The 57,671-nt window shown below is 37.0% G+C and carries 58 protein-coding genes and 2 other annotated features (1 of these 60 only partly in view); of the genes, 47 read left to right on the top strand and 11 right to left on the bottom strand.

The window, feature by feature from the left end; all coding sequences use genetic code 11:
* Nucleotides 1–14: 14 nt before the first annotated feature.
* The 11 genes from BLV40_RS04440 (at nt 15) to BLV40_RS04390 (ending at nt 14,608) form a co-directional block, all read left to right on the top strand.
* On the top strand, nt 15–299 hold the full coding sequence (locus tag BLV40_RS04440; protein WP_090687625.1) for a post-transcriptional regulator: 285 nt from the start codon (nt 15–17) through the stop codon (nt 297–299).
* A 355-nt stretch (nt 300–654) separates the two neighbouring features.
* Nucleotides 655–2,919 (top strand): protein translocase subunit SecDF, encoded by a 2,265-nt coding sequence (gene secDF, locus BLV40_RS04435; RefSeq protein ID WP_026593484.1) that lies wholly within the window; start codon nt 655–657, stop codon nt 2,917–2,919.
* 208 nt (nt 2,920–3,127) lie between these two features.
* On the top strand, nt 3,128–4,021 hold the full coding sequence (locus tag BLV40_RS04430; RefSeq protein WP_090687622.1) for a cation diffusion facilitator family transporter: 894 nt from the start codon (nt 3,128–3,130) through the stop codon (nt 4,019–4,021).
* A gap of 123 nt (nt 4,022–4,144) precedes the next feature.
* Nucleotides 4,145–6,484: a single-stranded-DNA-specific exonuclease RecJ gene (gene recJ / locus BLV40_RS04425; protein WP_090687619.1), complete on the top strand. Its 2,340-nt coding sequence runs from the start codon at nt 4,145–4,147 to the stop codon at nt 6,482–6,484.
* Nucleotides 6,485–6,531: 47 nt separating this feature from the next.
* Entirely contained in the window at nt 6,532–7,044 is a 513-nt protein-coding gene (locus BLV40_RS04420; RefSeq protein ID WP_026593481.1) for an adenine phosphoribosyltransferase, read from the top strand.
* 213 nt (nt 7,045–7,257) lie between these two features.
* The gene (gene relA, locus BLV40_RS04415) at nt 7,258–9,444 is read left to right on the top strand and encodes a GTP diphosphokinase (protein ID WP_026593480.1); all 2,187 of its coding nucleotides are present in this window, start codon (nt 7,258–7,260) and stop codon (nt 9,442–9,444) included.
* 17 nt (nt 9,445–9,461) lie between these two features.
* Nucleotides 9,462–9,902 (top strand): D-aminoacyl-tRNA deacylase, encoded by a 441-nt coding sequence (dtd, locus tag BLV40_RS04410; RefSeq protein ID WP_090687615.1) that lies wholly within the window; start codon nt 9,462–9,464, stop codon nt 9,900–9,902.
* A gap of 175 nt (nt 9,903–10,077) precedes the next feature.
* Nucleotides 10,078–10,254 (top strand): hypothetical protein, encoded by a 177-nt coding sequence (locus tag BLV40_RS28395; RefSeq protein WP_003200475.1) that lies wholly within the window; start codon nt 10,078–10,080, stop codon nt 10,252–10,254.
* A gap of 54 nt (nt 10,255–10,308) precedes the next feature.
* Nucleotides 10,309–10,540, top strand: a binding site (T-box leader).
* Nucleotides 10,541–10,609: 69 nt separating this feature from the next.
* Complete coding sequence (hisS, locus tag BLV40_RS04400; protein ID WP_026593478.1) at nt 10,610–11,881, top strand: histidine--tRNA ligase; 1,272 nt, start codon at nt 10,610–10,612, stop codon at nt 11,879–11,881.
* 12 nt (nt 11,882–11,893) lie between these two features.
* Nucleotides 11,894–13,669 (top strand): aspartate--tRNA ligase, encoded by a 1,776-nt coding sequence (gene aspS, locus BLV40_RS04395; protein WP_026593477.1) that lies wholly within the window; start codon nt 11,894–11,896, stop codon nt 13,667–13,669.
* Nucleotides 13,670–13,840: 171 nt separating this feature from the next.
* Entirely contained in the window at nt 13,841–14,608 is a 768-nt protein-coding gene (locus tag BLV40_RS04390) for a tRNA threonylcarbamoyladenosine dehydratase (RefSeq protein WP_026593476.1), read from the top strand.
* Nucleotides 14,609–14,699: 91 nt separating this feature from the next.
* Here the strand turns inward: BLV40_RS04390 and BLV40_RS04385 are convergent, their stop codons facing one another.
* Nucleotides 14,700–15,350 carry an RsfA family transcriptional regulator gene (locus BLV40_RS04385; RefSeq protein ID WP_026593475.1) on the bottom strand — a complete coding sequence of 217 codons (651 nt, stop codon included), beginning with the start codon at nt 15,348–15,350 and terminating at the stop codon, nt 14,700–14,702.
* 37 nt (nt 15,351–15,387) lie between these two features.
* Entirely contained in the window at nt 15,388–16,674 is a 1,287-nt protein-coding gene (locus tag BLV40_RS04380) for a replication-associated recombination protein A (RefSeq protein ID WP_090687612.1), read from the bottom strand.
* Between the two features lie 302 nt (nt 16,675–16,976).
* Between BLV40_RS04380 and BLV40_RS04375 the strand changes: the two genes are divergently transcribed.
* From BLV40_RS04375 to BLV40_RS04345, 7 genes are all read left to right on the top strand, one after another.
* Nucleotides 16,977–17,393, top strand: a complete 417-nt coding sequence (locus tag BLV40_RS04375) for a cysteine metabolism transcriptional regulator CymR (protein WP_000704117.1) — start codon at nt 16,977–16,979, stop codon at nt 17,391–17,393.
* A gap of 35 nt (nt 17,394–17,428) precedes the next feature.
* Nucleotides 17,429–18,574, top strand: coding sequence for a cysteine desulfurase family protein (locus BLV40_RS04370; protein WP_026593473.1), 1,146 nt, complete (start codon nt 17,429–17,431; stop codon nt 18,572–18,574).
* A 16-nt stretch (nt 18,575–18,590) separates the two neighbouring features.
* Nucleotides 18,591–19,706 (top strand): tRNA 2-thiouridine(34) synthase MnmA, encoded by a 1,116-nt coding sequence (gene mnmA / locus BLV40_RS04365; RefSeq protein ID WP_090687609.1) that lies wholly within the window; start codon nt 18,591–18,593, stop codon nt 19,704–19,706.
* Nucleotides 19,707–19,816: 110 nt separating this feature from the next.
* Nucleotides 19,817–20,476, top strand: a complete 660-nt coding sequence (locus tag BLV40_RS04360) for a tetratricopeptide repeat protein (protein ID WP_090687608.1) — start codon at nt 19,817–19,819, stop codon at nt 20,474–20,476.
* Between the two features lie 103 nt (nt 20,477–20,579).
* Nucleotides 20,580–22,916 carry an SF1B family DNA helicase RecD2 gene (locus tag BLV40_RS04355; protein WP_026593470.1) on the top strand — a complete coding sequence of 779 codons (2,337 nt, stop codon included), beginning with the start codon at nt 20,580–20,582 and terminating at the stop codon, nt 22,914–22,916.
* 141 nt (nt 22,917–23,057) lie between these two features.
* Nucleotides 23,058–23,246 carry a hypothetical protein gene (locus tag BLV40_RS04350; RefSeq protein WP_000490499.1) on the top strand — a complete coding sequence of 63 codons (189 nt, stop codon included), beginning with the start codon at nt 23,058–23,060 and terminating at the stop codon, nt 23,244–23,246.
* A gap of 18 nt (nt 23,247–23,264) precedes the next feature.
* Nucleotides 23,265–23,393, top strand: a complete 129-nt coding sequence (locus BLV40_RS04345; RefSeq protein ID WP_001102898.1) for a YrzQ family protein — start codon at nt 23,265–23,267, stop codon at nt 23,391–23,393.
* A gap of 46 nt (nt 23,394–23,439) precedes the next feature.
* Here BLV40_RS04345 and BLV40_RS04340 read toward each other — a convergent pair whose 3' ends face one another.
* The gene (locus BLV40_RS04340; protein ID WP_026593469.1) at nt 23,440–23,652 is read right to left on the bottom strand and encodes a hypothetical protein; all 213 of its coding nucleotides are present in this window, start codon (nt 23,650–23,652) and stop codon (nt 23,440–23,442) included.
* A gap of 184 nt (nt 23,653–23,836) precedes the next feature.
* Here BLV40_RS04340 and BLV40_RS04335 point away from each other — a divergent pair, with 184 nt between their 5' ends.
* From BLV40_RS04335 to BLV40_RS04270, 14 genes are all read left to right on the top strand, one after another.
* Nucleotides 23,837–24,895 (top strand): AI-2E family transporter, encoded by a 1,059-nt coding sequence (locus BLV40_RS04335; RefSeq protein WP_090687605.1) that lies wholly within the window; start codon nt 23,837–23,839, stop codon nt 24,893–24,895.
* Between the two features lie 83 nt (nt 24,896–24,978).
* Nucleotides 24,979–25,320, top strand: a binding site (T-box leader).
* 53 nt (nt 25,321–25,373) lie between these two features.
* A complete protein-coding gene (gene alaS, locus BLV40_RS04330) occupies nt 25,374–28,016 on the top strand; it encodes an alanine--tRNA ligase (protein ID WP_090687603.1) in 2,643 nt (880 codons plus the stop codon).
* A gap of 78 nt (nt 28,017–28,094) precedes the next feature.
* On the top strand, nt 28,095–28,361 hold the full coding sequence (locus BLV40_RS04325) for an IreB family regulatory phosphoprotein (protein ID WP_000348589.1): 267 nt from the start codon (nt 28,095–28,097) through the stop codon (nt 28,359–28,361).
* Between the two features lie 3 nt (nt 28,362–28,364).
* The gene (gene ruvX / locus BLV40_RS04320; protein ID WP_026593466.1) at nt 28,365–28,778 is read left to right on the top strand and encodes a Holliday junction resolvase RuvX; all 414 of its coding nucleotides are present in this window, start codon (nt 28,365–28,367) and stop codon (nt 28,776–28,778) included.
* A gap of 12 nt (nt 28,779–28,790) precedes the next feature.
* Nucleotides 28,791–29,075, top strand: a complete 285-nt coding sequence (locus BLV40_RS04315) for a DUF1292 domain-containing protein (protein WP_026593465.1) — start codon at nt 28,791–28,793, stop codon at nt 29,073–29,075.
* A 225-nt stretch (nt 29,076–29,300) separates the two neighbouring features.
* Nucleotides 29,301–30,371: an endolytic transglycosylase MltG gene (gene mltG / locus BLV40_RS04310; RefSeq protein WP_026593464.1), complete on the top strand. Its 1,071-nt coding sequence runs from the start codon at nt 29,301–29,303 to the stop codon at nt 30,369–30,371.
* Between the two features lie 215 nt (nt 30,372–30,586).
* A complete protein-coding gene (locus BLV40_RS04305) occupies nt 30,587–31,228 on the top strand; it encodes an O-methyltransferase (RefSeq protein ID WP_026593463.1) in 642 nt (213 codons plus the stop codon).
* Nucleotides 31,229–31,235: 7 nt separating this feature from the next.
* Nucleotides 31,236–32,165 carry a peptidase U32 family protein gene (locus BLV40_RS04300; RefSeq protein WP_090687600.1) on the top strand — a complete coding sequence of 310 codons (930 nt, stop codon included), beginning with the start codon at nt 31,236–31,238 and terminating at the stop codon, nt 32,163–32,165.
* An 18-nt stretch (nt 32,166–32,183) separates the two neighbouring features.
* A complete protein-coding gene (locus BLV40_RS04295; protein WP_026593461.1) occupies nt 32,184–33,464 on the top strand; it encodes a peptidase U32 family protein in 1,281 nt (426 codons plus the stop codon).
* 17 nt (nt 33,465–33,481) lie between these two features.
* Nucleotides 33,482–34,120, top strand: coding sequence for a uridine kinase (gene udk, locus BLV40_RS04290; RefSeq protein ID WP_003200515.1), 639 nt, complete (start codon nt 33,482–33,484; stop codon nt 34,118–34,120).
* Between the two features lie 282 nt (nt 34,121–34,402).
* The gene (greA, locus tag BLV40_RS04285; protein ID WP_035415628.1) at nt 34,403–34,879 is read left to right on the top strand and encodes a transcription elongation factor GreA; all 477 of its coding nucleotides are present in this window, start codon (nt 34,403–34,405) and stop codon (nt 34,877–34,879) included.
* 238 nt (nt 34,880–35,117) lie between these two features.
* Entirely contained in the window at nt 35,118–35,819 is a 702-nt protein-coding gene (locus tag BLV40_RS04280) for a hypothetical protein (RefSeq protein WP_090687598.1), read from the top strand.
* 91 nt (nt 35,820–35,910) lie between these two features.
* The gene (locus BLV40_RS04275) at nt 35,911–37,665 is read left to right on the top strand and encodes a peptidoglycan D,D-transpeptidase FtsI family protein (RefSeq protein WP_090687595.1); all 1,755 of its coding nucleotides are present in this window, start codon (nt 35,911–35,913) and stop codon (nt 37,663–37,665) included.
* A gap of 116 nt (nt 37,666–37,781) precedes the next feature.
* A complete protein-coding gene (locus BLV40_RS04270; protein ID WP_026593457.1) occupies nt 37,782–38,417 on the top strand; it encodes a YrrS family protein in 636 nt (211 codons plus the stop codon).
* A gap of 37 nt (nt 38,418–38,454) precedes the next feature.
* Here the strand turns inward: BLV40_RS04270 and BLV40_RS04265 are convergent, their stop codons facing one another.
* Complete coding sequence (locus BLV40_RS04265) at nt 38,455–38,670, bottom strand: YrzA family protein (RefSeq protein ID WP_026593456.1); 216 nt, start codon at nt 38,668–38,670, stop codon at nt 38,455–38,457.
* Between the two features lie 136 nt (nt 38,671–38,806).
* On the opposite strand from BLV40_RS04265, the gene BLV40_RS04260 reads away from it, so the two are divergent.
* The 6 genes from BLV40_RS04260 (at nt 38,807) to BLV40_RS04235 (ending at nt 45,518) form a co-directional block, all read left to right on the top strand.
* On the top strand, nt 38,807–39,445 hold the full coding sequence (locus tag BLV40_RS04260) for a class I SAM-dependent methyltransferase (protein WP_090687591.1): 639 nt from the start codon (nt 38,807–38,809) through the stop codon (nt 39,443–39,445).
* Between the two features lie 14 nt (nt 39,446–39,459).
* Nucleotides 39,460–40,155, top strand: coding sequence for a 5'-methylthioadenosine/S-adenosylhomocysteine nucleosidase (gene mtnN, locus BLV40_RS04255; RefSeq protein ID WP_090687586.1), 696 nt, complete (start codon nt 39,460–39,462; stop codon nt 40,153–40,155).
* A gap of 82 nt (nt 40,156–40,237) precedes the next feature.
* Nucleotides 40,238–41,161, top strand: a complete 924-nt coding sequence (locus BLV40_RS04250) for an O-acetylserine dependent cystathionine beta-synthase (RefSeq protein WP_090687582.1) — start codon at nt 40,238–40,240, stop codon at nt 41,159–41,161.
* Between the two features lie 2 nt (nt 41,162–41,163).
* Nucleotides 41,164–42,297, top strand: a complete 1,134-nt coding sequence (locus BLV40_RS04245; protein ID WP_090687578.1) for a bifunctional cystathionine gamma-lyase/homocysteine desulfhydrase — start codon at nt 41,164–41,166, stop codon at nt 42,295–42,297.
* A gap of 258 nt (nt 42,298–42,555) precedes the next feature.
* Nucleotides 42,556–45,159 carry a bifunctional acetaldehyde-CoA/alcohol dehydrogenase gene (gene adhE / locus BLV40_RS04240; RefSeq protein WP_026593451.1) on the top strand — a complete coding sequence of 868 codons (2,604 nt, stop codon included), beginning with the start codon at nt 42,556–42,558 and terminating at the stop codon, nt 45,157–45,159.
* A 125-nt stretch (nt 45,160–45,284) separates the two neighbouring features.
* Entirely contained in the window at nt 45,285–45,518 is a 234-nt protein-coding gene (locus BLV40_RS04235) for a YrhC family protein (RefSeq protein ID WP_026593450.1), read from the top strand.
* A gap of 264 nt (nt 45,519–45,782) precedes the next feature.
* On the opposite strand, the gene BLV40_RS04230 is transcribed toward BLV40_RS04235, so the two are convergent.
* On the bottom strand, nt 45,783–46,538 hold the full coding sequence (locus BLV40_RS04230) for an HAD family hydrolase (RefSeq protein ID WP_090687574.1): 756 nt from the start codon (nt 46,536–46,538) through the stop codon (nt 45,783–45,785).
* Nucleotides 46,539–46,653: 115 nt separating this feature from the next.
* On the opposite strand from BLV40_RS04230, the gene BLV40_RS04225 reads away from it, so the two are divergent.
* Complete coding sequence (locus tag BLV40_RS04225) at nt 46,654–47,607, top strand: LacI family DNA-binding transcriptional regulator (protein WP_026593448.1); 954 nt, start codon at nt 46,654–46,656, stop codon at nt 47,605–47,607.
* A gap of 4 nt (nt 47,608–47,611) precedes the next feature.
* Nucleotides 47,612–48,118, top strand: a complete 507-nt coding sequence (locus BLV40_RS04220) for a GNAT family N-acetyltransferase (protein WP_090687571.1) — start codon at nt 47,612–47,614, stop codon at nt 48,116–48,118.
* 11 nt (nt 48,119–48,129) lie between these two features.
* Here BLV40_RS04220 and BLV40_RS28795 read toward each other — a convergent pair whose 3' ends face one another.
* Complete coding sequence (locus BLV40_RS28795; RefSeq protein WP_211482101.1) at nt 48,130–48,714, bottom strand: CPBP family intramembrane glutamic endopeptidase; 585 nt, start codon at nt 48,712–48,714, stop codon at nt 48,130–48,132.
* A 255-nt stretch (nt 48,715–48,969) separates the two neighbouring features.
* Here BLV40_RS28795 and BLV40_RS04210 point away from each other — a divergent pair, with 255 nt between their 5' ends.
* Nucleotides 48,970–49,428 carry a GNAT family N-acetyltransferase gene (locus BLV40_RS04210; RefSeq protein WP_090687568.1) on the top strand — a complete coding sequence of 153 codons (459 nt, stop codon included), beginning with the start codon at nt 48,970–48,972 and terminating at the stop codon, nt 49,426–49,428.
* 100 nt (nt 49,429–49,528) lie between these two features.
* On the top strand, nt 49,529–49,906 hold the full coding sequence (locus BLV40_RS04205) for a hotdog family protein (RefSeq protein WP_026593445.1): 378 nt from the start codon (nt 49,529–49,531) through the stop codon (nt 49,904–49,906).
* 60 nt (nt 49,907–49,966) lie between these two features.
* On the opposite strand, the gene BLV40_RS04200 is transcribed toward BLV40_RS04205, so the two are convergent.
* On the bottom strand, nt 49,967–50,512 hold the full coding sequence (locus BLV40_RS04200) for a helix-turn-helix domain-containing protein (RefSeq protein ID WP_026593444.1): 546 nt from the start codon (nt 50,510–50,512) through the stop codon (nt 49,967–49,969).
* 158 nt (nt 50,513–50,670) lie between these two features.
* Between BLV40_RS04200 and BLV40_RS04195 the strand changes: the two genes are divergently transcribed.
* The gene (locus BLV40_RS04195) at nt 50,671–51,075 is read left to right on the top strand and encodes a DoxX family protein (RefSeq protein ID WP_026593443.1); all 405 of its coding nucleotides are present in this window, start codon (nt 50,671–50,673) and stop codon (nt 51,073–51,075) included.
* Nucleotides 51,076–51,096: 21 nt separating this feature from the next.
* Nucleotides 51,097–51,954, top strand: coding sequence for a VOC family protein (locus BLV40_RS04190; RefSeq protein ID WP_026593442.1), 858 nt, complete (start codon nt 51,097–51,099; stop codon nt 51,952–51,954).
* An 18-nt stretch (nt 51,955–51,972) separates the two neighbouring features.
* Here the strand turns inward: BLV40_RS04190 and BLV40_RS04185 are convergent, their stop codons facing one another.
* Entirely contained in the window at nt 51,973–52,287 is a 315-nt protein-coding gene (locus BLV40_RS04185) for a 4a-hydroxytetrahydrobiopterin dehydratase (RefSeq protein ID WP_026593441.1), read from the bottom strand.
* The gene (locus BLV40_RS04180) at nt 52,265–54,022 is read right to left on the bottom strand and encodes an aromatic amino acid hydroxylase (protein WP_090687565.1); all 1,758 of its coding nucleotides are present in this window, start codon (nt 54,020–54,022) and stop codon (nt 52,265–52,267) included. Before BLV40_RS04180 ends, BLV40_RS04185 begins: the two co-directional genes overlap by 23 nt.
* A 473-nt stretch (nt 54,023–54,495) precedes the next feature.
* Here BLV40_RS04180 and BLV40_RS04175 point away from each other — a divergent pair, with 473 nt between their 5' ends.
* On the top strand, nt 54,496–55,734 hold the full coding sequence (locus BLV40_RS04175; protein ID WP_090687563.1) for a TolB family protein: 1,239 nt from the start codon (nt 54,496–54,498) through the stop codon (nt 55,732–55,734).
* A gap of 42 nt (nt 55,735–55,776) precedes the next feature.
* Here the strand turns inward: BLV40_RS04175 and BLV40_RS04170 are convergent, their stop codons facing one another.
* Both BLV40_RS04170 and BLV40_RS04165 read right to left on the bottom strand, forming a co-directional pair.
* A complete protein-coding gene (locus BLV40_RS04170; RefSeq protein ID WP_090687561.1) occupies nt 55,777–55,899 on the bottom strand; it encodes a DUF4023 domain-containing protein in 123 nt (40 codons plus the stop codon).
* A 182-nt stretch (nt 55,900–56,081) separates the two neighbouring features.
* Nucleotides 56,082–56,420: a hypothetical protein gene (locus BLV40_RS04165; protein WP_026589848.1), complete on the bottom strand. Its 339-nt coding sequence runs from the start codon at nt 56,418–56,420 to the stop codon at nt 56,082–56,084.
* Between the two features lie 192 nt (nt 56,421–56,612).
* On the opposite strand from BLV40_RS04165, the gene BLV40_RS04160 reads away from it, so the two are divergent.
* Both BLV40_RS04160 and BLV40_RS04155 read left to right on the top strand, forming a co-directional pair.
* On the top strand, nt 56,613–57,188 hold the full coding sequence (locus BLV40_RS04160) for a histidine phosphatase family protein (protein ID WP_026589849.1): 576 nt from the start codon (nt 56,613–56,615) through the stop codon (nt 57,186–57,188).
* Nucleotides 57,189–57,671, top strand: the 5' portion of a protein-coding gene (locus tag BLV40_RS04155; protein WP_035414319.1) for a delta-aminolevulinic acid dehydratase. 69 nt of this gene lie beyond the right edge of the window; only the first 483 of its 552 coding nucleotides appear in the window; its start codon is at nt 57,189–57,191; its stop codon lies off the right edge, out of view.

Here is a 57,671-nt window from a genome sequence, read left to right as displayed (position 1 = left end):
GGAGATGTGATAGTATGAATGAAAAGGAAGATTTGGTAGAAGCTTACCGCGGACAGTTGCAAGTCGTTTTAGAAAGCAAATTAGAAGAATTTCAAATGATTGGCTATGACAGGGTGACGACTGAGGATATTTGGAAATGTTTAAAAAGTAAAAAGTGGAAAAAGCTAGATAGTGAAGTTAGATTGTATGAACTTGTGAATGATGTGCTAACATTAACAGCAAATGAGTATATGACATATTTAACGGTAGAAGCGTATCAAGCGCCACTTTGGTCATTTGAAGAATATGAAAATAAATAACCGGCTGTAATTGGTTTGTTCTTCCTTTTGCAGTATAATGATAGGTATTGATAAAGAGGAATGTATATGTCAGAGATTTTAAGTAAAGGAGGTAGGAAGCAGAAGTTATAATAATTTGTATCAGATATAGGTTGCGGCCCAGCGTCTAAGACGTAGAATTTGGGTTTTCCCTATATGGCTAGTAGCGTACTAGTAAAAAGTTAAAAACTCACAGAAAGGAAGCCTACTAACTAGACAAACGAATAAGTATAATGGAATGCCTGTGGATAAACAGAAATGATTAATACAGGAATTTGTCTAGCGTAAATGAATGATATGATTTATTTATGGGTTTAGTAGCAGAAAGAAGGTACATATGGCAAAGCGCAGTACGAGAATCGTCGCCTTTTTTCTCATCGTTTTATTAATCGGTGGAATTATTGGTGCGACGGGAAAAAACATAACAAAAGGAATTAGTCTTGGACTGGACCTTCGTGGTGGTTTTGAAATTTTATACGAAGTAAAGCCAGCGAAAAAGGGTGATAAAATTGATCGAGACGCACTTGTAAGTACAGTAGGTGCTCTTGAGAATCGTGTGAATGTTCTTGGTGTAAGTGAACCAAACATTCAAATTGAAGGGGAAGATCGAATTCGTGTACAGCTTGCTGGCGTACAAGATCAGCAGAAAGCACGTGAAATTTTATCTACGCAAGCGAAATTAACATTCCGTGATGTGAATGACAACCTTCTCATGGACGGAACGGATTTAAAAGGCGGGGGAGCGAAGCAAACATTTGATGAACAAGGCCGGCCAAGTGTTGGGCTTACATTGAAGAGTGCTGATAAATTCCGCGAAGTAACTGAAAAAATATCAAAAATGCCACCGCCAACGAACTTAATGGTGATTTGGCTTGATTTTGAAGAAGGTAAAGATTCTTATAAAGCAGAAGCAGCAAAACCAAATCCGAAATATTTATCAGCAGCAACAGTAAGCCAAGTGTTTAATCAAGCTGAAGTTTCTATCGTAGGTGGAAACTTTACGGTTGAAAGTGCAAAACAGCTTTCAGATTTATTAAATGCAGGTGCACTTCCTGTTGATCTAAAAGAAATGTATTCAACATCTGTCGGAGCAAAATTTGGTGAGCAAGCATTACAGCAAACGATTTTCGCTAGTGTGATCGGGATTGCTATTATTTTCTTGTTCATGCTTGTTTTCTACCGTTTACCAGGTTTAGTAGCGGTCATTATGTTAGGATTATATATTTTCATTACATTGCTTGTCTTTAACTGGATGCATGCAGTCCTGACTCTGCCAGGTATAGCGGCGCTAGTGCTCGGGGTTGGTATAGCGGTTGACGCGAATATTATTACGTATGAGCGACTGAAGGAAGAATTGCGAATTGGTAAATCGATGATGTCAGCATATCGTGCTGGTAACCATCGTTCGTTAGCGACAATTTTAGATGCCAACGTTACGACAATTGCAGCAGCTGGTGTATTATTCGTTTACGGTAATAGTTCTGTAAAAGGATTTGCGACAAGTTTAATTGTGAGTATTTTAGTTGGTTTCATTACGAACGTATTCGGTACTCGTTTCCTACTAGGATTATTGGTGAAAAGCCGTTATTTCGATAAGAAAATATCTTATTTTGGTGTGAAACAGAAAGAAATTATTCCATTGTCAAAAGGAGTAGAACATGCACCAACGAGATTTGATCGTATTAACTTTGTAAATATCGGTCATAAATTCTTCTTGTTCTCAATTGTAGTTGTTATTGCAGGTGCAATTATACTACCAATTTTCAAAATGAACCTTGGAATTGACTTTGCGAGTGGTACACGTATGGACTTGCAGTCAAAACAAGCGATTAGTGTAGATCAAGTTCAAAAAGATTTACATGAGTTAAAAATTGATGTAAAAAAAGAGGACATTGTACCAACAGGGGATGACAATAAAGGATTTGCTGTTCGTACAATTGGTGTTTTATCGAAAGATGAAATTGCAAAGGCAAAAACATTCTTCCACGATAAATACGGTACAGAACCAAATGTAAGTACAGTTTCTCCAACAATCGGGAAAGAGATTGCACGAAATGCATTTATCGCAGTTATGATTGCTTCGGCGGTTATCATCTTATACGTGAGTATTCGTTTCCGCTTCACATACGCATTATCTGCGGTAATCGCATTGTTGCATGATGCGTTTGTTATGATTGTGATGTTCAGTATCTTACAATTGGAAGTAGATTTAACGTTTATCGCAGCGGTATTAACAATCATTGGTTATTCAATCAATGACTCGATTGTTACATTTGATAGAAACCGTGAGCTATATAAACAGAAAAAACGAATTCGTGATAGAAAAGACTTAGAAGAAATTGTGAACTCCAGTATTCGTCAAACAATTGGTCGTTCTATTAATACAGTTCTAACAGTGTTGTTCCCAGTTATTGCATTGCTTATTTTCGGTAGTGAATCACTGCGAAACTTCTCACTTGCATTAATGATTGGACTAGTTGTAGGTACGTATTCTTCTATCTTTGTTGCTTCGCAAATTTGGCTAATGCTTGAAAATCGCCGATTAAAAAAGGGTAAAGGTAAGAAGAAAGTAGAAACAGGAGTATCTGAACCACAAGTGTAAAAACTAAAATCAACATAGAAAAGACGATGCCTCTTCACTTTGGAGGCATCTCTTTTTCGTTTGCGGATACAATAAAGTGACACTTCCTTAGCGTTTTTTGCTAAAGGGTAGCAGGGTCGATCGTGGAGAAATTGGAAGGAAGTGATATCTCTGCTATTATTTTTTGTTACAATAATAAGGTATTTTGAGAAAAGAAAGGATTTCGATTATGGAAAAAGATGAACGTTTTAAACAGGCGGAGTTTGGTGCCATTGTTGGAATCGTTGGTAATATTGTATTAGCGATTGTTAAAGCAGTAATCGGATATATTGGGAACAGTAAGGCACTTTTAGCGGATGCGGTTCATTCAGCATCGGATGTAGTTGGTTCGTTAGCTGTATTTTTCGGCTTGCGTGCAGCCAAACAACCGCCTGATGAAGATCATCCTTATGGCCACGGAAAAGCGGAATCGATTTCAGCTATCATTGTTGCAGTTTTATTATTTATTGTCGGAATCGAAATTGCCGTTTCTTCTATAAAGGCTTTTACACAAGAACTTGAACCGCCAAAAGGAATTACGATTTTTGCGGTTATTCTTTCCATTGTGGTGAAAGAAGGGATGTTTCGGTATAAGTATCGATTAGGGAAACGGGTAAACAGTGATGCAATTATCGCAAATGCATATGAGCACCGTTCAGATGTATTTTCTTCAATTGCAGCCTTAATCGGGATTGGTGCAGCGATTATCGGAAATAAATTAGGTTTAGATTGGCTCGTTTACGCCGATCCTGTTGCAGGATTATTTGTTTCACTTCTTGTTGTGAAGATGGCCTGGGATATTGGCAAAGATGCAATCCATACAACGTTAGATCATGTTCTTCATGAAGAAGAGGTTATTCCACTAAGGGAGTCAGTTCTTCAAGTAGAAGGTGTTAAAAAAATTGGTTCGTTATACGCAAGAGAGCACGGTCATTATGTGATTGTGGATATTAAAGTGTCTGTAGATCCATATATCACAGTGGAAGAGGGACATCGCATCGGAAAACATGTAAAAGAGGTATTAATGAAACAAGATAATGTACAAAATGTTTTTGTACATATAAATCCGTATTCACCGGATTAAATTTATTTTGCTTCCATAAGGAAGTAGATATTTATTTGATTATAGAGATATTCAATCGTAGTTTGCGTGATATTGTCACCCCTTAATCTGTCTTGTATAATAGACAGGTTAAGGGGTGATTTCGTGTTACAACCGAAGACGCGTTGGAAAGAAAAGTCATTTAATGAAGAGCAGATAAGTGAGTTGGCAAGTAAATTGCAATTATCACCGCTTGTTACTTCGTTATTCCTCGGTAGAGGCTTAGATACAGAAGATAAGATTGTGGATTTTTTAAATACAGCAGGGCAAGAATTTCACGATCCATTTTTACTTGCAGGAATGGATCGTACGGTAGAACGTGTAAAGCAAGCCATTCAAAATGGAGAACAAATTTTAATTTTTGGTGACTACGATGCCGATGGTGTAAGTAGTACGACAGTATTATACCTTGCACTTCAAGAACTAGGTGCGGATGTTGGGTTCTATATCCCGAACCGATTTACGGAAGGGTATGGACCGAATGAAGAGGCATTTCGCTGGGCACACAGTGCGGGATTTTCTCTTATCATTACTGTTGATACAGGTATCGCAGCAGTTCATGAAGCTAAGATAGCAAAAGAGCTTGGTATGGATCTTATTATTACAGATCATCATGAGCCACCACCAGAACTTCCAGAAGCGCTTGCGATTATTCATCCGAAGCTAGAGGGCGGCGTCTATCCGTTTCATTATTTAGCGGGCGTTGGTGTTGCGTTTAAAGTAGCGCATGCATTACTTGGACGTGTACCGGAGCATTTGTTAGAAATCGCAGTGATTGGTACGGTAGCCGATTTAGTGTCACTTCATGGTGAAAATAGATTACTTGTGCAGCGTGGACTAAAACAAATGAGAATGACCAAAAATATTGGTTTGAAAGCATTGTTTAAAGTAGCAAATGTTTCACAAAGCGAGATCACGGAAGAAAGCATCGGCTTCTCAATTGCACCGCGTATTAATGCAATTGGTCGTTTAGAAGATGCGACACCGGCTGTTCATCTTCTTTTATCAGAAGATCCAGAAGAAGCAAAAGAGCTTGCTGAAGAAATCGATGAAATGAATAAGCTTCGAAAAGATATTGTAAAACAAATTACAGAAGAGGCGATTGCAGAGGTAGAAAACAACTATCCTCCAGCGGACAATAAAGTATTAGTCATTGCGAAAGAAGGATGGAATCCAGGTGTGATAGGGATTGTTGCTTCTAAATTAGTAGAGCGTTTCTATCGTCCAACAATCGTGTTATGTATTGATCCTGAGAAGCAAACAGCAAAAGGATCTGCTCGTAGTATTGCAGGATTTGATTTGTTTGCGAACTTATCAGATTGTAGAGAATTGTTACCTCACTTTGGTGGGCATCCAATGGCGGCAGGAATGACGCTTCATATGAATGATGTGGATGAACTGCGCCGTCGTTTAAATGAACAAGCAGATGCAATCTTAAAGCCTGAAGATTTTATTCCGATTACAACAGTTGATGCGATTTGCAAAGTAGAGGATGTAACGCTTTCGGCAATTGAAGAAATGCAAAAACTAGCGCCATTTGGTGTTGGAAATCCGAAGCCGCGTATCGCAGTTAGAGATGCGGAATTAGAAAGTATTCGTGCAATTGGATCTGATGGGTCTCATTTAAAAATGGCACTTCGCGGAGGACAGGCGACGTTAGATACGATTGGATTTGGATTTGGAGCTTATGCGAAAGAAATTTCTCCAATCGCTCACGTTTCTATTGTTGGTGAGGCATCAATTAATGAATGGAATAATTTCAAAAAACCACAACTCATGATCCAAGATATTGCGGTAGATGCATGGCAGTTGTTTGATTGGCGCAGCATGCGTAATGTGGAATCGAACTTATCAGAGATTCCGAAAGAACAAGTAACAATGGTATATTTTTCTGAAGAGGTATTAAATAAATTTTCTTTAGAAGAATATAAAGAACAACTTATGCATGCTTCAGAAGTCACTGAGCTAGATGGTCGCTATGTTATTTTGATGGATTTACCAAAGTCAACAGACGAATTACGCGGTTTGTTTAAGGCGGGATTTCCAGCGCGAATTTATACACTGTTTTATCAGGAGAATAATCATTTATTTAGTACAGTTCCAACAAGGGAACACTTTAAATGGTACTATTCCTTTTTACACCAAAAGGCACCATTTTCTTTAAGACAATATGGGGAACAGTTATGTCGTCATAAAGGTTGGTCAAAAGATACAGTAAATTTCATGACACAGGTGTTTTTTGAGTTAGAATTTGTTACAATAAAAGACGGTGTCATTTTTATGGCAGAAGAAATGAAAAAGCGTGATTTAATTGAATCGAACACATATCGTGAGAAAATGAACCACCTTCAATTAGAGAAAGAGTTGGTTTATAGCACATATCAGCAACTATATACATGGTTTGACACGATTCGTAATCATAAAGAAGTAGCACAGTTAGGGTAAGGGCCTTGTATTTACAGACCTTTTATATCTGAGGAGGATTCAGAAATATGGATTTCAAGCAACATATCGCAATTGTACCGGATTATCCGAAAGAAGGTATCGTTTTTAAAGATATCACACCTTTAATGAACGATGGAAAAGCATACAAAGCAGCAACAGATGAAATCGTTGCTTATGCAAAAGAAAGAAATATCGACCTTGTAGTAGGACCAGAAGCACGTGGCTTTATTATCGGTTGCCCAGTTTCTTACGCGTTAGAAGTAGGGTTTGCACCAGTTCGTAAATTAGGGAAATTACCTCGTGAAGTAATTACAGTTGACTACGGTAAAGAGTATGGAAAAGATGTTTTAACAATCCATAAAGATGCAATTAAACCAGGTCAACGCGTATTAATTACAGATGATCTATTAGCTACAGGTGGAACAATTGAAGCGACAATTAAGTTAGTTGAAGAGCTTGGTGGAATTGTAGCAGGGATTGCATTCTTAGTAGAGCTTACTTACTTGGATGGCCGCAAAATGTTAGATGGTTATGATGTATTAGTGTTAGAAAAATACTAATTATTATATAGGTAAAACTACGGTGATAGAAAAAAGTACCCGTGAATCTCTTGGAGAGGAGCGGGTACTTTTGTATAATTGTACAAAAAAGTATGGTGAAATATCAGTAAAATCTTTTCCTTTTCACAATTCACAATCATTAGGTTATAATGATAGAATAAAATTTATTCTAATGAGTAAGGGAAAAGTCAATTTTCAATAAAAGGTGATTCGATGGCAAATGAGCAAGTACTAACAGCTGAACAGGTACTCGAGAAAGCAAGTCAATATTTAGCGGACGATGATATTGAGCTGGTGGCACGTGCCTATGAATATGCACGTGATGCACATAGCGAACAATATAGAAAATCGGGCGAACCATATATTATTCACCCGATTCAAGTTGCAGGTATTTTAGTTGATTTACACATGGATCCATCTACAGTGTCGGCAGGTTTTTTGCATGATGTAGTAGAAGATACCGAGGTTACACTAGAAGATATTGAACGGGAATTTAATAAAGAAATTGCCATGCTTGTTGATGGTGTTACAAAGCTTGGGAAAATTAAATACAAATCTCATGAACAACAGCAAGCAGAGAACCATCGCAAAATGTTTATTGCAATGGCCCAAGACATTCGTGTGATTTTAATCAAATTAGCTGATCGTCTTCATAACATGCGTACGCTTAAGCATTTGCCTCAAGAAAAACAGCGTCGTATTGCAAATGAAACGTTAGAAATTTTTGCACCTTTAGCCCATAGACTCGGAATTAATACAATTAAATGGGAGCTAGAGGATACATCGCTTCGCTATTTGAATCCGCAACAATACTATCGCATTGTAAACTTAATGAAGCGGAAACGTGCAGAGCGTGAAGAATATTTAGATGAAGTCATGACGGGTATTCGTGACAAACTGAAAGAAGTAGCGATTCAACCTGATATTTCAGGACGGCCAAAACATATTTATAGTATTTATCGTAAAATGGCTCTTCAAAATAAACAATTTAATGAAATTTATGATTTGCTAGCTGTGCGCGTTGTTGTAAATAGTATTAAAGATTGCTATGCGGTATTAGGAATTATTCATACGTGCTGGAAGCCGATGCCAGGTCGTTTTAAAGATTATATTGCAATGCCGAAAGCAAACCTATACCAATCACTTCATACAACTGTGATTGGGCCGAAAGGTGATCCGCTTGAAGTGCAAATTCGTACGAAAGAAATGCATGAAATTGCGGAATACGGGATTGCTGCGCATTGGGCTTATAAAGAAGGAAAAGCAGCAGAAACAACAGGTACACTAGAGAAAAAATTAACATGGTTCCGTCAAATACTAGAGTGGCAAAATGAAGCTTCTAATGCGGAAGAATTTATGGAGTCATTAAAAATTGATTTATTCTCTGATATGGTATTCGTCTTTACACCAAAAGGAGACGTCATGGAATTACCATTAGGTTCTGTTCCAATTGACTTTGCGTACCGTGTCCATTCAGAAATAGGGAATAAAACGATTGGTGCAAAAGTAAATGGGAAAATGGTAACACTCGATTATAAATTAAAAACAGGTGATATCATTGAAATTTTAACGTCTAAACATTCTTATGGACCTAGTCAGGACTGGGTAAAGCTTGCTCAAACATCTCATGCGAAAAATAAAATCCGCCAATTTTTCAAAAAACAGCGCCGAGATGAGAATATCGAAAAAGGTCGCGAACTTGTTGAAAAAGAGGTGCGAAGCTTAGAGTACGAGATGAAAGAAGTGTTAGCGCCTGACAACTTAAAACGTGTAGCTGAGAAATACAACTTTGCGAATGAAGAGGATATGTTTGCAGCGGTTGGATATAACGGAATAACAGCTTCGCAAATTGTAACGCGTTTAATGGACAAGTTCCGTAAACAGCGTGACGAAGAACAAGATGTTGTGGAAGTGAAAGAAGTTCGTAAACCGATGAAAATTCGTAAATGGGATTCGGGTGTAAAAGTAAGTGGTGCTGATAATTTATTGATCCGCTTATCAAAATGCTGTAACCCAGTTCCAGGTGACGATATTATCGGATATATTACAAAAGGTCGTGGTGTATCGATTCACCGTCGTGATTGCGTCAATGTGCATACAGAAGAGGCAAAGGAACGTTTACTAGAAGTAGAGTGGGAAGGTAGTCCAGAAAAAGAAATTGAGTATAACGTTGATATTGAAATTTCTGGCTATGATCGCCGTGGCTTGCTAAATGAAGTTCTGCAAGCTGTTACAGAAACGAAAACATATATTTCAGCTGTTTCAGGTAGAAGCGACCGCAATAAAATGGCAACGATCAATATGTCTATTTCCATTCGTAATTTACATCATTTGAAAAAGGTAGTAGAGCGTATTAAGAGAGTTCCAGAAATTTATGCAGTACGCCGCATGATGCATTAATAGGGAGTGTATAAATTATGAGAGTTGTCTTACAGCGATCAAAGGAAGCGTCTGTTACAATAGATGGTGAAATTGTAGGACAAATTCCGTTCGGTTTAACATTGCTAGTTGGAATCACGCATGAAGATACAGAACAAGATGCAACGTATATCGCTGAAAAAGTTGCAAATTTACGTATTTTTGAAGATGAGAATGGGAAGATGAATCATTCTGTACTAGACATGGATGGACAGGTTCTTTCTATTTCACAATTTACATTGTACGGGGATTGCCGTAAAGGAAGACGTCCAAACTTTATGGGTGCTGCGAAACCAGATTACGCAGAGCGCTTGTACGATTTCTTTAATGAAGAACTTCGTAAACAAGGATTGCACATAGAAACGGGAAGGTTCGGAGCAATGATGGATGTTTCTTTAATAAACGATGGTCCGGTGACCTTAATTTTGGAAAGTAAATAATAATGAAAAGAGGGGATGCGCTATCCTCTCTTTTTTATTTTTTAAAAGGGGTTTTTATAAAAAAAGAGATATATGGAAGCGGTAGTCGGTTCTCTTTCGTATTTGTGTATAACCGACTCATCAATATGGAACAATAGAAGTAAAAACATCCATGTTGATTGGGAGGGATACACGTATGCGTATGAATGAAAAAGGTCATTCTGTTACAAATGGTGCAAACCAATTATTTAACGTGAATTTTCATGAGTTTATTGCAAGAGAACAAAATAATACTTCTATGGAGCTTGCATCTGAATTTGGTATTTCATTGCAAGATGTAAAGCGTTTAAAGAAGCAGATTGAACGCTCCTAGGGCACTTGACAATCGTCCGGAACAAACGTATAGTAATTTTATATTTACATATGAAGAGAACCGATGATAGAGAAGAGTAGATTGGATACACATGAAAAGAGAAGAAATGTCCTAGGCTGAAAACATTTCTACATGATGACTGATTGAATGACACTCTGTAGGTTTCAACTTGAACGGCTTATAGGCTTAGTAGAGATTGAACGCAAATTTAAGCGTTATTAAAAAAGTGGAAGCATACGTGCTTCAATAAGGGTGGCACCACGGGTATAATACTCTCGTCCCTACTGGATAATCAGTAGAGGCGGGAGTTTTTTTATTTTTAATAAGATTAAAACAATTTGAGGAGGAACTGAATATGTCTATTCAAATCCCACGCGGAACGCAAGATATTCTTCCAGGTAGTGTTGAGTTATGGCAGTATATCGAAGGGCAAGCACGCGAAATTTGCCGTCGTTACAACTATAAAGAAATTCGTACACCAATTTTTGAGCACACAGAATTATTTTTACGCGGTGTTGGTGATACAACAGATATCGTACAAAAAGAAATGTACTCATTCCAAGATCGTGGAGAGCGTAGCTTAACACTTCGTCCAGAAGGAACAGCACCTGTTGTACGTTCTTACGTTGAAAATAAAATGTACGGTGATGCGACGCAACCTACGAAATTATATTACATCGGTCAAATGTTCCGTTATGAAAGACCACAAGCAGGCCGCTATCGTCAATTCGTACAATTCGGTATCGAAGCAATCGGTAGTAACGATCCTGCAATCGATGCAGAAGTAATTGCACTTGCTGTAGAGTTTTACCGCGGTATGGGCTTAAAAAACATTAAAGTTGTTTTAAATAGTTTAGGTGATTCAGCAAGTCGTCAAGCGCACCGTGAGGCGTTAATTGCTCACTTCGAACCTCGCATTGGCGAGTTCTGTTCTGATTGCCAATCTCGTTTAGAGAAAAACCCACTTCGCATTTTAGACTGTAAGAAGGATCGTGATCATGAATTAATGGACGCGGCGCCATCTATTACAGAATACTTAAATGAAGAATCAACAGCGTACTATGAAAAAGTACAAGAACTATTAACAATGATGGGTGTTCCGTTTGAAAAAGATCCGAACCTAGTGCGTGGTTTAGATTACTATCAGCACACTGTTTTTGAAATTATGAGTGAAGCAGACGGGTTTGGCTCAATTACAACATTAAGTGGTGGCGGTCGTTATAACGGTCTTGTACAAGAAATCGGTGGTCCAGAAATGCCTGGTATCGGTTTTGCGATGAGTATTGAGCGTTTAATTATGGCATTAAAAGCTGAAAACATTGAGCTTCCAATTGAACAGAACATTGATTGCTATGTTGTAGCACTTGGGGACAAAGCGAAAGATCATGCTGCAAAAGTTGCGTTTGATCTTCGCAGGGCTGGGTTATCAGTTGAAAAGGATTATTTAGATCGTAAAATGAAAGCACAATTTAAATCAGCAGATCGTTTGAATGCGAAATTTGTAGCTGTATTAGGGGAAGATGAGCTTGATAAAGGCATCATTAACTTAAAGAACATGGCAACAGGTGAGCAAGAAGAAGTTGCATTAGATGTATTCGCTTCATACGTGGCAGAGAAATTAATATAGGGGGAACTCATAGTGGCTGAAAGAACACATGCATGTGGAAAAGTAACAGTAGAAGCAGTTGGACAAACCGTTCAATTAAAAGGTTGGGTACAGAAGCGTCGTGACTTAGGTGGATTAATTTTCATCGACTTACGTGACCGTACAGGTATTGTGCAAGTTGTATTTAACCCGGAAACATCTAAAGAAGCACTAGAGGTAGCAGAAACAATTCGTAGCGAATACGTGCTTCACGTAGAAGGAACAGTTGTTGAGCGCGCACAAGGTGCAATTAATGACAATATGGCAACTGGGCGTATTGAAGTACAAGCTACAAAAGTAAATGTACTAAATGCAGCAAAAACAACGCCAATTATTATTACAGATGATACAGATGCATCAGAAGATGTTCGTTTGAAATATCGCTATTTAGATTTGCGTCGTCCTGTTATGTATAACACATTTAAAATGCGTCATGATGTAACAAAAACAATTCGTAACTTCTTAGATTCAGAAGAATTCTTAGAAGTCGAAACACCAATCTTAACAAAGAGTACACCAGAAGGTGCACGTGACTATTTAGTACCAAGCCGTGTGCATGATGGTGAGTTTTATGCATTACCTCAATCTCCGCAGCTATTTAAACAGCTTCTTATGGTCGGTGGATTTGAGCGTTATTATCAAGTAGCACGTTGTTTCCGTGATGAAGATTTACGTGCGGACCGTCAACCAGAATTCACACAAATCGACATCGAGGCATCATTCCTAACACAAGAAGAAATTCTAGAAATGATGGAACGCATGATGACGAAAGTGATGAAGGATGCAAAAGGTGTAGAAATTAACGCGCCATTCCCTCGTATGACATATGTGGATGCAATGGCTCGATACGGTTCTGATAAGCCAGATACACGCTTTGCAATGGAGCTTACTGACCTATCTGAGTTTGCAGCAGGATGTGGATTCAAAGTATTCACAAGCGCTGTAGAAAGCGGAGGACAAGTAAAAGCAATTAATGCAAAAGGTGCAGCGAGTAAATATTCTCGTAAAGATATCGATGCATTAACTGAATTTGTAAAAGTATACGGTGCAAAAGGTTTAGCTTGGTTAAAAGTTGAAGAAGATGGCTTAAAAGGACCAATCGCGAAATTTTTCGGTGAAGAAGATGCAAGTGTGTTAATGAATACATTAGAAGCAGCTGCAGGCGACTTATTATTATTCGTTGCAGATAAGAAGAGCGTTGTTGCAGATAGCTTAGGCGCACTTCGTTTACGCTTAGGGAAAGAACTTGAGTTAATCGACGAAAACAAATTTAATTTCCTATGGGTAACTGATTGGCCACTTCTTGAGTATGATGAAGATGCTGATCGCTACTTCGCGGCACACCATCCATTCACAATGCCATTCCGTGAAGATGTAGAGTTACTAGAAACAGCACCAGAAAAAGCGCGTGCACAAGCATATGACCTTGTATTAAACGGTTATGAGCTTGGCGGTGGGTCACTTCGTATTTATGAGCGTGATGTACAAGAAAAAATGTTCAAAGCACTTGGATTCTCTCAAGAAGAAGCGCAAGAGCAATTTGGATTCTTATTAGAAGCGTTCGAATACGGTACACCACCACATGGTGGAATCGCATTAGGTTTAGACCGTCTTGTTATGTTACTTGCAGGCCGTACAAACCTTCGTGATACAATTGCATTCCCAAAAACAGCAAGCGCAAGTTGCTTGTTAACAGATGCGCCAAGCCCAGTTGCAGAAGCGCAGCTTGAAGAACTTAGCTTACAGTTAAACGTAAAAGAAGAGAAGTAAGAACGGAAACTAGATGGGGTATACTAACCGCATCTAGTTTTTTTTAGGGATTCTGTGTATTTTTCTTGTTAGAAAGGTATTTTTAGTAGTTGTGTAACTTTTTCTATACAAATAGTCGGAAAAACGCTAGAATACATGGTAGACCATTTTTGTAATAGGAGTGTAGAACGCATGTTACATCAATTTTCACGTAATGAATTAGCCTTCGGAAAAGAAGGCCTTGAAATATTAAAAAATAGTACAGTTGGTATTTTAGGAATTGGCGGCGTAGGCTCATTTGCAGCAGAAGCATTAGCACGTTCTGGCGTAGGACGCCTTGTATTAGTTGATAAAGACGTTGTTGATATTACAAATGTAAACCGTCAAATTCATGCATTAGTTTCTACTGTAGGACGTTCAAAAGTAGAGCTAATGAAAGAGCGTATTGCTGATATTAATCCAGATTGTGAAGTTATTGCATTAGAAATGTTCTATACAGAAGAAACGTATGAAGATTTCTTTAAGCATGGTTTAGATTTCGTAGTGGATGCATCAGACACAATTACGTTCAAAATTCATTTAATTAAACAATGCTTACGACGTAAGATTAAAATGATTTCGAGTATGGGTGCAGCAAACAAAATGGATCCAACTCGTTTCCGTATTGCGGATATTTCAAAAACACATACAGACCCAATTGCGAAAGTAATTCGTACGAAGCTTCGTAAAGAAGGGATTAAAAAGGGTGTAAAAGTTGTATTCTCTGACGAAAACCCAATTGTAATTCGCGAAGAGGTGCGTAAAGAAATCGTTCCAGACGAAAATGCAAAAATTCGTAAAGCGAAATTACCACCTTCCTCAAATGCATTCGTACCATCTGTGGCAGGCTTAATTATGGCGAGCCATGTTGTGCGTGAACGTTTAAAGAATGTAGAAGTGAAACGTGTGGGACAAGAATAATTAGGGAAAAGCGTATATTCCACTGGGAGTATGCGCTTTTTAATTTTTATATAAAAAAACTCCCACCTTTTCATGTTAGGTGGGAAGTTCTTTAATTTTCCGCTGAATATATAATATCTAAATTCCCGTTCTGATCTGTTTTAAAAATAGGAGCAATTTGATCCTCTTGTTCATTTACTAGCACAAGTTTTCGAGCACGGTCCATAATTCTAACAAGCATTGCATAATCTTCTTCGATTGCTTGTTGTTTTTTCGTTAAAGCTGCTAGTTTGACTTCTAGTTCATCGTTTGTTTTTTGTAAGGAGACAAGCTTTGTATGCAAGTCTTCATTTTCATTTTGTATCTTTTCTAAGTGAGGATGATTGTGTCCTAAGTTTTGCAAGAATGAGATTACATCTTGCATTGTAAGAGAATGTTTATTAGAAACAGGTTCTTCGGAAAATTCAACATCAATTACGACTTTCTTTTTTTGTTTTGGTTGTAATAGTTGTTCTTTTTCTACATTTGCTTCAGAACGCTTTAACTCTTTTCTCTGCTTCTTAGCGAGCTGTACGGCGTCCTCATAATTTTGTCTGACTTCAGCATTCCAACGAAAGCCACAAGCGGCAGAAGTGCGGTTTAATTTGTCACCGACTTCATCGAACGCTTTTAGTTGTGTACTTCCTATGCGAATATGTCGTAAAACGGTTTCTGCTAAAAGGAGATCATCTTCTCCTGTCCATGCATCTTGGCGTGTTTTCATAAGCGAAACCTCCATTATGATGTCGTTTTCGCTTAGATTACCCTTTTGGTTTGCTTTTATGCGAACTTTGCAATCTTTCATATACGCTTGAAAGTGCTTGTTCAAATTTTCCAGTCGTTTTCGGTTTATAATATTGCTTATTTTTAATTTTGTCGGGTAAGTATTGTTGCTGTACCCATCCATTCGGATAATCGTGCGGATATAAGTATCCAATGCCTCTACCTAATGATTCAGCACCCTTATAGTGACTATCTTTTAAATGACTTGGTACATCGCCTGTTTGTCCATTTCGTAAGTCGTGAAGCGCAGCATCAAGCGCCTTGTATGCTGAATTTGATTTTGGAGAAAGGCAAAGTTCGATAACTGCATTGGCAAGTGGAATGCGAGCCTCTGGAAATCCGACGCGTTCTGCAGCTTCAATGGCAGCGAGCGTCCGTGGTCCAGCTTGAGGACTAGCAAGTCCAATATCTTCATATGCCATAATAAGAAGACGTCTCCCGATACTTTGTAGATCTCCAGCTTCAATAAGGCGCGCTAAATAATGAAGTGCAGCGTTCACGTCACTTCCGCGCACTGACTTTTGAAACGCTGATAAGACATCATAATGAGCATCTCCGCCTTTATCATGAACGAAGCTTTTCTTTTGTAAGCATTCTTCTGCAATCTCCAGTGTGATTTCTACCGCTTGATTATCTGTTGTAAAACTAGATAAAACAGCGAGCTCAAGGGCGTTATAAGCAGAGCGCATATCTCCACCTGATGCATTTGCAAAGTGACGAAAGGCCTCATCTGTAACAGTTACATGATATTCACCTAAACCTTTTTCTTTATTTTCAAGCGCTCGTTTTAGACCAATTAAAATATCATCTTCTGTTAGTGCGTGTAGTTCAAAGATTTGACAACGGCTACGGATAGCGGAGTTAATTGCATGGAATGGGTTGCTTGTTGTTGCACCAATCAATGTAAGAAGCCCGCTTTCTAAATGTGGTAAGAGAAAGTCTTGTTTTGCTTTATCTAAGCGGTGGACCTCATCTAAAATTAAAACAAGGTGGCGGTGCATCTTTGCTTCTTGCACGACAACTTCCATATCTTTTTTATTGTGAGTCACTGCATTCAATAGGCGGAACGGCGTCCCTGTACTGCCAGCGATTGCACTAGCAATTGATGTTTTTCCTGTGCCGGGTGGACCATACAAAATCATCGATTGAAAATGGTTTGCCTGCACCATTCGCCATAAAATTTTCCCTTCACCAACTAAATGCTGCTGTCCGATTATTTCTGTAATGTTTACCGGGCGCATTCGATGTGCGAGTGGTTGTTTCATCATGACCGTCTCCCTTAATGTATAATCTTATTCTATGGTATCATCTTTTTCGTGAAAAACTGAAATGTGATGCAATTTTATATAAGGAGTCTTGATTAATATTTTTAATTTTCTCTTTATTGTAATAATTTCCGAGTTTTTCAATGTGATTTTGTGTTATGATTTTGAATACACAAGTTGAAATTTCTTATAATACTATATTATGCTATAATTTCATAGGATTTTGATTTTTATATTGTGTTCTTCTTACGAATAAAGATTTAACTAATAGAAGTGAATTTTTGAAAAGAGGTGCGAAATAGATGAAAATTTCAACAAAAGGCCGTTATGGCTTAACAATTATGATCGATCTTGCGAAAAAGTTTGGCGAAGGCCCAATTTCTTTAAAATCAATTGCGCAGGCACATGACCTATCTGAACATTACTTAGAGCAATTAATCTCTCCACTTCGTAACGCTCGTCTTGTAAAAAGTACGCGAGGTGCATATGGTGGTTATGTATTATCGGATCAACCAGTCAACATTACAGCAGGCGATGTTATTAGAGTTTTAGAAGGTCCGATTAGCGTTGTTGAAATGATAGAAGAGGAAGAACCAGCACAGCGTCAGTTATGGATGCGTGTTCGTGATGCGGTACAAGAAGTATTAGATAGTACAACTTTAGAAGATTTAGTACGCTATGAAGAAGAAAATCATGGGGGTTATATGTTTTACATTTAATTCCTTGTGAAACGATTTGGAAAGAAGGAGATCTGATGGAACGCATTTACTTAGATCATGCTGCGACATCTCCGGCTCACCCAGAAGTAGTCGAAAAGATGATTCCATATATGACAGAAATATTTGGTAATCCGTCTAGTATTCATTTTTATGGACGCCAAACTCGTCATGCGGTAGATGAAGCGAGACGTACATGTGCACGCAGCATCAATGCAAATCCAAATGAAATTATTTTTACAAGCGGTGGTACAGAGGCTGATAATTTAGCGCTTTTAGGTGTAGCGCGTGCAAATCGCAATAAAGGACAGCACATTATTACGGCGCAAATTGAACATCACGCTATTTTGCATACATGTGAAGTGTTAGAGCGAGAAGGTTTCAAAGTGACGTATTTACCAGTTGATGAAACGGGCCGTGTTCAAATTTCTGATGTGAAAGAGGCATTAACAGATGAAACAATTCTTGTATCTGTTATGTTTGGGAATAATGAAGTTGGTACGGTGCAACCGATTGTAGAAATCGGAGAACTGTTGAAAGAGCATCAAGCTTATTTTCATACAGATGCTGTACAAGCCTATGGTTTAACAGCGATTGATGTGAAGGACATGGGTATTGATTTATTATCTATATCTGCTCATAAAATTAATGGTCCAAAAGGTGTAGGGTTTTTATATGCTAGCACAGCTGTGAAATTTGAACCGTTATTAACAGGCGGGGAACAAGAGCGAAAACGCCGTGCAGGTACTGAGAATGTACCTAGCATCGTTGGGCTAGAGCAAGCTGTTAAGTTGGCAGAATCAACCCGTGAGCAAAAAATTGCCCAATATGAAGGATTTAAAGATATAATGGTATCTGTCTTTCAAAAAGAAGACATTACTTTTGAGGTAAACGGAAACTTAGAACATCGCTTACCACATGTGTTTAATGTAAGTTTTACAGGAATGGATATTGAGCCGTTTCTTGTAAACTTAGACTTGGCAGGGATTGCAGTATCGAGTGGTTCTGCATGTACAGCTGGTTCTATTGACCCGTCGCATGTGCTAGTAGCGATGTTTGGAAAAGATTCCGATCAAATACGTTCATCCGTACGTTTTAGTTTTGGGCTTGGGAATACGAAAGAACAAGTGGAAAAAGCAGCGTACGAAACAGTGAAAATCGTGAAGCGATTAACACAAGACTAGCATAGGAGGTGACATGATGAACAAACTACCTCACGAAACACGTGTTGTCATCGGAATGTCCGGTGGCGTTGATTCATCAGTAGCAGCGATGTTATTAAAAAAGCAGGGCTATGATGTAATCGGAATTTTTATGAAAAACTGGGATGATACAGACGAGAATGGTGTCTGTACAGCAACGGAAGATTATAACGATGTAATTGAAGTGTGCAATCAAATTGGCATCCCATATTATGCAGTAAACTTTGAAAAGCAATATTGGGATAAAGTATTTACGTATTTTTTAGATGAGTACCGAGCTGGTCGTACGCCAAACCCAGATGTAATGTGTAATAAAGAAATTAAGTTTAAAGCCTTTTTAGAGCATGCAATCGCGCTTGGTGCGGATTATGTAGCAACAGGTCATTATGCACGTGTTGCTTATATCGACGGCGAATATAAAATGCTCCGCGGTGTTGATGATAATAAGGATCAAACATATTTCTTAAATCAATTAAGCCAAGAGCAACTATCAAAAACAATGTTCCCATTAGGCGAATTAAAGAAACCACAAATTCGTGAAATGGCGAAGGAAGCTGGTTTAGCAACAGCGACGAAAAAAGATAGTACAGGTATTTGCTTTATCGGTGAACGTAACTTTAAAGATTTCTTAAGCAACTATTTACCAGCTCAGCCAGGTGTGATGCAAACATTATCTGGCGAAGTAAAAGGGAAACATGACGGTTTAATGTACTATACAATTGGACAACGTCATGGCCTTGGTATTGGTGGTAATGGTGATCCTTGGTTCGCTGTTGGAAAAAACTTGAAAGAAAACATTTTATACGTTGATCAAGGATTCCACAATGAACTTTTATACGGAGATGAAGTTATTGCTACAAATGTAAGCTGGGTAAGCAATAGGGCGAAAGAGAAAGAATTTATATGCACAGCGAAGTTTCGTTATCGTCAAGAAGATAACAAGGTAACGGTTCAAATTGTTGACGAGAATACCGTTCGTATCCTTTGCGATGAACCAATTCGTGCCATTACGCCCGGGCAAGCAGTTGTTTTCTATGATGGAGATGAATGTTTAGGCGGCGCGACGATTGATGAAGTATATCGTAGTGGCAAGAAATTAGATTATTTAGGGTAAAAATGAGAGCCTCTGCCGATTCGCGGTCAGAGGTTTCTTTTTTTAAGAGCGAATTTTTGTTCGCTCGGAAAATAGATTCTTTGTTATAATTTGTTGTAGAGGTGAGGAACATGTCAAATAAGCTTGAAACAGGCATTCAATATATGCAAGAAGGAAACTGGGAAGAAGCAGCTAAAAACTTTACAGAGGCAATTGAAGAAAATCCGAAAGATGCGCTTGGATACATTAATTTCGCGAATTTATTAGATGTGTTAGGCGATAGCGAGCGTGCAATTTTATTTTATAAACGCGCGTTAGAATTAGATGAAAAATCAGTTGCCGCCTATTATGGACTCGGAAACATATATTATGGACAAGAACAATTTTCAGAAGCAAAAGTTGCTTTTGAACAAGCTATGCAAGCTGGGTTACAATCAGCTGATGTAACATTTATGCTTGGGATTACACATGTACAGCTTGGAAATGATCTTCTTGCACTGCCGTTTTTACAAAGAGCAGCTGAACTTGATGAGTCAGATGTAGAAGCAGTATTCCAATGCGGATTATGCTTTGCACGACTAGAGCATATTCAAAACGCAAAACCTTATTTTGAAAAGGTATTACAAATGGACGAAGAGCATGCAGATGCGTATTATAATTTAGGTGTTGCTTACGTATTTGAAGAAAATAATGAGAAAGCACTTGCCTTATTTAAGAAGGCGACTGAAATTCAGCCAGATCACTTTTTAGCAGGGAATGGTATTCGTTTATTAGAGCAAGAAGGCGAATAAAAATTAGATTTTAACGTGCAGTTACCCCTCATCTGATTGTGAAGGAGAAAGGTGGGGGCTGTACTGCTCGTTAGAGTGAGAAAAACCGGAAAGGAGAGGCGATATGGGAAATCAACATGCAATGGATTTGTTTGAGGAAGAGCAAAAATTTATAAAAGCACAAGTTCTTCATACCATTTTCCACAACGAAGAAAACCTCTATTCCGTTGTCAGTATGAAAATCATTGAAACAAATGAAACATATGACGAAAAAAGAGTGATGATCAACGGTCACTTTCCCCGTATGCATGAAGACGAAGTATTTACATTAACAGGGCATTTTAAAGACCATCCAAAGTACGGAAAACAATATTTAGTTGAAACATTTAAAAAAGAGTTACCCCAAACCAAAACAGGTATGGTGCAATATTTAGCAAGTGATTTATTTAAAGGAATTGGGAAGAGAACAGCAGAAAAGATTGTTGATTATCTTGGGGAACATGCAATTTCTAAAATTATGGACGACCCTGCTGCATTAGAAGGTGTTGTAAATAAGCAGAAAGCACAAGAGATTTATGACACAATTATTGAACACCAGGGTCTTGAAAAAGTCATGAGCTTTTTAAATGGTTATGGTTTTGGAACGAAGCTCTCGATTAAGATTTATCAGCAGTATAAAGAAATGACGCTTGAGGTAATTCGGAACAATCCGTATCAACTGATTGAGGAAGTAGATGGTATAGGATTCGGAAGAGCGGATGATATAGGACGAGCGCTTGGTATATCAGGGAATCATAATGACCGTGTACGTGCGGGATGTTTCTATACACTAGAGAATGTTTCACTGCAAGATGGGCATGTATTTATGGAAAAAGGTCAACTTGTTCGAGAAACAATGTCACTTTTAAATAAGCAAGAAAGCGCTGTGGCAGAAGAAGATGTAGTGCAGTGTGTTGAAATGATGCAAGGAGAAGGGAAAGTCATTATCGAAGACGAGCGTATTTATTTGGCATCTCTGTTTTATTCTGAAAAGGGCGTTGTCAAATCAATTCGCCGTCTCATGAATCAAGAAGAGACACCTTCGTTTCCTGAAGCAGAAGTACTATTAACGTTAGGGAAAATTGAAGAGCAGCTAAAAGTACAGTATGCGCCGTTTCAACAAGAGGCCATCCAAACTGCTCTTCATAAGCCGATGATGCTATTAACAGGTGGACCGGGCACAGGGAAGACAACTGTAATTAAAGGAATCGTCGAAATGTACGCTTCCTTGCATGGTTTATCATTAAATCCGAAAGATTATAGTGATGATAATCCGTTTCCGATTTTGTTAACAGCTCCGACAGGCCGCGCTGCGAAGCGAATGAGTGAGTCGACAGGACTTCCTGCTTGTACAATTCATCGTTTACTTGGATGGACGCCAGAAGGATCTTTCCAGCGTAATGAAACGGATCCGGTGCAAGGGAAGTTACTTATTATCGATGAATTTTCAATGGTTGATATTTGGCTTGCAAATCAACTATTTAAATCATTACCAACAAATATTCAAGTCATCATTGTAGGTGATGAAGATCAATTGCCATCTGTAGGGCCAGGGCAAGTATTGAAGGATTTATTAGATGCTGGGGCGATTCCGACAGTGAAGTTAACAGAGATTTACCGTCAAGCAGAAGGGTCATCCGTTATTCAACTTGCCCATGCAATAAAAAATGGAACGCTTCCACCAGACTTAGCACAAAATAAAAAAGATCGTTCGTTTATTGGTTGCTCAGGTACTCAAATTGTTGAGGTTGTAAAGCAAGTATGTGAAAACGCAAAAGCGAAAGGATTTAGTGCAAGAGATGTACAAGTATTAGCACCTATGTACCGCGGACCGGCAGGGATTAATGTGTTAAATGAAGCGCTGCAAGAGGTCTTTAATCCAAAAAAAGAAAAGAGTAGAGAAATTGCTTATGGTGATGTCGTGTACCGTGTCGGTGATAAAGTGCTGCAGCTCGTAAATCAACCAGAAAGCCAGGTGTTTAATGGTGATATTGGAGAAATTGTTTCTGTCTTTTATGCAAAGGAGAATGTCGAGAAACAAGATATGATTGTTATTTCATTTGACGGGATTGAAGTAACATATATAAAGCCAGATTTAAATCAGATTACGCATGCATATTGTTGTTCAATCCATAAGTCACAGGGAAGTGAATTCCCAATTGTAATTATGCCGATTGTAAAGAGCTATTACCGCATGCTGCGTCGTAATTTAATTTATACAGCTATTACGAGAAGTAAAAAGTTTTTAATTATTTGCGGAGAAGAATCAGCCTTTCAATCAGGTGTGAATCGTCTTGATGATTCAATGCGGCAAACAACATTAGCGGATCGCTTGCAGGAATCAAAAGAGGAAGTACAAATGGTTACAATTGATGGTCAGGAGATGGATGTGGAAAACATTTCACCGTATGATTTTATGTAACAAGGTGAAATTATATAGTGAAACTTTCAATATAGAAAGCGTTATTTTGAAAGTATAAGGCAGTTCTAGTATGTATAAATGAATGCAGTTTGGACATAATGGCGAATAGGATCTGGGAGACTGTAAGGAGATGAAAGCCATATGTTCAGTTGTCCAAATTGCAAAGGAAAAGATATTGGGAAAATAGGTGTCAACCAATTTTATTGCTGGAACTGTTATATTGAATTATCGGTTTCAAAGGGGAAAATCCATACGCATCAAGTAGAGGAAGATGGCTCGCTTAGTTCTCTTGATGATTTATTTGATGAGAATGAACGAACTATCGGATAATCAAAAGGGGGATTTACTTTGAACGTACGCAATTCATTAATCGCATTAGGTATTGGGGCTGCAGCGTATCAATATGCACGTAAACAAGACGTATTTTCCAAACGAAATATGAAAAGAGCGCGTAAAATGATTAAATCATATCTATAATCATTTCTATAAAGTGAAGAACTCCCTTATTTATTAGGGAGTTTTTTCATGTACTTGTATATAAATAAAACAGTCCAATTTCAGAAAAAAGATAAGAAAGCCCGTAACATCCAATACCAAGAACCCCATAATACCATAGCTGTTTTGCACGTTCCTTTCGCGTTGAACGTGTGAAGAATCCCTTCCAAATACCAAATCCAATACAAATCCATTCTAGTATCATAAAAAGTGCTGAAAGGATGAGCATGAACCAAATCATTTTATATCTCCTCCCCTATGTTCGAGCTGACTTAAGAGCTTGTTCGTATTAGGTTAAATATATGTAAGTTTTTAAAAAACAGTATGGCCCGTATGAAATTATTTTAGTCCGGTTATTTTTTTAAAAGTTTTGCACATAACCTTCCCTATTTCTTTTCAAAATAAGGGGAGAGGAGGTTTTTCGCTTGAAGAATCTTAAAATTATTTGGATTTATCGATTAGGGTTATTATTATTAGTGTTTCTATGTTTGCTTGTCTTTTTAAAAATTAAACCATTATGGGCACCGATTATATTCGTATTTAAAGTAGCAATTACACCATTTTTGATTGCTTGTTTTATCGCTTATTTGCTGCATCCCTTAATTGAAAAATTGCATAAAGAGGGAATGCCACGTACACTTGCTATTTTGCTGATTTATATTCTTTTTTTTGGTGGTCTCGGTTATGGGATTTATAAAGGGACACCGATTGTGATTGCGCAGTTACAAGAAGTTAATAAGCAATTCCCGCAGTTTATGAAAATGTATGATTCTTGGATGGACGGTGTGACAGAACAGACAGACAATTTCCCATCATTTATTCATGAGAAAGTAAATCAGATTTTTATTGGAATTGAAATGAAGATACAAGCGTTATTAAATAAAGTGATGAGTACAGCACGTGGTGTATTAGATTCATTGCTTATCATCTTTTTGATTCCATTTATTGTATTTTACATATTGAAAGATTATGGGGAATTTTATCATATCTTTTGGAAGATGGTTCCGAGTAAATGGCGTAGTACGGGGCAGATGTTGGCGAAGGAGATTGATAAGTCACTTGGAAGTTATATTCGAGGGCAATTATTTGTTTGTTTAGTTTTAGGAGGAGTGTCTGCTCTTTCATTTTGGTTTATTGGTATGAAGTATCCGCTATTATTAGGAATCATTGTTGGAGTTACTGATATAATCCCGTACTTTGGTCCTATTTTAGGGGCGATTCCGACATTGATGATTGCAGCAACGATATCCACAAATCTTTTTATTAAAGCAAGTATTGCACTTGCCGTTTTGCAATTTGTTGAAAGTAATATTTTATCTCCGTATATTGTTGGGAAATCGTTACGTATGCACCCGGTTATTATTATGCTCGCATTACTTGTTGGAGGGGAAATAGCTGGAATTGTAGGTCTTCTCATATCAGTTCCTATTTTAGCGGTGATTCGAACAGTCGTTGTTCATATAAAGCCGCTCTGGAAACATTGACAAATGGAAACGGATTCGCTACAATTTTGGCATATAGTATAAACTTACATACGTTTATATCATAAAATGTTATCATATATGATTTAAAATCGATGACGGAACGAGTATGTCACAGTCCATTTTTAGAGAGAAACTTCCATCGGCTGAAAGAAGTTTTAAATGAAGGGTGACAGAACGCTAATCCTGAGAGCAGCTAATCCCTGCCGTCTTGCCACGTTACGGCACCATGAGGTGATGAAATAAATGCATATTACAGTATGCAATCTAGCTTCAGCGTCTAAAAGCTCCGAAATTTCCCAATCTCACGGAAAGACAAAAAACGTCTTTCAGTTCGACTGGTTCAATTTCTTCCGCTTTTAAGCGAGACGCTTCCGCTTTTTATTTCATAATTAGGGTGGTATCGCGAGTTAACTCTCGTCCCTTTTATAGGGACGGGAGTTTTTTGTTTTTATGGAATTTCTTAAAGGAGGAAATATAGATGAAACAATTAACAGGCGCACAAATTCGTCAAATGTTTTTAGACTTTTTTGAGGAAAAAGGGCATGCAATTGAACCAAGTGCATCATTAGTTCCGCATGAGGATCCATCTCTTTTATGGATTAACAGTGGTGTAGCGACATTAAAGAAATACTTTGATGGTCGTGTAATTCCGCAAAATCCACGTATTACGAATGCACAAAAATCAATTCGTACAAATGATATTGAAAACGTTGGGAAAACAGCTCGTCACCATACATTCTTTGAAATGTTAGGAAACTTCTCAATCGGTGACTACTTTAAAGAAGAAGCAATTACATGGGCTTGGGAATTCTTAACAAGCGAAAAATGGATTGGATTCGATAAAGAGTTACTATCTGTTACAATTCATCCAGAAGATGAAGAAGCATTTACAATTTGGAATGAAAAAATGGGTGTTCCGAAAGAGCGCATTATTCGTTTAGAAGAAAACTTCTGGGATATCGGTGAAGGACCAAGTGGACCGAACACAGAAATTTTCTATGACCGCGGAGAAGCTTACGGTAACGATTTTAGTGACCCAGAGTTGTACCCAGGCGGAGAAAACGAGCGCTACTTAGAAGTGTGGAACCTTGTATTCTCTCAATTTAACCATAATCCAGATGGCTCATATACACCACTTCCAAAGAAAAACATCGATACAGGGATGGGTCTAGAGCGTATGACATCTATCGTTCAAGATGTACCTACAAATTTTGATACAGACCTATTTATGCCAATGATTGGGGCAACAGAATCAATCTCTGGTGAGAAGTATCGCGGTGGCGATGTAGAGAAAGATATGGCATTTAAAGTAATTGCTGATCATATCCGTACAGTAACATTTGCTGTTGGTGATGGAGCTCTTCCTTCTAACGAAGGCCGTGGCTATGTATTACGTCGTTTATTACGCCGTGCGGTTCGTTATGCGAAGAAATTAAACATTAACCGTCCATTTATGTATGAATTAGTACCAGTTGTTGGAGAGGTAATGAAAGACTTCTATCCAGAAGTTCTTGAAAAGAAAGATTTCATTGCAAAAGTTGTGAAAAACGAAGAAGAGCGTTTCCATGAAACACTTCATGATGGCGAAGCGATTTTAGCAGAAGTAATTGCAAAAGCGAAAGAAGAGAAAACAACTGTTATTTCTGGAGTAGATGCATTCCGTCTATATGACACATATGGCTTCCCAATTGAATTAACAGAAGAATATGCAGAAGAAGCTGGTATGACAGTTGACCATGCAGGTTTTGAAGCTGAAATGGAAAAACAACGTGAGCGTGCACGTGCTGCTCGTCAAGACGTTGATTCTATGCAAGTTCAGGGCGGTGTGCTTGGAGAAATTAAAGTAGCTAGTGAATTCGTTGGCTATGGTACAGTTGCTACAGAAAGTAATGTTATTGCACTTGTGAAGAACGGCGAGTACACAGATAGCTTACAAGCGGGTGATGAAGGACAATTAATGCTTGATGTAACACCATTCTACGCTGAGAGCGGTGGACAAATTGCAGACCGTGGTTACCTTCTTGCTGACGGTGTGAAAGTTCTTGTAAAAGACGTACAAAAAGCACCAAATGGTCAAAACTTACACAAAATTGTTGTTGAAGAAGGTACATTAACGAAAGAAGCGACTGTAAAAGCTGTTATTGATACGAAAAACCGTAGCAGTGTTGTGAAAAACCATACAGCAACGCATATTTTACACCAAGCATTGAAAGATGTACTTGGAACACATGTTAACCAAGCTGGTTCTCTTGTAACATCAGAACGTTTACGCTTTGACTTCTCTCACTTCGGTCAAGTACAAGCTGACGAATTAGAAAAAATTGAGCGTATCGTAAACGAAAAAATTTGGGAAAGTATTGATGTTGAGATTTCTCAAAAAGCAATCGAAGAAGCAAAAGCAATGGGTGCAATGGCATTATTTGGTGAAAAATACGGAGATGTTGTACGCGTTGTACAAGTAGGTGGTTACAGCTTAGAGCTTTGCGGTGGTTGCCACGTTGATAACACAGCTTCTATTGGTATTTTCAAAATTGTTGCTGAGTCTGGTATCGGTGCAGGAACACGCCGTATTGAGGCTGTAACTGGTAAAGCAGCATACGAATTAATGAACGATCAAGTAGGTTTATTAAAAGAAGCTGCAGGTAAAATGAAAACAAATCCAAAAGATATTTTAACAAGAGTAGATGGTCTATTTGCTGAAGTGAAGCAACTTCAAAAAGAGAATGAATCTCTTGCTGCGAAATTAAGCAACATTGAGGCTGGAAACTTAACAGATTCAGTTCTTACGGTTGATGGAGTGAATGTATTAGCAACAAAAGTGAATGTTGCAGATATGAATAACTTACGTACAATGATGGATGACCTAAAGAATAAACTTGAGTCTGCGGTGGTTGTATTAGCAGCTGTAAGTGATGACAAAGTGAATATCTTAGCAGGTGTAACGAAAGATTTAATCAACCAAGGATACCATGCAGGTAAACTTGTGAAAGAAGTTGCTTCCCGCTGCGGCGGTGGCGGTGGCGGCCGTCCTGATATGGCTCAAGCAGGTGGTAAAAACCCAGCACAAGTAGATGAAGCTTTAGCATTTGTCAAAGAGTACGTTAAATCTGTTTCAAAATAAAGAGAGAGTAGTGTACAATAGTAGGGAGAGGAGAAATTCTTCTCCCTATACTTACTACTTATAAGTGAGGTGCTTAAAATGGACGGTTTTGATAAAACAATGAAGTTTAATTTTCAAGATGAAAAACAGAGTGTCCATGTAAACGATGTACTTTTAACTGTGTATGATGCACTTCAAGAAAAAGGCTATAATCCGATTAACCAAATCGTCGGTTATTTATTAAGTGGAGACCCAGCATACATACCTCGTCATAAAGATGCACGAAGCATTATCCGCAAGCTAGAACGTGATGAACTGATTGAAGAGCTTGTGAAGTCTTATTTGAAACAACATCGTGAGGAGTAGTATATGCGGATATTAGGTTTAGATGTTGGAACAAAAACAGTCGGCGTTGCGATTAGTGACGAAATGGGCTGGACAGCACAAGGCTTAGAAACGATTAAAATCAATGAAGAACGAGAAATTTTTGGTTTTGATCGGGTTTCTGAGTTAGTAAAACAGTACAATGTGGACAAGATAGTAGTAGGATTGCCTAAAAACATGAATGGTACGATCGGTTCACGTGGCGAAGCATGTCAGCAATATGCTGAAAGCTTGCGTGAACTTCTGCAACTAGAGGTTATACTGTGGGACGAGCGTCTGTCAACAATGGCAGCGGAACGTCTTCTTATTTCGGCTGATGTAAGTCGAAAGAAGCGAAAGCAAGTTATCGATAAGATGGCTGCAGTCGTGATTTTACAAGGATATTTAGATAGTAAATAAGAGGTGACCAAAATGGAAGAAAATCAAATTACAATTGTAGACGAAAAAGGTAACGAGCATTTATGTGAAATTATTTTCACTTTTGATGCTGAAAAATTTGGGAATAAATCATATGTAGTCTTCTCACCAATTGGTGAAGTTGACGAAGATGGAGATCCAATTTACGATGCAATGGCATATGAGCAAAGTGAAGATGAATCAGGTGGAACATTACTTCCAATCGAATCTGAAGAAGAGTGGGAAATGGTACAAGAAATGTTTAACACGCTTGCTGAAGAAGAAGAGGGCGAAGAGTAATTAGTTGAAAAGATGGGCTGTACATGCAGTCCATCTTTTTTTTGTATTCTTGTGCAAAATGACAGATTTTTTGTCGAAACTATATAATTGTTTATAGTATAATTAGACAGATTATAGAAAAAATAAATTGCCTGTCTAGAAATGATAGGTGGATTTGTCGCGATTTTGTAGGATGTTGTATAGAGTGTGTACATACGGTCTACAATTGAATAAGGAGGAAGAACTTTGGTAGAGAATCAAGTGAGGAAGAAGCGTAGACGCGCCTTTTTAATAGTAATTATTGCGCTACTTGTGGTCTGTGTGTCCGTCTATGCGTATATTTCATCTGCGTTAAAACCAGTTGATAGCGGGAATAAAAAAGAAATTGAAGTAGAGATTCCCAAAGGCTCATCTACAAGTAAAATTGGAGAGATTTTAGAAGAAAAAGGCGCTATTAAAAATGGTACAGTATTTAGTTTCTATGCAAAAGCTAAATCTAAAAACTTGCAGGCAGGTACATATTTGTTAAATTCGTCAATGAATGTAGATGATGTAATGGAACAAATGTCATCGGGTAATGTCCATCGTTCAGTTGCTTATAAATTGACGATTAAAGAAGGTGCACAAATTGTTGAAATTGCAGATATAATTGCGAAGGAACTGAAATGGAATAAAGATGATGTTGTACGCCAATTAAACGATAAGGCTTTTATCCAAAAAATGCAGCAAAAGTATCCGGTATTATTAACAAATAAAATCTTTGATGGCAATATTAAATATCCGTTAGAAGGTTATTTATATCCAGCGACGTATTCTTACTACAAAAAAGATACAACTTTAGAAGAAATTGTTACAGAAATGCTTGAGAAAACAAATGCACTAATTGTTCAAAATAAGGAGAAAATGAAAGAAAAACAGTTGGACGTTCACCAGCTTTTAACATTATCTTCTTTAATTGAGGAAGAGGCAACTGGATTTACAGATCGTCAAAAAATTTCCAGTGTCTTTTACAATCGTTTAGCTAAGGGAATGCCATTACAAACAGACCCGACGGTATTATATGCACTTGGCAAGCATAAAGAGCGTGTGTTATATGACGATTTAAAGGTAAATTCGCCTTATAATACATATGTTGTAAAAGGGCTTCCAGTTGGGCCGATTGCGAATTCTGGTAAGCATTCTATACAGGCAGCGTTAGAGCCTGCCCAAACAGATTATTACTACTTCTTAGCAGCACCAAGCGGCGAAGTGTATTATGCGAAAACGTTAGAAGAACACAATGCATTAAAACAAAAATATATTACACAAAAGAAATGAAAATAGGAGGGAGAGCGAAAAGGGTCGCATATCCCTCTTTTTTATGATAAAATATACCGGGTTAAAAACTGGCAGAAGAATCGTTTTTAATATCAAAACGGGACGTACAAGCTAAGGATGAAGCTGGCTTGTATTTTTATTGCATTCTATGTGTGAAAAGATAGAAATTGCCACGTCATAGAGGCACTTCTCCATGTAAATAAGGAGGACCATTTATGGAGGATGCAGTTAACGAGTACCTACTATCATTTATTGATCCAAAAGAGGAACTGATTCTTGAAATGGAACAGTATGCAAGTGAATATCACGTGCCGATTATGGATCGTCTTGGAATGGAGTTTATGTTACAATTTTTACGTTTAATTGGGCCGAAAAGCATATTAGAGCTTGGAACAGCAATTGGTTATTCTAGTATTCGTATGATGCAAGCTATCCCTAATTCTCGTATTGTGACAGTAGAACGAAATAGTGATCGATATGAAAAAGCACTTGAATATATAAAACGTTCTCCTGTAAAAGATCGTATTTCCGTTATTTATGGTGATGCATTAGAAACAGGCGAACAAGTGAAAGAACATGGAACATTTGATGTTATTTTTATTGATGCTGCAAAAGGACAATATCGTCGCTTTTTTGACTTATATGAACCGTTATTAAATCCAGGTGGTGTCATTATTTCAGATAATGTGATGTACCATGGACTTGTAGCGACAAAAGAAAAAATTGAAAATAGACGTACGCGTGGTTTGATTCGTCGTATTAAGACGTACAATGAATGGCTGATGAACCATGAAGGATATGATACAACCATTTTCCCAATTGGTGATGGAGTAGCCGTGAGTAAAAAGAGAGGGTGACAAAGGTATGAAAAAACCTGAATTGTTAGTAACGCCAAGAGCGGTGGCTGATATTGAACCTCTTGCAAAAGCAGGAGCAAGCGCAGTAATGATCGGTGAACAAAAGTTTGGCTTACGTTTAGCGGGAGAGTTTACGCGTGATGATGTGAAACAAGCTGTAAGCATTGCACATGAAAATGGTATGAAAGTATACGTAGCGATGAACGCTATGTTCCATAACGACAAAGTAGAAGAATTAAAAGACTACGTTGCATTTTTGCAAGACGTGCATGTAGATGCCGTTGTTTTTGGAGATCCAGCAGTATTAATGACTGTACGTGAAGTAGCACCAAGCATGCAAATGCACTGGAATACAGAAACGACAGCAACAAACTGGTTCACCTGTAACTATTGGGGCCGAAAAGGTGCCAAACGTGCTGTCCTTGCACGTGAATTAAGTTTAGATGAAATTGTTGAATTAAAGGAAAACGCTGAAGTTGAAGTTGAAGTGCAAATTCATGGCATGACATGCATGTTCCAATCAAAGCGTTCATTAGTAGGAAATTACTTCGAGTATCAAGATCGTAATCTAGAAATTGAAAAGAAAAAACATGAAGAGAATATGTTCTTACATGATCCAGAGCGTAATAATAAATATCCAATTTATGAGGATGAAAATGGTACTCATATTATGAGTCCAAATGATATTTGTTTCATTGATGAGTTAGATGAATTAATCGATGCTGAAATTAATAGCTTGAAAATTGACGGTGTGTTAAAAAGCTCTGAATACATTATCGAAGTAACAAAGAAATATCGTAAAGCTATTGATTTATGTGTAGAAGATCGCGATGCGTATTATGGCGTGAAAGACGATTTATATAAAAAAATAGAAGAAATACAACCAGTAAATCGTCCGTTAGATACAGGATTCTTCTTTAAAGAAACGGTTTACTAAACGAGGAGGGTGTAGGAAATGACTGTACAAGAAATTTCACGAGTGATCGATGGAAAACGCGTAATTGTGAAAAAACCTGAACTGTTAATCCCTGCGGGTAATTTAGAAAAATTAAAAGTAGCTATTCATTACGGTGCAGATGCTGTATATTTAGGTGGACAAGAATTTGGTCTTCGCTCAAATGCAGGTAACTTTACGCTTGAAGAAATGGCAGAAGGCGTTGAATTTGCAAAAAAATATGGTGCGAAAATATATGTAACAACAAATATCTTTGCACATAATGAAAATATGGATGGGCTAGAAGACTATTTAAGAGGGATTGAAAAAGCTGGCGTAACGGGTATTATCGTTGCAGATCCTCTTATTATTGAGACGTGTAAACGTGTAGCACCTTCTGTTGAAGTACATTTAAGTACACAACAATCATTGTCTAACTGGAAAGCGGCGCAGTATTGGAAAGAAGAAGGGTTACATCGTCTTGTATTAGCTCGTGAAGTGGGCTATGAAGAGATGAAAGAAATTAAAGAAAACGTTGATATCGAGATTGAAGCATTCGTCCATGGGGCAATGTGTATTGCATACTCTGGAAGATGTACTTTAAGTAACCATATGACAGCGCGTGACTCAAACCGTGGTGGGTGTTGTCAGTCTTGTCGTTGGGATTATGACCTGGTTCAAACGGTATCACAACATAAGGAGGCAGAAGAACTTCCTTTATTCCAAGAGGGCGATGCTCATTTTGCAATGAGTCCAAAAGATTTAAATCTAATTCTTTCGATTCCAAAAATGATTGAAATTGGAATTGACAGCTTGAAAGTAGAAGGACGCATGAAATCCATTCACTACGTAGCAACAGTAGCAACTGTATACCGCAAAGTAATTGATACGTATTGCGCAGATCCTGATAATTTTGAGTTCAAACAAGAATGGTTAGATGAGCTTGATAAATGTGCAAATCGTGACACAGCTCCTGCATTTTTTGAAGGAGTTCCAGGGCACTTAGAACAAATGTATGGAAATCATAGTAAGAAAACAACGTATGATTTTGCTGGTTTAGTGTTAGATTATAATGAAGAAACAGGCATTGTGACGTTAGAGCAACGTAATTACTTCAAACCAGGTCATGAAGTTGAGTTCTTTGGACCGGAAATAGAAAACTTTACACAAACGGTGGAGAAAATTTGGGATGAGGATGGAAACGAATTAGATGCAGCGAGACATCCGTTGCAAATCGTGAAATTCAAAGTGGATCAACCAGTGTATGTGAATAATATGATGCGCAAAAGCATACATCAATAAGAAAGAGTGATAGTTGAATGGGGACGAATAAGCCGGTTGTAATTGGAATTGCTGGTGGTTCAGGATCAGGTAAGACAAGTGTAACAAAAGCGATTTTTGATCAATTTCAAGGTCATTCCATTTTAATTTTGGAGCAAGATTATTATTACAAAGATCAAAGCCATTTGCCGATGGAAGAGCGTTTAAAAACAAATTACGATCATCCATTAGCATTTGATAATGACTTATTAATTGAGCACTTACATCAGTTGCTTGCATATAAGCCGGTTGAGAAACCCGTATATGATTATACATTGCATACACGCTCAGAAGAAATTATTCCAGTAGAACCGAAAGATGTTATTATTTTAGAAGGGATTCTCATCTTAGAAGACCCACGTCTTTGCGATTTAATGGATATTAAAGTGTTTGTTGATACAGATGCTGATCTTCGTATTTTACGTCGCATGCAACGTGATATTAAAGAGCGTGGCCGTACAATGGACTCTGTTGTTGAGCAGTATGTAAATGTTGTACGTCCAATGCATAACCAATTTATTGAGCCTTCTAAGAAATTTGCGGATATCATTATTCCAGAAGGTGGACAAAACCATGTTGCAATTGATATTATGGTTACAAAAATTGCAACAATTCTTGAACAAAAAGTGAATTTGTAATAGCATAGTAAAAGATATACGATAGGAAGGGATTTTTTCCCTTCTTATCGAATACAATGAAACATGCAACCTCACCTAATGTTAGGTGGGGGCATATTTATATGAGATTTCCATACATATCTTCTTTATATAAAGAGGCATTGGAAAAAACACGGGGTTGTATGTGACAACTCCGCTAGTGCATGTGTACTAGAAACCTCCGCTACAAAGGTAAAGCGGAGGAGTTTTCATATTGAACTCCTCTTTTTTTCGGGGGATTGGTATATAAAAGGAGTGGAAAACATGGCAACAGAAAAAACATACCCTATGACGCAAGAGGGTAAACAAAAATTAGAAAACGAACTTGAGCAATTAAAAACAGTAAGACGTAAAGAAGTTGTAGAGCGTATTAAAATTGCGCGTAGCTTCGGTGATCTTTCTGAGAACTCAGAGTACGATGCAGCAAAAGATGAGCAAGCATTTGTAGAAGGTCGTATTACACAACTTGAAAATATGGTTCGTAACGCAGTGATCATTGAAGATAATGGTGAAGAGTCTACAGTTGTAACGTTAGGTAAAACTGTAACATTCAAAGAATTACCAGATGGAGACGAAGAAGCTTACACAATCGTTGGTAGTGCAGAAGCAGACCCATTTGAAGGAAGAATTTCTAACGATTCTCCAATCGCAAAAAGCTTACTAGGTAAGCAAATTGGTGAAAAAGTAGCAATCCAAACACCAGGCGGAGAAATGCAAGTAGAGATTATCTCTGTAAAATAATAAAAGGAGGTTCACTCATATGGGTGAACCTCTTTTATTTTTTTCTTCTATTATCCCGTTGCTCTCAAGATTCTAAGTGAAAAGTGCCAATCGTCCATGATATTTCGATTTTTATCGTATTCGACATGATGTGACAATATAAGGGTCTTAATTTTGATATTATAATTGATGAATTTTTATACTTTTATGTTTGGAAGTATGAGGAGATTTTAAAGGGGATAAGAAAGAGGGAAAGTTCATGAAAAAGAAATTATTTGCAGCATTCACTTGTGGCGTCATGATGACAGGATTAGCGGCATGTGAATCTAGTGAGAAAACAAGTGCATCAAACGAATCGAAATCGAAGCAAGAAGAAAGAAAAGACGAGGTATCTTCGTCCTCCAAAAACGAATCGAATACAAAAGAAAAGCAAGAATTAGATAAGGATAAAAAGAGAGAGAAATTTGAAGACTTTGATCCAGAGTACCAATTAGCTATTGTCATGAGACTTTTTAATGATGTAACTGTTAAATATGATTATGCAATTGGAAATCCTGAATATATGTTACAAGAGTCGATGGATCAGAAAGCAATAGATGACATGAAGAAGTTATTGCAAGAACAGGCAAAAAATAATGATAAACTTTTAAAAGATGAAGTAAATCAAGCTGTTACTTTCCTAAAAGGATCCAAGTTAAAGAAGGATGAAACTCAAAAATTAATCAACGCAGAAAACAACTATTTAAAGATAACAGAAAAACTGATAGCGTGTTTAGATTCTGTAACAGTTGAGAATGCAAAGGAAAAACGAAATGAAATGAATTCTTTAAAACAAGAATATGTGAAGAGTGCAGAGCAAGTAAGGACTACTGCAGTTGAAGTTGCTCAAAATTCAGGTTTAAATGTGGAAACTTATAAATCAGTTTTCGAAAAATATGCAAAGCAACCCGTCAACCAATAAAAAATAATTACATCATATAGGACTGGATAACATTACGCTTTGTATAAAAGGACTAACACCTCGTCTAAACTGAAAAGACGAGGTGTTTTTTATGAAAATGAAGCGGAGAATTGCGATTACTTTACTCTGTTTTGCATGTATCATGCTATTACTACTTGGTAGGCTAGCTCAAATACAACTTATAGCCACGGAATCATTTACAAAGAGGCATATAAATTTAATTGAAAAGAGTGTTACCCAGCGTACACAAGCATTCACATTGGATGATGGTAGGGGACATTTTGTTGACCGGAACGGAGAAAATCTAGGAGAAGAAAGATACCCAGTGTTAGTCATTTTTCCTTTTCTACAAATAAAAAATGACATGTTAGAAAAAATTACGCATATCATTGGTGTGCCGGGGCAAGACATAAAGCTGCAAATGAAAGACAAACGAAAACCATTTATACTTCAAAGGGGTGATAAACCGTTTCAGTTAACGAAAGAACAGATGGAGAAGGTAAACCGTGCGGATATTTTAGGTATGGTAGCAATCGAAGTGAGAATGAAACAAATATCGGAAGCGGAGCATCTGATCGGAGTAGTCGGAGAAAACGAGAAGGAATTAAAAAAACGATATGAGAAATTAAAAAAACTATCTAGTCAAACAATTATCGGTATTTCTGGATTACAGCAATCGTTTGATGAATTTTTAATGACTGATGGTGAAACGAAAGTATTATATCAAGTAGACAGACAGGGAGAACCGATTTTTGGGAAACGTGCAAAATATACATCTCCTGGAAATCCCTTTTATCCAGTTACGATTCAAACGACGATAGAAAAATCTTTGCAACAAAAAGCAGAAGAGCTTGTGCGAACACATGGAATCAAAAAAGGTGGATTAGTACTACTTGATGTGAAGAAGAGTGAAATTGTAGCAATGGTGAGTAAACCATCTTTACAGATGAACGATAAGCGTGCATATCAAAAAACGATGGAGAACCAAATGTTAACGCCTCATTTCCCAGGTTCCGTTTTTAAAACAGTTATAGCGGCCGCAGCAATTGATAATGATATGATTCAATCTCATCGTATGTTTAACTGTAATACAGATCCGTATGGTGAAAATTTCTCACAGGTTATGATGGGGGAATTAAACTTCACAGAGAGTTTTGCTAGGAGTTGTAACAGAACATTCGCTGTGCTTGGTGATGAATTGATGCAAAAGGATAAACATATAATGGAAACGTATTTAGAAGCGCTAGGAGCGAGTGAGACGGTAGGATGGAAAGGGCAAATGTTTCATACGTCTGGGTTTAAACAGTTGATAGAAGAGAAAAAAGCAACTGTTTGGAATGGCGAAGAAAATAAGGTGGGTCACAAAGCAATCGCTCAAACGGCAATTGGACAAAAGGATGTAAGAATATCCCCTTTAGCCATTGCAAATATGATGGCGACGATTGCAAGAAATGGGGAGAAGAAAGAAGTAAAAGCTGTAAAAGAAATCCGATATAAAAATGGAACGAAATTTTTTTATTTTGAAGACCATAAACTGGAAGGACGACAACTCTCTTATAGTACAGTGAAACAGGTACAATCCTTGTTAAGGAAAGTCATAACGATGGAAAAGGGAACAGGTGCAACGTTTCAATCGCTACCTTTATCTGTTGCTGGAAAGTCTGGGACTGCGCAAACAGGAAAAGAAGATCGTGTAAATCGTTGGTTTGCGGGTTATTTCCCATACGAAAACCCGAGATATGCACTAGTAGTTGTTGATTTAGAAACGAATAGTAAAGAAAATACTGTAACACCGATTTTTAAAGAATTTGTGGAAGAGATTGCTCACTTGGAAGGGAGAAGGTAATCTTGCAATTTATTATCAAATGTTTTCATTTCGTGAAAATGTTACTGTAGTTGTTCAACCATTTAAGATTTAGTGTTACAATAGCAAGTAGGAAAAACTGCATGGAGGTTTGAAGAATGGCAGGAGGATCTAGATTCCAACAGAAACAACAAAAACGTCGTCACAACGGTGTTTTAAATATCGCAATAGCTATCGTATTATTAGCAGTAGCTATTGTAGCGTATCAATTATTTGTTCCTGATACAACAGAGCAAGCGTCTTCTACACAAAAGAAAGTATCTCAGGAAACAACAAAAGGTAATAAAGCTGAGAAAAAGAAAGATAAAGAAGAGCAAGCAAAACTAGAAGAGCAAAAGAAGAAAGAGGAAGAAGAGAAGAAGGCTGCAGAAGAGAAACAAAAAGCTGAGGAAGAAGCGAAAGCAAATGAGAAAGTTCCAGCTGAAAAAACACAGCCTAAAGCAACTGATGCTTATACAAAAGCTTCTTGGAAGCCAGTTGGTACAACGCAAGGTGCAACACCGGCAATGACATTTAAACAAGGGTCAGCAGATTGGAATGAGATGAAACAAGCAATTTCCTCTGCAATTGAAGTTCCAGTGGAACAGTTGGTCATTCACCGCATTGGAAACAACGGTAAGCAAAAAGCATACGGTAATGTACAAGATAAACAAACCGGTAAAAAATATTATGTAAATATTGATTGGGTAGAAAACGAAGGCTGGAAACCAGTACTTGTTCAAACTCTAAACTAAAAAAGAGAAAGGTTCTTAGAACCTTTCTCTTTTTTAGTTAGCGTAATTTTTTTAATTTGAAATGAACAACTGCGCTGTAATATGGCCGTTTGCTTTCAGTATCCATAACCATTTGATGAGAAATATGATGAACTTCCAGCATAAGTGCTTTATTATTGTCAATTTGTTCGTTAACTTTCTTTTCTAAAGAAACTAAGTCAGCTGCCTCAAAAAATTCTACTTTATCTTCCAACATTTCAAAGGTAAATGACACAAAATACGCCCCTTTCTGCATAATCTAGTTAAGTGTAACAAAGAAAAGAAGGAAATACCATTTTCATTTCAATTGACATTTTCGAAAAGAAGGCATATCATACTGATAAAACCGATAAGAAAAAGGGGAATTCGATATGGGTACAGAATTTAACGGTTTATTTGATGAGTGGGCTCATACGTATGATTCATTCGTACAAGGCGAAGATATACAATATAAAGAAGTTTTTGCTCGTTATGAGGCCATTTTAGAGGATGTAGTAAATAAATCATTTGGAAATGTATTAGAATTTGGTGTTGGTACTGGTAATTTAACAAATAAATTATTACTTGCTGGCCATACTGTATACGGCATAGAGCCGTCACGTGAAATGCGTGCTATCGCAAAAGAAAAGTTACCAAAAGGATTTTCGATTACAGAAGGAGATTTTCTTTCTTTTGATGTCCCGAATTCTATTGATACAATTGTAAGCACCTATGCATTTCATCATCTAACAGATGAAGAAAAAGACGTAGCAATTGCGAAATATAGTCAATTGCTTAATAAAGGTGGTAAAATAGTGTTTGCTGATACGATATTTGCAGATCAAGAAGCGTATGATAAAACTGTTGAAACTGCAAAACAAAGAGGTTTTCATCAGTTAGCAAATGATTTGCAAACAGAATACTACACACGTATTCCGATCATGCAATCTATTTTTGAAAACAATGGCTTCCACGTAACGTTTACGAGATTGAATCATTTCGTTTGGGTAATGGAGGCAACTAAGCAATAGAAAGAGGGATTAGATTGAGAATTGCTGTAATTGGAGCAATGGAAGAAGAAGTACGTATTTTACGTGACAAATTAGAACAGGCAGAAACAGAAACTGTTGCAGGTTGTGAATTTACGAAGGGACTATTGGCAGGGCATGAAGTAATCTTGTTAAAGTCTGGTATTGGTAAAGTGAATGCAGCTATGTCAACGACAATTTTATTAGAGAGATACCAACCTGAAAAAGTAATGAATACGGGTTCAGCTGGTGGATTCCATCAATCTTTAAACGTGGGTGATGTAGTTATTTCAACAGAAGTTCGTCATCATGATGTGGATGTAACTGCATTTGATTATGAATATGGTCAAGTGCCAGGCATGCCACCAGGATTTAAAGCTGATGAAGAACTAGTTGCATTAGCTGAGAAATGTATGAAGGCAGAAGAAAACATTCAAGTGGTTAAAGGAATGATTGCAACAGGAGATTCATTTATGAGCGATCCCAACCGAGTTGCAGCAATCCGTGATAAATTTGAAAATCTTTACGCAGTAGAAATGGAAGCAGCAGCGGTTGCACAAGTTTGCCATCAATATAACGTTCCATTTGTAATTATTCGTGCACTTTCTGATATTGCTGGGAAAGAATCAAATGTTTCATTTGATCAATTTTTAGATCAAGCAGCTCTTCATTCTACAAACTTTATTGTAAAAGTATTAGAAGAGTTAAAGTAATGTAACAAAAAGGCAACTGTCTCATATAAAGAAAATACATACAGTTGCCTTTTCTTTATTGGCGAATAAGGAGGAGAACACGATGAAGGTGTATCGTGGAGTTCATGAGTTAATCGGTCATACACCGATTGTAGAAATTACTCGTTTTCCACTTCCAGAGGGCGTTCGTTTATTTTCAAAGCTTGAATTTTATAATCCAGGTGGAAGCGTGAAAGATCGATTAGGAAGAGAATTGATTGAGGATGCACTGGCACAAGGCTTTGTAGCGCAAGGTGGAACGATTATTGAACCGACAGCTGGAAATACTGGTATTGGACTGGCACTTGCTGCATTAGAGTATGATTTACGTGTGATCGTTTGTGTACCAAAGAAATTTAGCATTGAAAAACAAGAGTTAATGAAAGCTCTCGGTGCAACGGTTGTGCATACACCAACTGAACAAGGGATGACAGGCGCAATTGCAAAGGCAAAAGAATTAGTAAAAGAAATTCCAAACTCATACTCTCCAAGTCAATTTGCAAATGATGCAAATCCACGTGCTTATTTCAAAACATTAGGTCCGGAGCTGTGGGAACAGTTGGGTGGAGAGGTTAACATATTTGTGGCAGGTGCAGGTACTGGTGGTACATTTATGGGAACTGCCTCCTATTTAAAAGAACAAAATCGTGAAATTAAAACGGTGATTGTGGAACCAGAAGGATCTATTTTAAATGGTGGTGAAGCAGGTTCACATGAAACAGAAGGAATCGGTCTTGAATTTATTCCGCCATTTTTAAAATCATCATATTTCGATGAAATTCATACCATTGCTGATCGAAATGCATTCAGGCGTGTGAAAGAATTAGCGCAGAAAGAAGGCCTTCTTGTTGGCAGTTCTTCGGGAGCAGCATTTCATGCAAGCTTATTAGAGGCTGAAAAGGCAAAACCAGGTACAAATATTGTAACGATTTTTCCAGATAGCAGTGAGCGTTACTTAAGTAAAGATATATACAAAGGGTGGGAATGAAAATGAGAGCAAAAACAAAGTTAATTCATGGTATTCGCATAGGAGAACCTTCAACTGGATCTGTAAACGTACCGATTTATCAAACAAGTACGTACAAACAAGAAGCAGTTGGAAAGCATCAAGGATACGAATATTCACGTACAGGAAACCCGACACGTGCAGCGCTAGAAGAAATGATTGCCGTATTAGAAAACGGTCATGCAGGGTTTGCTTTCGGTTCAGGAATGGCTGCGATTACAGCAACGATTATGTTATTCTCAAAAGGAGATCATGTCATTTTAACAGATGACGTATATGGCGGAACATATCGCGTAATTACAAAAGTATTGAATCGTTTCGGTATTGAACATACATTTGTAGATACAACAAATTTAGATGAAGTAGCAGAAGCAATTCTTCCGAATACGAAAGCAATTTATGTAGAAACGCCAACAAATCCACTATTAAAAATTACAGATATTAAGCAAATTTCTACATTGGCAAAAGAAAAAGGTTTATTAACAATTATTGATAACACATTCATGACGCCTTACTGGCAGTCACCAATCTCTTTAGGTGCAGATATTGTACTTCACAGTGCAACGAAATATTTAGGTGGACATAGTGACGTTGTTGCTGGATTAGTTGTTGTAAATAGCGCGCAATTAGCAGAAGACCTTCATTTCGTTCAAAACTCAACAGGGGGCATTCTTGGACCACAAGACAGTTTCTTACTACTTCGTGGTTTAAAAACATTAGGAGTCCGTATGGAAGAACATGAAACAAATTCACGCGCCATTGCTGAGTTTTTAAATAATCATCCAAAAGTTAATAAAGTATACTATCCAGGCCTTGGATCACATCCAAATCATGCATTAGCAACTGAACAAGCGAATGGATACGGTGCAATTATTTCATTTGATGTAGATAGTGAAGAAACGCTAAATAAAGTACTTGAGAAACTGCAGTATTTTACACTTGCTGAAAGTTTAGGGGCGGTAGAAAGCTTAATTTCTATTCCAGCACAAATGACTCACGCATCTATCCCTGCAGATCGCCGTAAAGAATTAGGAATTACGGATACATTAATTCGTATATCTGTGGGTATTGAAGATGGTGAAGATCTAATTGAAGATTTAGCGCAAGCATTAGCATAATAAAAAGCACTGCTAAAAAAAGGCAGTGCTTTTTTAAAAAATAATTTGTGAAACCTTTCACAAATTAGACACACACAATTAAAAATATTTCGTGTATAGTAAAATCATGAAATGATGCTTCACACATAAACTTGTGAAATATTTCACAAACGATGGAATTCATGTAGGGAAAGTAATTCTATTTTTTTATGCTAAATGGGACTTTTAGAGACCCTGAGGGACGATTAAAGTCCATATAGCGGAATTGGAGGAATTCACATGGTAGTCAAAGAGAAAGTTGTAAATGAAATGCAAGAAGTAACAGAAATGATTGATACGTTGGTAAAGAACGGTCAGGCAGCTTTACAAGCATTAGAGGATTTTACACAAGAGCAAATTGACAACATTGTACATGAAATGGCACTTGCAGGTGTAGATCAACATATGCCACTTGCAAAAATGGCTGTTGAAGAAACCGGGCGTGGTGTATATGAAGACAAATGCATCAAAAATATATTTGCCACTGAATATATTTGGCATAGTATGAAAAAAGACAAAACAGTAGGAATCATTCATGAGGATCCTCATGAAGAAGTGATCGAAATTGCAGAACCAGTCGGTGTAGTTGCTGGGGTAACACCAGTAACGAATCCAACTTCGACAACGATGTTTAAAGCGTTAATCGCAATGAAAACAAGAAATCCAATTATTTTCGCATTTCATCCTTCTGCACAAAATTGTTCAATTGCAGCAGCAAAAACATTACGTGATGCGGCAGTGAAGGCAGGGGCACCAAAGAATTGTATCCAATGGATCAAAAAACCTTCTGTTGAGGCAACAAAGCAATTAATGAATCATGAAGGGGTTGCGCTTGTTTTAGCAACTGGGGGTGCAGGAATGGTGAAATCAGCATATTCTACTGGTAAACCAGCTCTTGGCGTAGGACCAGGAAACGTACCTTGTTATATAGAGAAATCAGCGCATGTAAAACGTGCTGTAAATGATTTGATTTTATCAAAAACTTTTGATAACGGTATGATTTGTGCTTCTGAACAAGCGATCATTGTAGACAAAGAAATTTACAATGATGTGAAAGAAGAAATGATAGCAAATAATTGTTACTTTGTGACAGAAGATGAGCGTAAAAAATTAGAGAAGCTTGTTATTAATGAAAATACATGTGCAGTAAATAGTGATATCGTCGGAAAATCAGCGTATTATATTGCAGCATTAGTCGGAATTACAGTGCCAGAAGATACAAAAATGCTCGTTGCTGAAATTAAAGGTGTAGGTGCTGATTATCCACTATCTCGCGAGAAATTAAGTCCAGTACTTGCTTGTGTAAAAGCAAATTCACTTGAAGAAGGATTCACATATTGCGAAGGAATGTTAGAATTAGGCGGCTTAGGTCATTCAGCGGTTATTCATTCGACAAATAAAGAAGTGCAAAAACAATTTGGTTTACGTATGAAAGCGTGCCGTCTCATTGTAAATGCACCGTCATCACAAGGTGGAATTGGTGATATATATAATGCATTTATTCCATCACTCACACTTGGATGTGGTTCATATGGAAAGAACTCAGTTTCTCAAAACGTAACGGCAACGCATCTATTAAATATAAAAAGACTTGCAAGTAGAAAAAAGAATTTGCAGTGGTTCAAATTACCACCTAAAATTTATTTTGAAAAACATGCTACAGGGTATTTAGCAAATATGCCAAATATTTCACGCGCATTTATTGTAACGGATCCTGGAATGGTCGAGCTTGGTTATGTGGATACAGTAACGCACTATTTACGTAAACATACAAATGATGTGAAGGTGGAGGTATTCTTTGAAGTAGAGCCAGATCCATCAGATGAAACTGTATTTAAAGGTGCTGAAATGATGAGGAGTTTCAAGCCAGATGTGATTATCGCCCTTGGCGGTGGATCGGCAATGGATGCAGCAAAAGGAATGTGGCTCTTCTATGAGCATCCAGAAACAACATTCTTTGGAATAAAGCAAAAGTTTTTAGATATAAGAAAACGTACATGTAAATATCCGAAGCTTGGGAACAAAGCGCAGTTTGTTGCGATTCCAACAACATCAGGAACAGGGTCAGAAGTGACGCCATTTGCGGTTATTACAGATAAGAAGAATAATATAAAATATCCGTTAGCTGATTATGAATTAACGCCAGATGTAGCGATTGTCGATCCGCAATTTGTCATGACAGTGCCACCGCATGTAACTGCAGACACTGGCATGGATGTATTAACACATGCAATTGAAGCATACGTGTCTATTATGGCAAATGATTATACAGATGGTTTAGCATTAAAAGCGATTGATCTTGTATTCAAATATTTACCGAGAGCATATAAAGATGGCAAAGACGAAGAGGCGCGTGAGAAAATGCATAACGCTTCTGCGATTGCTGGAATGGCGTTTGCCAATGCGTTCCTTGGCATTAATCATAGTTTGGCGCATAAAATTGGTCCGGAATTTCATATTCCGCACGGACGTGCCAACGCAATCTTAATGCCACATGTTATTCGTTATAATGCAATCAAACCAAGAAAACATGCATTATTCCCAAAATATGAGCACTTTGTTGCTGACGAACGTTATGCCCATATCGCAAGAATGCTTGGACTTCCAGCGAGCACAGTAGAAGAAGGCGTAGAATCACTCGTACAAGCGATTATTGCTCTTGGAAAAGAATTGAATATTACTATGAGCATTGCTGGACAAGGTGTGGAACAAGAAGCATTTGAAGAAGTTGTTGGCATGTTAGCGGAAAGAGCCTTTGAAGATCAATGTACAACAGCAAACCCAAAATTACCGCTGATTTCAGAGCTGCAAGAAGTATATATGGAAGCATACAAAGGAGTGTAATAAATGGGAAAGAGCCGCATTTTAGCGGCTCTTTTATTTTGGAAAACTTCTCCCTCATTGGCTGTATTTGCTTGTCTCAGAGACTATTAGAATATGATACAGTGAGAATGAGGAGTGGTAAAGAGATGAAAGAATTACAACAGAAAATAGCAGATTATATTCGCTTCGGTCAAGTTCTTCTCGCACTAGCCACATTTTTAATGATTGGTTTATTGATTCCGAATGGAGGAAGAGAAACTGTACAATCCTTTGCAATGATGGGTGTTATAGTCTTATTTTTAGGAATGTCATTTTTCTTTTTTAAGCGTGTTAAAGCGTTGCGTGATAGGTTAGAGGAGAACGATTATGAATCAAATTGATAGATGAAACGCTATGAAAAGAGTGTATCTTTTTGTAGCGTTTTTTTCGTATAAAACTTTATATACGATTTATATTGACAATGATAATCTTTATCAATTAGAATGGAGTAGAATTAAGTTCTAATTTAAGGTCATTTGTGAACGGAAAGTTCTTGTCCATTGTTAGAACAAGATAAATATCTAGTATATACTTGAAAAATCCCCCCCTCAACTGTAGTTTTCTTTATACTAGTTATGATATGGATGCAGTAGACAAGTCTTTGTCTACTGTCTTTTTTTCGTTAAAACTTGTATATCGCTGTAATCAGTGATGATAAAGTCCGCATACGGTGTTAATTCTTCTATTGCATGTTCATGATTGGCAATGCCTACAGCAATACTTCCAGCCTCTTTAGCCATTTTTACATCTACAATAGTATCTCCAACCATTACTAGATCATTTGGTTTAATATTAAGCTGTTCACATGCTTTGGTAATCATTTCTGGATGAGGCTTTCCGTTTTCTACATCTTCTGGCGTAAAGAGAAATTGAAGAGATGGTATGTTAAGTAAATCAATACATTTTTTTGTTCTCACCTTATTATCTGAGGTAAGAATACCTGTGTATATTCCTTCTTTTTGCAAAGAAATAATGCATTCAGTTATACCTGGAATAGGATGAAAAGCTTGTTCAATGGATAATTGCTCATTACTTTCTTCAAATATGGTAGTAGTAAGCTCTTTGCAACGATGCCATGGATATTTTTTGATTTGATATAAAAGGCTAGCAACAACAATAATTTCTTCTTCTTCAGATGCGACTGCTAATAGGCCTTTAAAATCAACTTTGTTTGGATGTACAAATCCAACTGCTTTTTCCCACAGCGGTTCATACTTTTTACCGACAATTTGTGAAAACTTGTATTTTCGCAGTCTATCAATTTCCTGCCAAAATGGAATCGCGTGAAATAATGTACCATCCTTATCAAAGGCAATTGCTTTCGTTTCAATAACCTCTCCAGAAATTTGAATTTTCCCCATATTTCATGTCACCTCGTTTATAATAGTTACCATATACTGTACATTCTGAAATGCATTACAGGTCAAGGAGGGAGTTAAGATTTCTACAATTGAAGATATCGCTAAATTAGCCGGAGTGTCTAAAGCAACAGTTTCCCGTGTGATCAATCATCATCCGTATGTACGTCCAGAATTAAGGGCGAGAGTGCAGGCGATTATTGATGAAAAAAATTATGTGCCTGTGGCAACGGCGAAAGATCTACGTCGTCTACAAACAAATTTAATCGGTGTAGTCGTACCAAATTTACATCATCCCTTTTTTAGTCAGTTAATTCAAGAGTTAAGTGGTATTTTAAAAATAGATCGTTATGATGTCGTGATATTACAATCGAATTATGAAGTTGAGAGAGAAAGAGAATTTTTACAATATATTAGGACGAAAAAGTTAGATGGGCTTATTTTTACTACACTTTCTTTGCCAATAGAGGAAATAGAGCTTGCGATAACTTCAGGAGCAATTGTTATTTGTAATGAACATGTAGAAACAGAACTCGTATCTACAGTTCAATTTGATGAAGAGTTAGCCGGTTATATTGGAACGAGGCATCTTTTGGAAAATGGATATACACGTATAGGGTTTTGTTACGATACATTAAAAAGTAAAGCGCAGAGACAGAGATACCAAGGCTATAAACGAGCTTTAAAGGGGTACGATATACAGGTGCAACGAGAATGGATATTTTCGAATTGCTGTGGACTGAAGGATGGAAAGAATATTATACATATCATTCAATCTATGCAAAATGCACCTGATGCAATTTTTTCAGGTAGTGATGAGATAGCTGCTGGAATCATTATGGAAGCGCAGCGATTAAGAATTCGTATCCCACAAGATTTTGGTGTTATGGGATTTGATAATCAAGAACTCTCCATGATCATGCACCCTAATATAACAACGATTAATACCTCCATCAAAAGTATGGCAAAGAATTCTATCGTATTATTGCATAAACAATTACGAGGAGAGCATGTACAGCGTATACAATTGCCTATCTCAGTTATAGAAAGAGAATCTACAAGAAAGGAGTAGGAGTATGTTCCATACAGATCGTTTACAATTTCGTAAATATACAATGGCTGACTTAGAGTTTTATGCATCCTTATGGGGAAATGAAAAAGTAATGCGCTACATTGGGAATGGAATGCCGAAAACATACGCACAGTGTAAAAAAAGTCTTGAAAGCTGGGTGCTTGCTAGTTATAAAAACGGTTTAGGATTATTTCTAATGATTGAAAAGAGAACAGATACACCAATTGGTCACGCAGGGCTCGTTAGGCAACAAGTAGATGGCAAAGAAGAAATTGAAATTGGGTACTGGTTACTTCCTGAATATTGGGGGAAAGGGTATGCAAAGGAAGCAGCAACAGCTTTTCGAGATTACGGCTTTCAAGGGTTAAGACTAAATAAACTCATTTCCCTTATTAATCCAGATCATCCTGCATCTATCTTTGTCGCTCGAAAAACAGGAATGAGTTATGAGAAGACAGCATCATTTCATGGAATAGATATTCTTGTATATGCAATTAAAAGAGCTGGATAAACCCTGCTCTTTTAAAGAATGAGGCCACTCAATACCATTAATAGATTTAAAACTATATGCCATATAGTAGCTGGAATGATGCTATTTGACTTCACAACTATTCCTCCATAAAATATACCAGCTAAAATGAAAGCGGTGGAAACACTCCAAGAAAAACCTAAAGAATAATGCTGGAAACCAAAACCAATGCTTGTAAGCAAAATAGCCCATTTTTCACCAAACTGATTTGTAAACTGATGTAATAAGATTCCTCGCCAAATACATTCTTCTAATGCGCCATTGATAACAGAAAACAATATGGGAAATAACATAATATGTTGTATGTAAGACAAATCTTTTTGCAGTAGAAAAGGTATAAAAGTGATGATATTAATAGAGATGGCGATGATGAGAAATAGATAAATTTTTACTTGATGAGGTCCTTTCCAAATAAAAGGCATATGTAAGGTATGGTTCCATTGTGGTTGATTCCAATTTAGAGATATCCGCTGTTGGCATGCAAGAGCATCTAAGAGAAATGGTAAAAAAACAAGAAGTAGGCAAAGACGTTTTACAATAATTGTTAGTTCTCTTGAAGAAAATGAAATTTGATTCATAGCAGATAAATAAAGGGAAAATCTCATTCCAAATAAAAGAGAAGTCCATACAAAACGATGATAATGTTGCTTTTTAAGCAAAGGAAGTAATGTAAGAATCCATAGACTAAAAAATACTATATTAGTAGTTTGCACGGTAATTATAAGGAATGTAAAAGAAAGCAGTAAGGAAAATTTCTCCATCTTTTTCTCTTTTTAAAAAGGTAATATTTATCTCTTAAAGAATAGTATATAACAATAAAAGGGGGAATGGGATTGTATATTTATCATAATGGACTCATTATTCGAGAAGGAACGACAGGTGTACCAGCTTATGCAATTAAAAGTTTATTTGAAGATGCGGGCTGGAGCAACAATAGCATTCCATCTTGGCAAATTGAAAAATTTACGATAGCATTTGAAAATTCAACATGGGCTTTTACGATTTGGGATGATGAAGAAATGATTGCGATGGTTCGTGTCATTTCTGATCAGATCATGGCTGCCAATATTATGGATTTAGTTGTGAAGTATGAATATAGAGGAAAGGGATTAGGCAAGAAGCTCGTTTCCCTTTGTATGCAGAAACTACCCCATGGGGATTGGTTTGCACATACATCTGCGAATAATTTTGATTTTTATCGTAGTTGTGGTTTTGAAGTACGTGATTTATCCCAAAATGGGACATGTGCTTATTACGGTTATAATGAAGCAAAAAAAGAGGGGCATCGATAGAATAGCGATTGAAAACTATAAAATGAACTATCATTCATTTTATAGTTTTTTTATGTTAAAATTATAAAGAAAATTCAGAATCTTGAAAAGGGGGATGAAATTGAATATTAAAGTAGGAGATATGTTTCGTTATGAAAGAACATTTACAGAAGAAGAGGTTTTGGAATTTGCTCATCTTACAGGGGATAAAGGGAGACATCATATGGAACATGATGAGCAGGGACGTTTAATGGTACATGGTTTATTAACTGCAAGCATTGGAACGAAAATTGGTGGAGATGTACATTACATAGCACGGGAATTTGTAAGTGAATTCATCAGGCCCGTTTTTACTGGAGATACAATTACTTGTGATGTAACTCTTACAAGTGTAGAACAAATGGAAGGGTACAAAAAGGTATCTATGGAGTTGATTTATCGTAATCAAAAAGGTAAAGACGTATTAGTAGGAACAAGTTACGGGATCATACGAGAGTAACGTGTATATTGTTCATATAAAAGTTAAAAGGCATTGCAAACATATCGTTTGCAATGCCTTTTAATATACGCGCTTTCGATTTTCAGCATGGCTAGAGATGAGTAATAATGCAGATTCTTCGCCAATATTACGCACAATATGTGGCACGCATGCACTCCAGGAGAAAGAATCTCCTTCTTCCACAATCGCGATATCTTCTCCATGTTGTACTTCTAATTTACCGCGTAATACAAGATGACATTCTTCACCTTCATGAGCATTTGGTGTGTTTTCTTTTGGGAATCCAACTGGAATCTCTACTAAAGATAAACGAAGGCCTCCTTGTTCAGCGACATGCTCAATCCTTTGTTCATCTTTTCCATATACACTATATTTTCGTTCCTCTTTTTTTACAATTTTCATGTGATCTTTTTGCTCAAGTAATAAATAAGGAAGAGGAACGTTTAAAAATTTGGAAATTGTTTCTAAAGTTGAGATGGATGGGGACGTTTTATTATTCTCGACTTGACTCATAAAACCTTTAGAAAGTCCCGTCCCTTCACAAATTTGGGCGATAGTAACGCCTCTGCGTTGACGAATTTCACGTATTGCAGAACCGATATTCATAATAATCAAGCTCCTTTTTTGTAGACAACTATTTGTATCATAGCAAAAAAAAACATTTTTTTCTCAAGAAAAATAAATTGACGAATAAAAATTTTTATTGTATGTTTTGTAATGTAAATAAAAGATTTATATTACAAAACAATAGAGGAGAGAACAAAATGAATCAACATATTGGTAATTTAATTATTCGTATCGTATTAGGAGTAACGTTCTTTATGCATGGTTTGACAAAGTTTCAATCAGGGATTGATAATATTGCAGGATGGTTTACAAGCATTGGTTTACCTGGAGCGCTTGCATACGGCGTAGCGACGGTAGAATTAGTTGGTGGTCTATTATTGATTATTGGTTTAGGTGTACGTTATATTGGATTATTATTCGCACTTATTTTAGTTGGGGCAATTGTAAAAGTGAAATGGTCTGCTGGTTTATTAGGCGATGGAAAGAATCCAGGGTATGAACTAGACCTTGCTTTATTAGCAATGGGCCTTTACTTATTCGTTGTTAAAGCTGAAGGTTTTGTAGATAATTTCTTAAAAGCAACTGTATTCAAAAAAGATTAATCGAAATGGAGGCATAACAATATGAGCTTTCAACTTCATCCCAATACAACACTCGGTGTTGTGCATTTATATGTATCGAATGTAAAGACATCACTGACGTTCTACACAGAGGTATTACGTTTGAAAGTGATAAAAGAAGAAGAAATGATCGTTACGCTTGGTAATGAAAATAATGAACCGCTTCTTATAATAGAGGAGAAAGAAAATGCTCTTCCAAAACAAAGAAGTCGAACTGGTTTATATCACTTTGCAATCTTACTACCAAGTAGACAAGATTTAGCAAATATTCTTCGTCACCTTGTGCAGAAAGTATATCCGTTACATGGCGGGGCAGATCATTACTTTAGCGAAGCAATTTATTTAGCTGACCCAGATGGAAATGGAATCGAAATTTATCAAGATCGTCAAAGAGAAGTGTGGCGAGATGAAAAGGGAGAGCTTCCGTTTGTTAGCAACCCATTAGATGGTGAAGGATTATTGCAACAAGGAAATGCGTGGAACGGATTTCCAAGGGGAACGGTAATGGGGCATATCCATTTGCATGTTGCTGATTTAGAAGAAGCAAAACGTTTCTATGTAGATGGACTTGGATTTGAAGTAACGATTCCAGCTCGAAACGGTGCATTATTTGTTTCAGCAGGTGGTTATCATCATCATGTTGGTTTAAATACATGGCAAGGCGAAGGTGTGCCGCCGCAAATGCAAGATTCCGTTGGTTTGAAATATTTCACCATTGTACTAGCAGATGAAAAACAAAAAGAGCAAATGTGTGAAAGCTTAAAATATATTGGCGCGGTTGTTATGTACAAAGAGGGAATATTACAAGTAGAGGATCCATTTGGCCACTGTATTCACTTAATTACAAAAGGAGAAGCCTAAATAAAGGCTTCTCTTTTTTTACTTTCTTATAATTGCTTTTTCATTTTGTAAAAAAAGTTCATTAAACTGTCTTGCGAGTTCGAAATCAAGTTTTGTTAAACCTTTTGCATTCCATGATGACAAAGTAATAATGACTGCTTTATACTGAATAAGGATAAATGGATGGTGATTGTGTTCTTCTGATAGTTTGGCTGCTTCAGAGACAAATTCGACACCTTTTAAGTAGTCGGAAAACATATATTTTCTTTCAATCCATTTTTCATCTTTCACTGTCCATTTATCTAACTTTGTTAATTCCTCTCGTACTTCTTCATCTGTTAGTCGTTGCATTATTTTTCACATCCTTTATTGAGAGTAGAGTAAGACCATTATTAATTAAACGTTGAACAGATTCGTTTTTTGTAAAAGTAGATAGCTGTTGTAACAACTGAGCAGATGTTTCGTGTCCTTTGTTATGTTCTAAAAGCAATTCTAAAATTTCAAGACGAAGTAACCATTCTTTTGTAAAGAACTGATTTAGGACTTCTTGAATTGTTACTAATTGTTCTACATGTGAATTTTGTAACATGCCTTCATTTCGAATATCGCGAACAGTTTGATACATACGATCAAGCTCCGTTAAGGTAAGTGATGTAGGTGTTTCTTCTGCTTCTTCCTCTACTCCGAAGAATGCTGCCACGTCTGCTGCACCTGGGAATACAGAAGTGATTTCTGAACCAACTGCCATGTCAAACGCTCCCCATGAGGCATCAAATAATAGACGATCTTTGTAAATCACTGTGCAATTTGTAAATGAAATAAGAGCGATTTTTTTATCGTTTTTCACAATATCAGTCACTGTTCCTTTTACGTGAACACCGCTTGTGAAGAAGAGTTCCGCTTGATTACCAATGATAACGCCTAATGATTGTAACTCTTCATCTGTACAATCCTCGAGTGAGATATTTCTTTCTAATAAACCAACTGGTGTACCAAAGCCATCTTGATGTACAGCTGTAGAATGATTTGGTAGTTGTTTATTATTTAGTGCTAATGCAGTCGGTGTGTTTGTTTTCATGTAAATCACTCTACCTGCATCATCTTGAATTTTTTCTGCAAATGTACCTGTAATTTGTAAACCACTACTTAATTGAGCGGTTGCATTGTTTTCAGAACGAATTGCTTTTTCTAATCCTTTTGCGCCACCTGTCTTGAAAGCCATTGTTTCAGAGAAGTTCTCAAGTGCCTCTGTTAATTCTTCAAATGACTCGCATACAAATAGCTGTGGCTGCATTTTTGTAACATCATATGTCGTTTGTATACAAGTTTCAATGGAGAATGGAACTTTTTCAACAGCGTCTGTTAAACAATGTTTGCTCTCACCAACAGAGGAAAGAAGACCAGCACCGTAAATTTTTGGATTATTTATATCTCCAATTAAGCCGTACTCGACTGTCCACCAGAAAAGACGAGAAATTTGTTCTGCTTCTGATAAGCCAGAAACAAGCTTTTGCTTTTCTGCAACTTCTTTTTCAGCTGCTACAACTTCTTCTGGTGTAGAAGTTGGACTTTCTTTCACAATTGTTAAAGTACGTACAGCTTCAAAAGCATCGTGCTCTTCTTTCGTTGAAAATGCTTTTGCTCCAATTTGTCCAAATCGTTTTACATATTTTGCATATGTAGGGTCAAGTAAAATCGGTGCATGCCCAGCTGCTTCATGAACGATATCAGGCGCTGGCGTATATTCAATGTTTTCTACTTTACGAATATCTGTTGCGATCGGTAATAAACCATGCCCTTGAAAATCAAAGAACGCTACGCCAGGAATAAGACCGTCAATCGTTACGGCGCCCCAGCCACTTGGTGCTAAACATTCATTCATTTCTTCCACCTTTGGAATCGCATCTATATTAATACCAGATAATTGCAGTCCGTTCACATAGGCTGGATGAGCAACATCTTTTAAAAAGTTATGATTTTGTCTCATAATGTAACGCCATACAGCGTGATTAATTGGTGTATATTGATCGTAATGCTGCGTGGATACAAATGGTTTTAAATGTGATGGAATTTCTGTTTTTGTTGTCATTCATACATCCTCCTTTTTATACGTAAAAATTGCTCTCGTTCCTTTTACGTATATCACCTCCTTTCAAAATTTGTAAGCGCTTATAAAATTTTATCACAAGATTCGGAATTATTTAATATTTGTTTTGTGAGAAACAGAAAAAGCCCCTATCGGAAAATCCGATAGGGGCGGAAAAATAGCGGGATCACCTTAAGTACGAGAATGCTTACATCTCAGTTACTGATAACGGAAAAATCCGTCTTTTTCTTCATGTACAAAGCATTATGAAAAATTATAATTTGCACAAACCATCAGTTCACTGAGTCATAGATATAAGCCGCTACTAGGGATGCCTTAAAAGCTATAATTCGTTCAATTAAATTATGTTTTTTATAAAAATATATTTAAAAAGTTGTCAATGTAATAATCTTTTTCAAATAGTAAATAGGCGGGCATGATAAAGGAGATTAATTATGGGAGGATGAAAGAGAAAGATGTGGAAAAAACTGCTTATTTTTATACTTTGTATTTGTTACTTGCAAGAAACTACTCTTGATGTTCAAGCTGAGGAAAAAGATATACGAGTAGCGTTTATTCGTAATCATGATCTCTGGATCAAACTTGATGGAAAAGAAAAACAAATAACAAAAGGAGAATACATAACAAAACCCAAATGGTCACATGATGGAAAGTGGATTGCATATGCAAAAGGTGAAGAGCAAAAAGAGCTCGAATTGTACCACGTTGTGGATGGGGAAAAAGTTGTTCCTTCTCAAACAGAAGCAACGAATTATCAATGGTCGCCGGTAGAAAATATAATTGCATTTGAATTTACAGGTACATTAAATACATTTGATGCAGAGAAGAAGAATGCAACGTTTGAAAATGTATCATCGGGTGTTGGTGATTATGCATGGTATCCAGATGGAAAGAAATTTCTTGTTTCGTCTGAGGCTCAGTTGCTTCCAACGGGTTGGACAGGAGCACAGTTATATGAAGTACAAAAGGATGCTGGAATGAATCCTAATAAAATGAAACACCTGTATACATTACCGAGTATGCAGGAGGATTTTCTCGCTTATGTTGCAAGTAATTTCAAGTGGTCTCCAAATGGAAAGTGGATTGCATTTTTAGCTGTTCCAACCGCTTCGTGGTCAGCGGATAGTAATACACTTTGTCTTTTGAAAGCGGATGGGAGTCATTTTGAAAAAGTAGATCAAATGTTATTAAATAGCCAGTGGATACAATGGGCTCCATCGAAAAATACATTGGCTTATATTGAAGGAAGCGGGAGAATTGCATTAGAAAATAAACATTTAAAAACAAAAGAAGTCCCTGCCCTTCAGCAAGAAAAATTTACGCCTAAAGGGGATGTTGATTGGGATTTCACATGGCATAATGACGAACTTATTACACTTTCAAGAGCTCGAGAAATGGAGTGGAAAAATGAAGAAGAAAAAAGATCATTCCCTTCTTTATACCAAGTAAATATTCAATCAAATCGCCAGCGCCAAATTACAACTCCCCCAAAAAAATATGGGGATTACAATCCAGTTTATATAAAGCGTGAAAATCAACTGACATGGATGCGTTCTGACCGTAAAAAGGCAGATATGTGGTTGGCGAATGGGGATGGAGCAAAAGCGAAGAAATGGATTGAAAATATAGATGTACCCGAGTGGTATTATGAAAAATGGAATTGGGAAAATGTTATTGCTGTAAAAGAAGATTGAAAAAAGCCGCCTAAAAGATACTTTTAGGTGGCTTTTTCACAATTATTTATGTGTTTTGTTTGGTTTCTTTTTTCCAGGATTTCCATTACCTTGACGCTTTCTATTCTGCTCGTCTTTTGCTTGTTTTTCGTGTATTGTATCTAAAAAATCGTTTGAGTTGTTCATTAATGAATCCTCCCGTAGGTTTCGTTTTATCTTTTTTACTATATCCATTTAGGAAGGAATCATAAGTTGAAAATTAAAAGGTTGTATGTTTTTTTCTGTATTTAAAAATAATTGACTCGGTTGAATTAGAGATAAATCGAGTAAGAAAGAATTCGTTTTGTATCACGCTACTTTTCGTATATTCAAGCACTCATTTTTTTTCGATAATATAAATAATACATTCCGTACATTAGGAAAAGGATGAGTAAAACTTGTAATTCTACATTCTCTTTTAAAATTGTTGCTAAAGGATCTGGTAAGTAAGGAGATTTGCCTCCGCCACTTAGGCCTAATAGTTTATTAAAGAGACTAATGATACAAAACATAAAAACGGCGGACCAACTTGCTGAAATAGCTTTCTGTTTAATTTTCGTCTCGCGTTCATCGTCTTTCATCCAAGGTGTAGAAGCTTTATCGCTTGTAAAGAAGCCATTTATGTATCCCCATATTATCATGCCAATAAAATAAATTACCCAATTCATAATTGGTAAGTTCCTCCCTATTAAAAATAAGTGTTGTCAAAGGTTTTTTACATATATTATCATAATAATTTCCAAGTTATATGTCAAAGGTTTTTTACAGGTAGGGGAGAAGGAATTGGGAAAAAGATATGGAAGAGTAGAGAGTGTAGCAAAAAATATACATATTCATTTAGTAGTAGGAGAGATAAAACTATGAAACTTATTTTCATAAGACATGGTGAAGGGAAACATACAAAAGATTTACCTATGAGCTTGCAATTAGAAAATCCCCCTTTAACAGAAGAAGGCGAAAAACAAGCATTGTTACTTCAAAGCAGTTTACCACTACAAGAAAATGATGTATTAATCGCAAGCCCTACGCTTCGAACATTACAAACTGCAGCGATATGGAGCTCACAAGTAGTTTGCCGCAAAATAACACATCCGTATATTTCCCCGCATATTTTTCCTTATCGTGAAGGAGCAAGAACATTACCATGTGACAGGTTGTTAAGTACAAAGGTAATCCAAGAGTTATTTCCTAGTTTTTCTTTAAGAGAAAGTACAAACGATATGTTATGGAATCAGGGAATAAATACGATTTCAGAGAAGGAATTTCAGAATAGAGCAGATGAATTTATCAATTGGTGTTATACATTAAAGGTTGCAAGGATCTGCATCGTTTCCCATGATGGAACAATTACAGCATATAGACAATATTTACAAAAGCAGAGATTAACAAGAGAGGATTTTTTAGAAGAAACAGGTGTGTATGAAATAAACGTATGAATGGAGGTTTTTTATTTGAATATTGCATTAGTAGTTGGCGATAATTCAGATTTAGAAGCACAATCGCTTCGAGCGACGCTTGAGTATTTTGGAGCAAGAGTTATTACATATTGGATTGGTCGACCGCAAGATTTGATGGATGTTCTTTCGGGGAAAAGTTTGTATGAAGATATGGATTATATTATTTTTTGCTTTCATGGTGAAGAAGGCGAATTTGTAATGGGGGAATTAGGGGAAGATATATATGAAGAAGATGAACCAAGAGGGAACTTTGGTGTAGCTGAAATTAAACAATATGCAAAATTGCATAACAAGTATATTATCAATAGCGGGTGTACTTTAGGAGATCCAAAACTTGCAACAGCATTTTTAAATAGTGGTGTAAAAGTTTATATAGGCTCAACAGATTATGTGGATGGAAATGCAGCACTTATGTTTACAATACGTTTATTTTACGGGCTTATTAATCATCAAAAAACAATA

It is taken from the genome of Bacillus sp. 166amftsu, from assembly GCF_900107445.1.
GTDB classification, from domain to species: Bacteria; Bacillota; Bacilli; order Bacillales; family Bacillaceae_G; genus Bacillus_A; species Bacillus_A arachidis.
Note: the sequence above shows the minus strand (reverse complement) of the source record. Positions and strands in the feature narration are given on the sequence as shown.

Bases quoted from the DNA above. Each gene is read 5' to 3' on its own strand.
- BLV40_RS04440 (WP_090687625.1), top strand. From the start codon at position 15: ATGAATGAAAAGGAAGATTTGGTAGAAGCTTACCGCGGACAGTTGCAA.
- BLV40_RS04375 (WP_000704117.1), top strand. From the start codon at position 16,977: ATGAAAATTTCAACAAAAGGCCGTTATGGCTTAACAATTATGATCGAT.
- greA (WP_035415628.1), top strand. From the start codon at position 34,403: ATGGCAACAGAAAAAACATACCCTATGACGCAAGAGGGTAAACAAAAA.
- udk (WP_003200515.1), top strand. From the start codon at position 33,482: ATGGGGACGAATAAGCCGGTTGTAATTGGAATTGCTGGTGGTTCAGGA.
- BLV40_RS04355 (WP_026593470.1), top strand. From the start codon at position 20,580: ATGGGAAATCAACATGCAATGGATTTGTTTGAGGAAGAGCAAAAATTT.
- BLV40_RS04275 (WP_090687595.1), top strand. From the start codon at position 35,911: ATGAAAATGAAGCGGAGAATTGCGATTACTTTACTCTGTTTTGCATGT.
- BLV40_RS04245 (WP_090687578.1), top strand. From the start codon at position 41,164: ATGAGAGCAAAAACAAAGTTAATTCATGGTATTCGCATAGGAGAACCT.
- BLV40_RS04165 (WP_026589848.1), bottom strand. From the start codon at position 56,420: ATGAATTGGGTAATTTATTTTATTGGCATGATAATATGGGGATACATA.
- BLV40_RS04390 (WP_026593476.1), top strand. From the start codon at position 13,841: ATGTTACATCAATTTTCACGTAATGAATTAGCCTTCGGAAAAGAAGGC.
- BLV40_RS04300 (WP_090687600.1), top strand. From the start codon at position 31,236: ATGAAAAAACCTGAATTGTTAGTAACGCCAAGAGCGGTGGCTGATATT.
- BLV40_RS04195 (WP_026593443.1), top strand. From the start codon at position 50,671: ATGAATCAACATATTGGTAATTTAATTATTCGTATCGTATTAGGAGTA.
- BLV40_RS04315 (WP_026593465.1), top strand. From the start codon at position 28,791: ATGGAAGAAAATCAAATTACAATTGTAGACGAAAAAGGTAACGAGCAT.
- hisS (WP_026593478.1), top strand. From the start codon at position 10,610: ATGTCTATTCAAATCCCACGCGGAACGCAAGATATTCTTCCAGGTAGT.
- BLV40_RS04340 (WP_026593469.1), bottom strand. From the start codon at position 23,652: ATGATTTGGTTCATGCTCATCCTTTCAGCACTTTTTATGATACTAGAA.
- BLV40_RS04235 (WP_026593450.1), top strand. From the start codon at position 45,285: ATGAAAGAATTACAACAGAAAATAGCAGATTATATTCGCTTCGGTCAA.
- BLV40_RS28795 (WP_211482101.1), bottom strand. From the start codon at position 48,714: ATGAATCAAATTTCATTTTCTTCAAGAGAACTAACAATTATTGTAAAA.
- BLV40_RS04200 (WP_026593444.1), bottom strand. From the start codon at position 50,512: ATGAATATCGGTTCTGCAATACGTGAAATTCGTCAACGCAGAGGCGTT.
- BLV40_RS28395 (WP_003200475.1), top strand. From the start codon at position 10,078: ATGCGTATGAATGAAAAAGGTCATTCTGTTACAAATGGTGCAAACCAA.
- BLV40_RS04270 (WP_026593457.1), top strand. From the start codon at position 37,782: ATGGCAGGAGGATCTAGATTCCAACAGAAACAACAAAAACGTCGTCAC.
- BLV40_RS04380 (WP_090687612.1), bottom strand. From the start codon at position 16,674: ATGAAACAACCACTCGCACATCGAATGCGCCCGGTAAACATTACAGAA.
- BLV40_RS04295 (WP_026593461.1), top strand. From the start codon at position 32,184: ATGACTGTACAAGAAATTTCACGAGTGATCGATGGAAAACGCGTAATT.
- ruvX (WP_026593466.1), top strand. From the start codon at position 28,365: ATGCGGATATTAGGTTTAGATGTTGGAACAAAAACAGTCGGCGTTGCG.
- adhE (WP_026593451.1), top strand. From the start codon at position 42,556: ATGGTAGTCAAAGAGAAAGTTGTAAATGAAATGCAAGAAGTAACAGAA.
- BLV40_RS04220 (WP_090687571.1), top strand. From the start codon at position 47,612: ATGTTCCATACAGATCGTTTACAATTTCGTAAATATACAATGGCTGAC.
- BLV40_RS04170 (WP_090687561.1), bottom strand. From the start codon at position 55,899: ATGAACAACTCAAACGATTTTTTAGATACAATACACGAAAAACAAGCA.
- secDF (WP_026593484.1), top strand. From the start codon at position 655: ATGGCAAAGCGCAGTACGAGAATCGTCGCCTTTTTTCTCATCGTTTTA.
- BLV40_RS04350 (WP_000490499.1), top strand. From the start codon at position 23,058: ATGTTCAGTTGTCCAAATTGCAAAGGAAAAGATATTGGGAAAATAGGT.
- BLV40_RS04190 (WP_026593442.1), top strand. From the start codon at position 51,097: ATGAGCTTTCAACTTCATCCCAATACAACACTCGGTGTTGTGCATTTA.
- relA (WP_026593480.1), top strand. From the start codon at position 7,258: ATGGCAAATGAGCAAGTACTAACAGCTGAACAGGTACTCGAGAAAGCA.
- dtd (WP_090687615.1), top strand. From the start codon at position 9,462: ATGAGAGTTGTCTTACAGCGATCAAAGGAAGCGTCTGTTACAATAGAT.
- BLV40_RS04325 (WP_000348589.1), top strand. From the start codon at position 28,095: ATGGACGGTTTTGATAAAACAATGAAGTTTAATTTTCAAGATGAAAAA.
- BLV40_RS04180 (WP_090687565.1), bottom strand. From the start codon at position 54,022: ATGACAACAAAAACAGAAATTCCATCACATTTAAAACCATTTGTATCC.
- BLV40_RS04370 (WP_026593473.1), top strand. From the start codon at position 17,429: ATGGAACGCATTTACTTAGATCATGCTGCGACATCTCCGGCTCACCCA.
- BLV40_RS04230 (WP_090687574.1), bottom strand. From the start codon at position 46,538: ATGGGGAAAATTCAAATTTCTGGAGAGGTTATTGAAACGAAAGCAATT.
- BLV40_RS04430 (WP_090687622.1), top strand. From the start codon at position 3,128: ATGGAAAAAGATGAACGTTTTAAACAGGCGGAGTTTGGTGCCATTGTT.
- BLV40_RS04385 (WP_026593475.1), bottom strand. From the start codon at position 15,350: ATGAAAACACGCCAAGATGCATGGACAGGAGAAGATGATCTCCTTTTA.
- BLV40_RS04260 (WP_090687591.1), top strand. From the start codon at position 38,807: ATGGGTACAGAATTTAACGGTTTATTTGATGAGTGGGCTCATACGTAT.
- BLV40_RS04305 (WP_026593463.1), top strand. From the start codon at position 30,587: ATGGAGGATGCAGTTAACGAGTACCTACTATCATTTATTGATCCAAAA.
- BLV40_RS04175 (WP_090687563.1), top strand. From the start codon at position 54,496: ATGTGGAAAAAACTGCTTATTTTTATACTTTGTATTTGTTACTTGCAA.
- BLV40_RS04420 (WP_026593481.1), top strand. From the start codon at position 6,532: ATGGATTTCAAGCAACATATCGCAATTGTACCGGATTATCCGAAAGAA.
- BLV40_RS04280 (WP_090687598.1), top strand. From the start codon at position 35,118: ATGAAAAAGAAATTATTTGCAGCATTCACTTGTGGCGTCATGATGACA.
- BLV40_RS04160 (WP_026589849.1), top strand. From the start codon at position 56,613: ATGAAACTTATTTTCATAAGACATGGTGAAGGGAAACATACAAAAGAT.
- mnmA (WP_090687609.1), top strand. From the start codon at position 18,591: ATGAACAAACTACCTCACGAAACACGTGTTGTCATCGGAATGTCCGGT.
- alaS (WP_090687603.1), top strand. From the start codon at position 25,374: ATGAAACAATTAACAGGCGCACAAATTCGTCAAATGTTTTTAGACTTT.
- BLV40_RS04250 (WP_090687582.1), top strand. From the start codon at position 40,238: ATGAAGGTGTATCGTGGAGTTCATGAGTTAATCGGTCATACACCGATT.
- BLV40_RS04360 (WP_090687608.1), top strand. From the start codon at position 19,817: ATGTCAAATAAGCTTGAAACAGGCATTCAATATATGCAAGAAGGAAAC.